The organism is Phenylobacterium sp., from assembly GCF_041920015.1.
Classification (GTDB): domain Bacteria; phylum Pseudomonadota; class Alphaproteobacteria; order Caulobacterales; family Caulobacteraceae; genus Phenylobacterium.
Genome location: NZ_JAYRST010000014.1, coordinates 1 through 52,716, shown reverse-complemented (window position 1 = coordinate 52,716; position 52,716 = coordinate 1). Strand labels below are relative to the sequence as shown.

Here is a 52,716-nt window from a genome sequence, read left to right as displayed (position 1 = left end):
TGCGAGCAACGATGTCGCCGCCGGAAATCCTGTTGTGGAGCCGGCTCAAGAGGTTGCGCGCCCAAGGCTTCCACTTCCGGCGGCAGGCGCCTTTTCGCGGATATTATCTGGATTTCGCCTGTTTCAGCCGGCGGCTGGTGGTGGAGATCGATGGCGCGCAGCATGCCGAGGATGAAGCGGCAGCGCATGATGCGGTGCGTGACGCCGTATTGCGGCGAGAAGGCTTTGTCGTGCGGCGCTTCTGGGCCGGGACGGTGATGGCCGATGTCGGCGGCGTTATGGACGCGATCACCGATGCGCTTGGAGAAGGGGGTAGGCCGCGAGCCCCACCCTGACCGCTTCGCGGTCTGTCCCTCCCCATGAAGGGGAGGGAGAAAAAAAGGGCGGAGCTTGGTGGCTCCGCCCTTCGTTATTTCGAAGCTGGGTTTGGACTTAGAAGTCCATGCCGCCCATGCCGCCCATGTCGGGCATGCCGCCGGCCGGAGCGTTCTTCTTCGGGGACTCGACGATCGCCGCTTCGGTGGTGATCAGCAGGCCCGACACCGAGGCGGCGTCCTGCAGAGCCGTGCGGACGACCTTGGCCGGGTCGATGACGCCATCGGCGACCAGGTCGACATACTGCTCGGTCTGGGCGTTGAAGCCGAAGGTCGGCGAGTTGTTTTCGAGGATCTTGCCGACCACGATCGAGCCTTCGACCCCGGCGTTTTCCGAGATCTGACGGATCGGGGCCTGCAGGGCGCGGCGCACGATGGCGACGCCGGCGTCCTGATCGGCGTTGTCGCCCTTCAGGCCGTCGAGGGCCTTGGAGGCCTTCAGCAGCGCCACGCCGCCGCCGGGGACGATGCCTTCTTCCACCGCAGCGCGGGTGGCGTTCAGGGCGTCGTCGACGCGGTCCTTCTTTTCCTTCACTTCGACTTCGGTCGCACCGCCGACGCGGATGACCGCGACGCCGCCGGCCAGCTTGGCCAGACGCTCTTGCAGCTTTTCCTTGTCGTAGTCCGAGGTGGTGTCCTCGATCTGGCGCTTGATCTGGCCGATGCGGCCTTCGATCGCGTCCTTGGCGCCGACGCCGTCCACGATGGTGGTGTCGTCCTTGGTGATCGAGACCTTCTTGGCGCGGCCCAGCATGTCGAGGGTGACGCTTTCGAGCTTGATGCCCAGGTCTTCGCTGATCAGTTCGCCGCCGGTCAGGATGGCGATGTCTTCCAGCATGGCCTTGCGGCGGTCGCCGAAGCCCGGCGCCTTGACGGCCGCGACCTTCAGGCCGCCGCGCAGCTTGTTGACCACGAGGGTGGCCAGGGCTTCGCCTTCGACGTCTTCAGCGATGATGAGCAGCGGGCGGCCCGACTGGACCACGGCTTCCAGCACCGGCAGCAGCGGCTGCAGCGAGGAGACCTTCTTTTCGAAGAGCAGGATCAGCGGCTCTTCCAGCTCGACTTCCATCTTGTCGGCGTTGGTGATGAAGTACGGCGACAGGTAGCCGCGGTCGAACTGCATCCCCTCGACGACGTCGAGTTCGGTTTCCAGGCTCTTGGCTTCTTCGACGGTGATGACGCCTTCGTTGCCGACCTTGGCCATGGCCTTGGCGATCATTTCACCGACTTCGAGGTCGCCGTTGGCCGAGATGGTGCCGACCTGGGCGATTTCGGAGTTGGTGGTGACCTTCTTGGAGGTCGACTTGATCTCTTCGATGACCTTGGTGACCGCCTTGTCGACGCCGCGCTTCAGGTCCATCGGGTTCATGCCCGCGGCGACCGACTTCAGGCCTTCGACCACGATGGCCTGGGCCAGGACGGTGGCGGTGGTGGTGCCGTCGCCGGCTTTGTCGTTGGTCTTGGAGGCGACTTCGCGGATGAGCTGGGCGCCCAGGTTCTCGAACTTGTCAGCCAGTTCGATTTCCTTGGCGACCGAGACGCCGTCCTTGGTCGAACGCGGGGCGCCGAAGGACTTTTCGATGACGACGTTGCGGCCCTTGGGGCCGAGGGTCACCTTCACCGCGTTGGCGAGGGTGTTGACGCCGCGCAGCATGCGGTCGCGCGCGTCGGAAGAGAAATAGACGTCTTTAGCGGCCATTTTTCTGCTCTTTCAGAATGTGTGGATGGGGAGGAAAGCGGGAAGGGGTGGTTATTCGACCACGCCCAGGACGTCGCTTTCCTTCATGATCAGGAGGTCTTCACCGTCGATCTTGACCTCGGTGCCCGACCACTTGCCGAACAGGATGCGGTCGCCGGCCTTCACGTCCAGCGGCTGGATCTTGCCGCTGTCGTCGCGGGCGCCGGGGCCGACGGCGACGACTTCGCCTTCCTGCGGCTTTTCCTTCGCGGTGTCGGGGATGATGATCCCGCCCTTGGTCTTTTGTTCTTCCTCGACACGCTTCACGAGGACGCGGTCTCCCAGAGGACGAAACGCCATGTCTTTAAGTCTCCGTTCGGGACGGTTGAATGCCTGTGGTCAGCGTCGGGCGGCGGCCGTTAGCAGCCATGTCGCCCGAGTGCTAACGCAGCGGGGAGGTAGGCAAGGGGCCGGGGCGAGTCAAGCGCATGCAACCGCGGTTTTTTGATTCCGCTTGGTTACCGGCGCGCCGCGCAGATAGGGTCGGGGGCGAGGGAACACCAGGAGACACCAACACATGCGCTGTGCGCTTGCGATCGCCGCCCTGTCGGGCGCCATCTTCACGTCCGCCATTTCGGGAGCGGCCGCGGCCGAGACCTGGAAGCCCTATGGCGCGGTCAGCGACAAGGGACTGCAATGGTCCTACGACGCCGACTATTCCTATCTCGACCAGCAGAGCGGCCGGGTCGTGGTGATGCAGGCCATTGGCAAGGTCGGCGCCGAACCGCGCATGGGCCCCTCGGGCCCTGGCAAGCCGGACGGGGTCGGCTCGGTGCTGGCCCTGAACTGCCGCGAGCGGACGGTGGTCAGCCTGGGCGGCTACAGTCCCAAGAAGCCGCTGGAGCTGTCGGCCAACTGGCGCACGGCCAACGCCACCGCGGCCAAGAGCGCCGAGGACAACGCGCTGATGGATGCGATCTGCCCCGGCGCCGGCGCTCTGCCGACCAAATAGGACGGTGACGCCAGCTTCTAACCTGTTGAAGGCGGCCGCTTGCGGCCGCCTTTTCCATGGGGGAACGAGGGACTGCGGCGGCCTCCAAAAAACATTAAACGCTTGTTTGATTTTGGTCACGGAAGCGTCCAAACTGCCCGCCTAAGCCATCGATCCGAGGCAGGGCAGGCCGCCCTGCGCCCCGCGCCGTCCGCACAAAAAGCATTGGGAGAGACGAGATGACCATGACCGCCGACCGGTCCGAGAGCAGCTTCAAGCTGAACCCGCAGGACGAGCTGAACGACCTGCGCATGTCCGACAAGGCGCTGCCGCTGCTCAACAAGGTCAGGGCGTTCATCAAGGATGTCGTCCAGCCGATGAGCGAGGAGTTCCATCGCCTGGGCGAGGGCAAGACCGACATCTGGAGCTATGCGCCCGGCCAGCTCGAAGTGCTGGACGCGGCCAAGGACAAGGCCAAGGCGGCGGGCCTGTGGAACTTCTTCCTGCCGGACGCCCACACCGGCGAAGGCCTGTCGAACCTCGACTACGCCTATATCGCCGTCGAACTGGGCAAGAATCCGATGTCGTCGGAGGTGATGAACTGCGCCGCGCCCGACACCGGCAACATGGAAGTTCTGGAACGCGTCGGCACGCCCGAGCAGAAGGAAAAGTGGCTGAAGCCGCTGCTGGAAGGCAAGATCCGCTCGGCCTTCGCCATGACCGAGGTCAACGCCGCCTCGTCGGACGCCAAGAACATCAACACCCGCGCCACCCTGGTCGGCGACGAATACGTGATCAACGGCGAGAAGCACTACATCTCCGGCGCCGGCGACCCGCGCTGCAAGGTGATGATCACCATGGTGCAGACCAGCCCGGACGGCCCGCCCCACCTGCGCCAGTCGCAGATCCTGGTGCCGACCGACGCGCCCGGCGTGAAGATTCTCGGCCCGATGAACGTGTTCGGCGATCCTGACGCGCCGCACGGCCACATGCATATCGTGTTCGACAATGTGCGGGTGCCGGCCTCGAACATGCTGTTGGGCGAAGGCCGCGGCTTCGAGATCAGCCAGCTCCGCCTGGGCCCGGGCCGTATCCACCACTGCATGCGCGCCATCGGCCAGGCCGAGAAGGCTCTCGACCTGCTGGTCACCCGCGGCCTGACCCGCGAGGCCTTCGGCAAGCCGCTGGTCTATCTGGGCGGCAATATCGAGATCGTCAGCCGCGCCCGCATCGAGATCGAGGCCATGCGCCTGATGGTGCTGAAGGCCGCCAAGGCCATGGACGTGCTGCCGCGCGACGAGGCCCGGATCTGGATCCACATGGTCAAGGCCATGGTGCCCGAGCGCGTCTGCCAGATCATCGACCAGGCGATCCAGATGCACGGCGCCCTGGGCGTCAGCCAGAAGACCCCGCTGGCCCGGATGTACACCTCGACCCGCACCCTGCGCCTGGCCGACGGGCCGGACGAAGTGCATCACATGGTTGTCGGACGCAACGAGGTCCGCCAATATCGCGAAATGCCGGTCGATCCGTCGACGGCTGCGGTGTTCCGCAACTAAGAGCTTCTCTCCAGGAAGATCGAACGGAGGCCCCGGCGAAAGCCGGGGCCTTTTTCGTGGGCGACGGCGCGGCTTGTCCGGGTATAGAAGGGCCTCGCTCACAGCGAACCTCCGTCCGGCGCGGCCGCCGGGAGGCGACGCGAAGGGCGCCGGGTCGATCCCCGCCAGGTGCGGGCGCGATCCCCGGGCATGTCGCCCTTCCTGGCGGAGCGGCGTCGCGGGCGGACCCGCATCCTCTTTCCCGCGCAGCGCGCCTGCGCAGCCGACCGGCGAAGCCCAAGGGCCTGTGTCCCTCGGTTGGAGCCGATCGCAACCTGGAGGACTGTTCATGAGCCTGGTTTCGGCTGTCTTCGTCATCTGCCTGGCGTTCGTGACCGCCACCCTGTCGGGGGTGTTCGGCATGGCCGGCGGGCTGGTCCTGATGGGCGGGCTCGCCCTGGTGCTGCCGGTCTCGGCGGCCTTCGTGACCCATGGGATGCTGCAACTGGTCGCCAACGGCTGGCGTGCGGTGCTGCACCGTCGCCATGTGCGCTGGGACATCGTCGGCTGGTACGCCCTGGCCTCGGCTATCGCAGGCGGCCTGGTGGCGCTGATCTCCCTCGTGCCGTCCAAGCCGGTGCTCTATCTGCTGATGGGGCTGGTCCCCTTTCTGCTGTGGCTGCCGCAGCGGTGGATCAGCCTGGACGCGGCGCGGCCGCCCCAGGCCTTCGCCTCGGGCTTGATGGTGACGGGGCTGAACCTGACGGCGGGCGTCGCCGGCCCCCTGCTCGACATCTTCTTCGTGCGCACGGCGCTCAGCCGGCACGCCATCGTGGCGACCAAGGCCGCGACCCAGGTCTTCGCGCACCTGGCCAAGATCCTGGTCTACGGGACGCCGCTGCTGACCAGCCCGGGGGCCGAGATGCCGCCCTGGTGGATGTTCGCCTTCGCCATTCCGCTGTCGATGCTGGGCACGGTGGTCGGCGGGCGTATCCTCGACCGCATGAGCGACGTGAACTTCAAGAGCTGGACGCGGTGGATCGTGACCGGGATCGGCGTGCTCTATCTGGCCCAGGCCGCCCAACTGTTCCTGCGAGGCGCTGCATGAAGATCGAACCGCAGGTGCTGGAAGACCGCTTCGTGCGGCTGGAACCGCTGGACGAGCGGCACCGGGAGGATTTGCGCGCGGCCTGCGACGCCGATCCGGAGATCTGGGCCGCGCTCTATCCGTTCTCCTGGGCGGGCGAGCATTTCGATCCCACCTGGCAGGTGTTCGCCGGCAATATCGAAAGCGGCCGCACCTTGGCGTTTGCGGTGATGGTCGAAGGGCGCTGCATCGGTCTGACCTGCTTCATCGCTCCGGACGGCGCCAATGCGACGGTCGAGGTCGGAGGCACCTATTACGCGCCGGCGTTCCGAGGCGGGGCGGTGAACCCGGCGGCCAAGCGGCTGATGATGAGCCACGCCTTTGCGGCCGGGGCGCGGCGGGTCGTCTACCGGGTCGATGCGATCAACGCCCGCTCGCGCGCGGCGGTGTTGAAGCTGGGGGCGGTGCAGGAGGGCATCCTGCGCCAGGACCGGATGACCTGGACCGGCCGCATCCGCGACACGGTGATCTTCTCGATCCTGGCGGAGGAGTGGCCGCGCGTCCGCGAAGGGCTGAACGCGCGGCTGGCGGCGTTGGGCTAGGCGCTCGCCGCGGTCTTCTCGGGCGCGGTGGGGAAGAACACCTTGTCGGCGTTCTCGGCCACCTCCTGGGCGGTGTAAGGCCGGCCGGGAGTGAAGCCGTCGGTCTGCAGCATCTTGATCTCGCGCACGCCGCGCGAGGAGACTCCCAGCACCTTGCCGGTGTGATCGGCGGCGAGGTCCGAGGCCATGTAGAGCACGCCGGGCGCGATGTTCTCCGGCAGGGCCATGGGATCGGGTTCCTTGTCGCGGAAGCCGGGCAGGTCGGAGGTCATGCGGGTGAAGGCGCCGGGCGCCAGGCCCATGACGCGGATGCCGTACTTGCGTCCTTCGATCGAGAGCACGCGCATGAAGCCGTAGATGCCGGCCTTGGCCGCGCCGTAGTTCGACTGGCCGAAGTTGCCGTAGAGGCCCGAGGTGGACGAGGTCATGATGATCGTCCCCGGTTTGCCGTTGTCCTTCAGCCACTTCCAGACCGGCATGACGCAGCAGTAGGTGCCCTTCAGGTGCACCTTCACCACCAGGTCCCAATCGGCCTCGGAGGTGTTGGCGAAGGTCTTGTCGCGCAGGATGCCGGCGTTGCAGACGAGGATGTCGATCTGGCCGAAATTGTCCAAGGCGGTCTTCAGGATGTTTTCGCCGCCTTCCATGGTGGAGACATCGTCGGTGTTGGCGGCCGCCTTGCCGCCCGCGGCGATGATCTCGTCGACGACGCGCTGGGCCGCGCCCTTGTCCGAGCCCGAGCCGTCGCGCGGCCCGCCCAGGTCGTTGACCACGACCGCGGCGCCTTCCTTGGCGAACAGCTTGGCGTAGGCCTCGCCCAATCCGCCGCCCGCGCCGGTGATGATGGCGACCTTGCCGTCCAGCAGACCCATAGCGTTTCTCCCTAATGATCTAAGCAATGGGGGCATCATCGGATCGGGGGACGATGCTGACAAGCATTGACCGGCCCTCGACCTCTTCCGCGGCTGGACTGGGCGGTCAGGGCGCCGGGCGGTAGCGCCACTCCTGAGCCTGCAACCGACCTTTCACCGATCCTTCGATGCGCGCGCAGAGGTCCTCGCCGCAGCGGCGGTAGATGATCCGCTGGGGAAAGTCGTGATCGAGGTTCTCGAACACCGCCTCGTCCCGGCCGAGGCCCGGCTTCAGCACGAAGGGCGTGGGGTCCTGGTCGGCCGGGTGGGCGGTGAAGGTCGCGCCGTCGGGTTCGGCGGTGATGGTCATGAACTCGATGGACGGCTTGCGGCCCGGACGCAGGGTCTGGGAAAGGCCGGCCATCACTCCGTCGACCGGGGCGAACCAGACCTCGTGCACGGTGCGCTTGTCGTCCTGCTGCACCCAGGCGCCGGCGAGCCAGCCCAGCGTCTGGACGTCGTCGACCGGCGTGGCGCGCGCGCCGCCGGCCAGGGCCGCCAGCATCAGGGACAGGGTGAGCGACTTCCGCATAGCCGCGTCAGGCCTTCTTCCGGCGCCGCGCCTGGAAGAAGGCGCGCAACAGCTCGGCGCTCTCCTGGGCCAGGACGCCACCGGTCACCTGCGGACGCCAGTGGCAGGTGGGTTGTTCGAAGAAACGCGGGCCATGGACCACGGCGCCGCCCTTCGGGTCCTCGGCCCCGAACACGACGCGGCCGATGCGCGCATGGCTGATGGCGCCGGCGCACATGGCGCAGGGCTCGAGCGTGACGACGAGGGTCAGATCGGTGAGCCGATAGTTGCCCAGCTTCGCGGCGGCTTGCCTTAGGGCGACGATCTCGGCATGAGCGGTCGGATCGTGCGCGCCAATGGGGCCGTTCGCCCCGATGGCGATGACCTCCTCCGTCTTCGGATCGACGACGACGGCGCCCACAGGAGTTTCCCCGCGCGACGCGGCGTCTTGCGCCGCCGCGAGCGCGATGCGCATGGTGCGATGATCATGATCCACGACCCCCAACGAAACGACGAGACGGCGCCAGGTCAAGGCGAGCGTGTCGCAAAAGCCCTCGCGCGCGCGGGCGTCGCCTCGCGGCGCGACGCCGAGAAGCTGATCGAAGAGGGCCGCGTGGCCCTGAACGGCGAGGTGCTGACCACTCCGGCGGTGAATGTCAGGCCCGACGACATCCTGACCGTCGACGGCGAGGTGGTGGACCCGCCCGAGCCGACGCGCCTGTTCCGCTATCACAAGCCGGTCGACCTCCTGACCACGCACAAGGACCCGCAAGGGCGGCCGACGGTGTTCGACGCCCTGCCGCCGGGCCTGCCGCGGCTGATCTCCATCGGCCGGTTGGACATCAATTCCGAGGGCCTGCTGCTGCTGACCAACGACGGCGAGCTGGCCCGCTCGCTGGAACAGCCCTCCAGCGAGATCGTGCGCCGTTATCGGGTGCGGGCGCGCGGGCGCGTGACCCAGGCCGACCTCGACAAGCTGGCCCAGGGCGTGAGCGTCGAGGGCGTCCGCTACGGTCCCATCGAGGCCAGGATCGACAAGGCCAAGGACGGCCCGCAGGGCGCCAATGTCTGGATCACCGTCACCCTGGCCGAGGGCAAGAACCGCGAAGTGCGCAAGGTGCTGAAGTCGGTCGGGCTGGAGGTCGGGCGGCTGATCCGCATGTCCTACGGCCCGTTCGCGCTGGGTACGCTGCCGGTCGGCCAGATCGAGGAGGTCGGGCCGCGGGTGATCCGCGAACAACTGGCCGAGCATATCGATCCTGAGAACCTGCCGACCGGCGAGCGGCCGGCCTTCAAGACGCCCAAGGCCCCGCCCGGCGCCCATGCGGTGCATGACGGCACGGGCCGCCGCGGCTCGAGCGCGGCCGCCGAGCCGAAGCCGAAGACCGAATACAAGGACGGCTGGGCGCGGCCGAAGGTCGCCGTGAAGATCAAGAGCGCCAAGCCGCGCCGCGCGCCGCGTCCGGGCGACGCGGCGGGGGCCGAAGCGGTCAAGGCGCCGCGCCGCCGGTCCTCGCGCCTGGCCGGCGACACGCCGGGCGGCATCCGCACCTATTCGCCGGGCGACCCGCTGGCCCCGCCGCCGCGCGAAGCGCCAGCCAGGCGCGGTCCGGCGTCGAAGGGCGAGGGCTTCAAGCGCGAAGGTTTCAAGGGCAAGAGCCGGGACGAGCGCGGACCGCCGCGGGCCGCCGGCGAAGAGGCAAGCCGCGCCGAGCGTTTCGACAAGCCGCGCTCGCCCCGCGGCCCGCGCAAGGGCGCGACCCTGATCGAGCGGGGGCCGCGCGCCAATGACGGCAAGCCGGCCAGGCCGCGCAGCTTCGGCGGTCCGCGCGGCGAGGGGCGTCCCGAGCGCGCCGATGGCCCGCGCGGCCCCCGTCCGGGCGGCAAGCCCGGCTTTTCGGGCGCGCGAGGCGATGGGCCGCGTGGCCCACGTTCGGAGCGGCCGCGTTCCGACCGTCCGCATTCCGGCGGCGGCAAGCCCGGCGGCCCGCGACCTGGCCCGAAGGGGCCGCGGCCCGGCGGTTCGCGCGGGCCTAAGCGGGACGGCTGATGCGCATCGTCTCGGGCGAATTCCGCGGCAAGGCCATCGTCACGCCGCCGGGCGAGCGCACGCGCCCGACCTCCGACCGGGCGCGACAGGCGGTGTTCAACATCCTGGAGCATGCGGGCTGGTCGCCGGGCGTGCGCGACCTGCGGGTCATCGATCTCTTCGCAGGTTCGGGCGCCCTGGGGTTCGAGGCGCTGTCGCGGGGGGCGGCCTTCTGCCTGTTCGTCGAGACCGACGAGTTGGCGCGCGGGGCGATCCGCCAGAACGTCGACGCCATGGGACTGTTCGGGCGGACGCGGGTGCATCGGCGCGACGCCACGGACCTCGGGACGCGGCCCGGCGCCGACGGCCCGGCCTTCGACCTCGCCTTTCTCGATCCGCCCTACGGCAAGGGGCTGGGTGAGCAGGCGCTGGCCAGGCTGGCGGCCGGCGGCTGGCTGGCCGATGGCGCGGTGGTGATGTTCGAGCGCGGAAGCGACGAACCGGATTTCGAGGTCGCGGGATTCGAGAAGCTGGACGCGCGCGACTACGGCGCCGCGCGCGTCCATTTCCTGAAGTACGCGCCGAACTAGAAGGCCCGCATGCTCGTGCGGTTGTCGAGCTGGCTGCGCAGGTTGACCAGGCCCTCGCGGGTGATCTGGTAGGGCTGGCCGTTCCGGCTGGCGATCAGCCTCTTCTTCTTCAGGCTCTTGAAGATGGCGACGTCGCAGTCGCTGAGGGTCCAGCCGTCGCGGGTGATGCAGTCGGCCGAGACGATGTCGCCCCGATCGTCGCGTTCGAGGACGATCCGGCCGCCTTGGGCCAGGGCGTGCAGCGTGCGTTGCTGCGCTTTGGAGATGTTCAAGGAGGTATCCAGCATTCAGACATGAGAAAACGCGCCCGGGCCAGCCTCGCGATGCGAGGGCGCGGACGTTGGGGCCTGACTGCCGATGGGAGACGAGGACGCCGGTTCGGCGGTTAGGCCCGGGCCTCGATCGCAAGCTCTGACATGCTGCCTCTCTTGAAGGTTGCAGGACAGATCATGGCGAAGCTCGCCGGCCCCGTCCAGGGGCGGGCGTTCGCGCGTGACTTCCGTGCGGCCCTGGGCGAGGGTCGGTGTGAAGCGAGGCGGCGCGGAGGCCTGGATGGCGAGCTACAAGGCTCGACTGACCGACGACCTGGACGAATGGATCGAGGCTGGGCTGGTGTCGCCGGGCAGCCGCCAGGCCATTCTGGACCGGGTGTCGGACGGCCGGCGCATCGACGCCTCGGCCGCCCTGGCGGTGGTCGGCGCCCTGCTGCTGGGCGCGGCGGCCATCGCCTTCGTGGCGGCCAACTGGGGGGCGATCCCCCGGCTGCCCCGGTTCGGCCTGATCCTTGGATTGTTCGCCGCGGTGTCGGGTGCGGCGGCCTGGACCGGCCGGGACGGGCGCCGGCCGTTGATGACCAACACCCTGCTGGCGGTGGCGGCCTGCGTCTATGCGGCGGCCATCGGCCTGACCGGCCAGATCTTCGACATCGCCGGCGATCCGCAGGCGGCGCTGCGCGGAGCGGGGATCGCCGCCGGCCTGCTGGCGCTGGCCGGGCGCTCCAGCGCCGCGGGCGTGGTCGCCCTGGCCCTGATCGGGCTGGGGGAATTCGCCGGGCGGTTTGGCGCTGGCGAGTCGCGCTGGCTGATCTTCGCGGCTCCGGTCGGGATGGCGCTGGCCTGGCTGTGGAATTCGCGGCCGCTGGCCCATGCGGCGAGCCTGGCCTTGATCGTCGGCCTCGTGGCGGTGATCTCGCTCTACGAGCGGTTCGGCGCGCCGGGCCTGTTGGCGGGGGCGGCGGTGCTGGCCGGGCTGGCGGGGCTGTCGCGGCAATTGGGCGAGCGACGGACGGCGCTGGTCTTCCTGCTGTGGTTCGTCTGGGGGGCGTTCGCGCTCTATGCGGTCGCCGGCTTCGACGACTTGAAGGGCGGCGCGCAGATCGCCCATCGCGCCGGCTGGCTGATGCTGGCCGGCGGGGCCATCGCGCTGGGCATGCACGACCGGCAGACGATGGTCACGGCCGCAGGCGTCACGGCGATGATCGCCGGGGTGTGCGCGATCCTGTTCGACCTCGGGCTGGGCCTGATGACGGCGGCCGGGCTGTTCGCGGCCTGCGCGGTGATCGCGCTGGCCGCCGGTCTGGTGATGCGCAAGGGGAGGCGGGCATGAGGCTGGCGCTTTCCTGGCGCATCCTGATCGTGGCGGCGGGCCTGATCGTGGTGCTGGTGGGGCTGGTGATCTCCGAAAGCCGGGCTCGGGCGAGGGGGCGGGAGGTCGCCCTGCCGATGGAGGCGGTCGATCCGCGCGACCTGCTGACCGGGCATTATGTGGCGCTGCGCCTGACCCAGAGGCTGCCGGCGGGCCAGCCGTGCCCTGACGCGCCCAGCGCCTATGCGGCCGGCAAGTGGCTGGGCCTGACCGGTCAGGGACGTTTCGTGCGGGCAGCCGATACGCGCGCGGCGGTCCTGGGCGGCGAGGCGGCGCTGGCCGTACGCGGCGGGGTCTATTGCTCGCGCATGGCGTTCGGGGATCGCGAGGGCAATGCGGTCACGCTCGACATGGGCGTCGACCGTTTCCACGCTGACCAGGACGAGGCCGAGCGGATCGAGCGGGCGCTGCGCGCGCGGCGGACGGACGGTTCGGCGCCCAGCGCCTTTGCGGTGGTCTCGGTCGGCGCCGACGGGCGTGCGCGGCTGAAGGGCGTGATCGTGGACGGGCGGCGCACGGACCTGACCTGGTTCTAGGCGGCCGGCTCGCGGTCGACGGCGCCAAGGGCGGCGAGCAGGCGCTCTTCCACCAGGCAGCGGACGGTCAAGCCCGCGCCCGAAGCGATGCGCAGGCGCGGCGGTTCGGCTTCGGCGGGAAGGGCGGCGCGGGCCTTGGCCGGGGCCTCCCGCAACGCGGCGGCGTCGAGCGGCGGCAGGCGAGCGGCGAGACCGGCGAGCGGGACGATCCGCGCCGGCCGGTCCGCGGCGATCTCGAAGCGGCCGTCCCAGACGCCGGCTTCGCCCGCTGCGAGGATCAGCGGCGCGGGCGGTCGGCGGACCAGTTCGCCCGGTTCGCGCATGATCGACAGTCGGTCCGTGCTGGCCTCGATACGTGCGCCGGCCAGGGTGGCGATGAAGGGCGCGCCGGTCGCCGTCAGGGCGATGATGCGGGCCAGGCGCTCGGCGCGTGGCGGCCGCTCGGCGCCGGCCGCGCAGAGGCAGGCGACCGCCAGGGCTCTCGGGGTGAGCGCTGTGCGAGGCAGGGAGACGACGCCGGCTGCGTCGACCTCCACGTCCGCCGCCGGCGGTTGGTTGGCCGGTTCGGGAAGGGCGAGGTCCGCGCCGGCTGCGCGGGCGCGGGCGCGGGCGAAGCGCAGGTCGGCGTTGGCCGGGTCTTCGATCCAGGTCTCGCCATGGGCGGCGAGCCAGGCGCGGATCTCGCCGCGCGCCAGGTGCAGCATGGGGCGCAGCAGAAAGACGCTGCGGCCTTCCGGCCAGACCGGCGAAGGAGTCCATTCGCGCGGCGAAGGGGTGGTCGAGCCGGCGACGCGCATGGCGGCGGCCTCGGCGATGTCGCTGGCGGTGTGGGCCATCAGGATCACCCGCGCGCCCGCCTTCCGCGCGGCGCCGGCGAGCAGGCGGTGGCGGGCGGCGCGGGCGGCCGCGGGCAGGCCGCGGGCCGGTTTGTCGCCGTTCCAGGCCAGGGCCTGGAAGTCCGCGCCCAACCGCGCGGCGTGCGCGGCGCAGGTTTTCGTCCAGTCGGCGCTTTGCGGGTTCAGGCGATGATCGACGGTGAGGATCAGCAGCCTGCGGCCGCGCACCTTGGCCCAGTCGGCGGCCAGCAGGGCCAAGGCCAGGGAATCGCCCCCGCCCGACAGCGCCACGGCCAGCGGCGCGGTGGAAGAGGCCGCCAGGCGGCGGTCGAGGACGGCGTAGACGCCGCCGGTCAATGTCTCGTCGATCAGGCCGCGCACTTGGCCTGGTTGCGCGCCTGGGCGGCGCGGGTCTTCACCGTGGTCGAGGCCTTGGGATAGCGCTTGGCGAATTCGGCCAGGGTCTGGCAGGCGTCGGCCGGCTTCTTGAGGGCGATCAGCGAGCGCGACAGCTCCACCACCGCGTCAGGCGCCCAGGAGGTGGACGGCCAGCCCCGGATGGCGGCGATGTAGGACCCGGCGGCGTCGGCGTGAGCGCCGCGGGCGGTCAGGGCCTTGCCCAGCCAGTAGCGGGCCTCGGCGGCCTTGGAGCTGTCACCATAGGCGTCGACATATTCTCGGAAGCCGCTTTCGGCGGCGGCGTAGTCGCCGGAGGTGAGGGCCTGGCGCGCCTCGCTGAAGAGGTCGTTGGCCGACAGGCCGCTGGACGCGCCGCCCAGGCCGCCCGGCGGGGCCACGGTCTCGGCCAGGGCGCGACTTTCGAGGCTGGCGATCCGGTCGGACAGGGAGCGGTTCTCGGTCCGCAGGGCTTCGGCGTCGCGCTTGGCGAGTTCGGCCTGGCGGTTGGCGTTCTCCAGGTCGCCGGTCATGCGGGTGATGGTCTGTTCGAGGTCGGCCAGCCGGCGGCTGACCTCCTGGAGCTGATAGTCGGTCTCGGCCGGCTGGACCACGACCGGCTTTCCGATGTCGCGGCCCTGGAAGACGATGGCGCGAAGCTCCCGGACCACCTGTTCCATCTTGTCGAGACGCCGGACGTCGCGTGCGTCCAGCGGGTCGATCGGCGTCTGGGCGAGGGCGAGCGGGGCGGCCGCGGCGGTGGCGACCAGGCAGAGGACGAGGACGGGCAGCTTCATGATCGCAGACAACAACAAGCGTGAACGTCCAAATTGGGGCTGTTTGGTTTGCGATGCAAAGGCTGCGATCGCAAGAAACCGTGCGCGGCGGGGAAGGTAGAGCGCAAATGCAAAGAGGGGACCCGAAGGCCCCCTCCCGCACGGATCAGGTCGAACCTTGCAGATCAGACCTTACTGGGCGCCGCTGATGATGGCCGTGTGGCCGTTGCGGTTCCGCTGATAGGCTTCCTCGTTCGCGCCCGGATCGATCGGGCGTTCCTTGCCGTAGGACACGGTGGCGATGCGCGAGGGGGCGACCCCGCGCGAGACGAGGTGTTCCTTCACCGAGTTGGCGCGGCGCGAGCCGAGGGCGAGGTTGTACTCGCGGGTGCCGCGTTCGTCGGCGTTGCCTTCGATGCGGACCTGGACGGCGGGGTAGCGGACCAGCCAGGCGGCCTGGGCGTCGAGCACCGGGGCGGCGTCGGCGCGCACGTCATAACGGTCGAGATCGAAATAGACGCGGTCGCCGACGTTCTGCGCGAAGTCCGCGGCCGAGCCGGGGATGATCGAGGCCGACGGCGGCGGCGGGGCGGGGGCCGGCTCAGGCGCGGGCGCAGGCGCGGCGGGCGGGGGCTCCGGCGTGGGGGCCGGCTTGGGCTTCGACGCACAGGCCGTCACCGAAATGGCGGCGGCCGCGACCAGGGCCAGTCGAAGGGCGTGCTTGGTACTGAAGCTCTGCACGTTGGCTTCTCCTTTTGAATTTACGACGACGGCGGTTCCCACAGCCTGTGCCTTGTTCTACCCGCCATTTCCTTTGACGGACATGTCAAAAGACTGCGGAACGGGAAATTTACACCTGAAAACACGCATTAATTCAGCAGCGGCGACCAGGCCGGGTCGGTGCCGGAACCTGGATACGGCGCGGCCCGCTGGATGCGGCCGGTCACATCCACGGTCCATAAACGCGGAGCTCCGCCGGGCGTTTCGCGGCTGAACATCAGCACACGGCCGTTCGGGGCCCAGGTCGGGCCTTCGTCGAGATAGCTGGTCGTCAGGATGCGCTCGTCCGAGCCGTCGGGCCGCATGATGCCGATGTGGAATTCGCCGCCGTTCTGACGCGTGAAGGCGATGTATTCGCCGGTCGGGCTCCAGACCGGAGTCGTATAGATGCCCGAACCGAAGGAGATGCGCCGGCTGCCGCCGCCGTTGGCGTCCATCACGTAGAGCTGGGCGCTGCCGCCGCGGTCGGAGGCGTAGACGATGCGGGCGCCGTCCGGAGAGAAGGACGGGGAGGTCTCGATCGACGGGTCCGACGTCAGGCGCGTGGTCGTGCGGCTGCGCAGGTTCATCACGTGGATGTCGGTGTTGCCGGCGCGCTCGACCGAGAAGGCGACGCGGCCGCCGTCCGGCGAGAAGCGCGGCGCGAAGACCATGCCCGGGAAATCGCCCAGGGTCTCGCGCCGGCCGCTTTCGAGGTTGAAGAGGTAGACGGACGATCCCTCCGGCCGCAGGGCCATGTAGGTGATTTCCTGGCTGGTCGAGGAGAAGCGCGGGGTCATCACGATCGACGAACCGTCGGTCAGATAGGACGGATTGGCGCCGTCCTGGTCCATGATCGCCAGTTGCTTCTTGCGGTCGAGCCGCCCGCCGCTCTCGGCCACGAACACCACGCGGGTGTCGAAATAGCCCTTTTCGCCGGTCAGGCGCTCATAGACCGCATCGGAGATCTTGTGGGCGACCCGGCGCCAGTTGTCGGGGGTGGAGGTGAACTGCAGCCCCAGGAGCTGTTGCTGGGCATAGACGTCCCACAGGCGGAAATTGACGGTCAGCCGGCCGCCCTCGACCGTGACCTGGCCGTTCAGCAGGGCCTGGGCGTTGATGGTCTTCCAGTCGGGGAACCGGGGCTGGACGTTGACGTCCAGGGTCTGTTCGATGAAGGCGCTCTGCGGGATCGGCGCGAACAGGCCCGAGCGCTCGAGGTTGCCGGTGATGACCTGGGCGATCTCGGCGCCCTGGGAGCCGCCGAACGCCGGGATGGCGATGGGCAGCGGCTTGACGTCGCCCCGGTTGATGTCGACCTCGATCTGGGCGCGGGCGGGCGTGGTGACCGCCGCGGTCGAGACGAGGGCGGCCACGAGCGCGAGCGCCAGGGACTTCATGCGCATGGGGCGGGTCTCCTTGGTCACGAACAGGCCTCGCTTGTCTTGAAGTTCAAGTCGAAGCGCTGGCCATAGAGGTTGCGGGGCAGGCGGGTGAAGGGCGCGGCGGCGTAGACGGCGCGGATGGCGCGCTCGGCTGCGGCCTTCACGACCGGATCGGAGGAATGCTCGGCGCCGCGGGCGTCGACCTGGCCGACCACCTGGCCGCCGGCGCCCAGGGTGAAGGACACCTTCAGCCGCACGTCGCGGCCGCCTTCGACCTCGCAATTGGGATTCCAGCGCTTCTGGATCTCGTCGCTCATGCCGGCGATGGCCGAGGCGGCCTGGCCCGAGCCGAGGTCGGGGCGGGCCTCCGGCGCCGTGGCCTGGCGGGCGGGGCCCTTGGCGGCGGAGGAGCGCTGGCTGCTCTTGGCGACGCTGGCGGCCAGGGCGTCGAGGTCGAGGCTCTTCTCGGCCTTGGGCGCGGGCTTGGCCGGGGCCGGCTTGGCGGGAGCCGCGGGAGCAGGCGTGGGCTTGGCGGCGGGCTTGGGCGTCGGTGTCGGCGCGGGTTTCGGCGGCGTGGGCGCAGGTTTGGGGGCCGGCTGGGGCTGGGGCGTCGGCGGGGCGGGCGCGGGGGGGGGGGCGGCCGGCGGGGCGGGCGCCTCGGGGACCGGTTCCTCGGTCTGGGCGAGCTGGTCCTGCGGGCCCTGCTCGGCCGGGGCGAGGTCGGTGACCGGGGCGTTGGCGACGATGTTGATCGGCACGGCCGAGCCGAGCGGCAACTGGCGGCCCCACGGCCAGGAGATCAGGGCGGCCGCGATCACCCCGGCGTGCAGCAGCGCCGAGGCGAGCATGGGACCGGAGAATTCGGACCGCGCGCGAGCCATCGAGCCCTCAGCGCGGCTCGCCGCCCGAGGACGGTCCGCCGGTGTCGGTGATGAGGTTGATGGTGGTGAAGCCCGAGGTCGACAGCGCGGCCATCACCTGGGCGACGATGGCGTAGGAGGCGCGGCCGTCGGCGCGGACGTAGATCGGCCGCTTGGCGTCGTCGCCGGCCATGGCGCGCAGGCGCGGGGCGAGGCTGGAGAACGGGGTGGCGTCCTCCTGGATGAACAGCGAGCCGTCGGCGCGGATGGAGACGGTCAGAGGCTCGTTCTGGTCCTCCATGGCGCCGGCCTCGGTCTTGGGCAGTTCGACCTCAACGCCGCTGGTCAGCAGCGGGGCCGAGACCATGAAGATGATCAGCAGCACCAGCATCACATCGACCAGCGGCGTGACGTTGATCTCCGACAGGGCGCCGCGCGAGCGGCGGCCGCGGCGCCGGCGCGATCCGCCCGGCGCGGCGAAGGCGTCGTGGGAGGAGAGCGCCATCGGTCAGCCCCGTTCGGCCAGGCGGCGCTGGATCGCGGTCGACAGGTCGTCGGCGAAGCCTTCGAGGCGGCCGGCGTAGCGCCCGGCGTCGGTCGAGAACTTGTTGTAGGCGATATAGGCGGGGATAGCGGCCATCAGGCCGATGGCGGTGGCGAACAGCGCCTCGGCGATCGAGGGGGCGACGACGGCGAGGTTGGTCGACTTTTCGACGGCGATCGACTGAAAGGCCTTCATGATGCCCCAGACGGTGCCGAACAGGCCCACGAACGGCGAGGCGGTGGCGACGATGGCCAGCGAGCCGAGGCCGTTCTCCACGCGGGCGCTTTCGCGGGCGATGGTGGTGTCCAGGGTTCGGTCGATGCGCTGGATCAGCATGGCCACCTGGCTTTCGCTCATGGCGCCGCGGTTGCGGGCGTCGCGCCATTCCTTGAGCGCGCCCTGGAGCATGCGGGGCAGGGCGGCGACGGGGCGCTCGCCAGCCTCGGCGGCGATGTCCTCCAGCGGGCGGCCGGTGGAGACCTGGTCCTCGAAGGCGCCGGCCTCCCGGTTCAGCCGGGTCAGGCGCAGGGTCTTTTCGATGATGACGGTCCAGGACCACAGCGAGGCCAGGATCAGCCCGATCATGACCCCTTTGACCACCCAGTCGGCGCGGATGAACAGGTTGACGAAGCTGAAGCTGTCGGCGGTGATCGCGGCGGGGTCCATGCGCTCCTGAGGCTCCGGTCGAGGTTCGAGCGCACGACTTCAAGCCGCGCGCGGTGGCGATCTTAAGGCCGCCGGTTTGGGTTAACCGGCTTCTAACGCGGAAAAGGTGAAGGCGGTTTTACGGAAACCTTACGCGAAGTACGGGCGCAGGGTTTCCAGCATTCCGGCGGGGGGTTTGCGTGGCCGGCCGGCCAGGTCGATGCAGGCGGCCTCGACCTTGGCGGCGCAGACCAGCTCCTCGCCGCGGGTGATTCGTTGCGAGATGAACAGCCGCGGGCCCCTGGCGGCGTCATAGGCGGTGCGCACGACCAGGGCGTCGTCGATGCGCGCGGCGCGCTTGAAGTCGATCTCCATGCGCACGATGGCGAAGGCGGCCGGATCGTCGCGGTCCAGCAGGTCGGCGTGACGGACGCCGGCGACGCGCAGGAAGTCGGATCGTCCGCGCTCGAAATAGCGAACATAGTTGGCGTGGTAGACGACCCCGGTGAAGTCGGTGTCCTCGTAATAGACGCGGACAGGCAGGGCGTGCTCGCGCCCGTCGATGACGCCGGCGCTGGGGATCGGGGTCTGCATGGCGCCAAGATTTAGGGGCGGGACTAGGAAGGGGCCAGCTTCAAATCCGTGTCCTCCCGGTTTGCGAAGCAAGACCGGGACCCATGAACACCGGATGGAGCAGGAGGCGACTGGACGGCGCCTCATTCTTTAAGACAAGGCGCGAATGGGTCCCGGTCTTCGGCTGCGCCGAAACCGGGATGACACCTAGTGGCTATTCGACCTGGCTGACGTCGCGCACCGCGCCGCGGGCGGCGTTGGTGGTGAGGGCGGCGTAGGCGCGCAGGGCGGGGGAGACGACGCGCTTGCGCTCGGCCGGCTTCCAGGCGGCAGCGCCCTTGGCCTCCATCGCCGCACGGCGCTCGGCCAGGGCGGCGTCGGGGATGTCGAGCCGGATGATCCGCTGCGGGATGTCGATGACGATGGGATCGCCGTCCTCGACCAGGCCGATCACCCCGCCCTCGGCCGCTTCGGGCGAGACGTGGCCGATGGACAGGCCCGAGGTGCCGCCCGAGAAGCGGCCGTCGGTGATGAGCGCGCAGGCTTTGCCCAGGCCCTTCGATTTCAGGTAGCTGGTCGGATAGAGCATCTCCTGCATGCCCGGCCCGCCCTTGGGGCCTTCGTAGCGAATCACCACCACGTCGCCGGCGACGATCTTGCCGGTCAGGATGGCGCTGACGGCGGCGTCCTGGCTCTCGAAAACGCGCGCCACGCCGTTGAACTTCAGGATCTCCTCGTCGACCCCGGCGGTCTTCACGATGCAGCCATCCTCGGCCAGATTGCCGAACAGCACGGCCAGCCCCCCGTCCTGCGAGAAGGCGTGCCTGGCTTCGCGGATCACGCCGCCTTCGCGGTCGAGGTCGAGGTCGTCCCAGCGGCGGTTCTGGCTGAAGGCGACCTGGGTCGGCACGCCGCCCGGCGCGGCCTTGAAGAAGGTCTGCACCGCCTCGCTGTTGGTGCGCTTGATGTCCCAGCGGTCGAGGGCCTCGCCCATGCTCTTGGCGTGGACGGTGGGCAGGTCGGTGTGCAGCAGGCCGGCGCGGTCGAGCTCGCCCAGTATGGCCATGATGCCGCCGGCGCGGTGGACATCCTCCATGTGCACGTCGGCCTTGGCCGGAGCGACCTTGGACAGGCAAGGCACCTTGCGCGACAGGCGGTCGATGTCGGCCATGGTGAAGTCGACCTGCGCCTCGTGGGCGGCGGCCAGCAGGTGCAGCACGGTGTTGGTCGAGCCGCCCATGGCGATGTCCAGGCTCATGGCGTTCTCGAACGCCGCGAAGGAGGCGACCGAGCGCGGCAGCACCGAGGCGTCGTCCTGCTCGTAATAGCGGCGGGTGATGTCGACGATCAGGTGGCCGGCTTCCAGGAACAGCCGCTCGCGGTCGGCGTGGGTGGCGAGAGTCGAGCCGTTGCCGGGCAGTGACAGGCCCAGCGCCTCGGTCAGGCAGTTCATCGAGTTGGCGGTGAACATGCCCGAGCAGGAACCACAGGTCGGGCAGGCCGAGCGCTCGATCGAGGCGACCTCGGCGTCGGAAATCTTGTCGTCGGCGGCGGCGACCATGGCGTCGACCAGGTCGAGGGCGACCTCCTTGCCCTTCAGGATCACCTTGCCGGCCTCCATCGGGCCGCCGGAGACGAAGACGGTCGGGATATTGATCCGCAGGGCGGCCATCAGCATGCCGGGCGTGATCTTGTCGCAGTTGGAAATGCAGACCATGGCGTCGGCGCAGTGGGCGTTGACCATGTACTCGACGCTGTCGGCGATCAGCTCGCGCGAGGGCAGGCTGTAGAGCATGCCGTCGTGGCCCATGGCGATGCCGTCGTCCACGGCGATGGTGTTGAACTCCTTGGCCACGCCGCCGGCGCGTTCGATCTCGCGCGCGACGAGCTGGCCGAGGTCCTTCAGGTGGACGTGGCCCGGCACGAACTGGGTGAAGGAGTTGACCACCGCGATGATCGGCTTGCCGAAGTCGCCGTCCTTCATCCCTGTGGCGCGCCACAGGCCGCGGGCGCCGGCCATGTTGCGGCCATGGGTGGTGGTGCGGGAGCGATAGGTCGGCATGAGGTCGTTCCTGGAAAGGTCTTGCGCGCGCCTATCCGTAGCCAATGGCGTCTGGTTGGTGAAATATATTAAGCGGTGATTATTAGGTCGTATAAGCATATTAATATGCACGCGCGGCAGCTCCGGCACTTCCTGGCGGTGGCCCAGACCCTGCATTTCGGGCGGGCGGCCGAGCAGCTTTCCATGACCCAGCCGCCGCTCAGCCAGTCGATCATGGCGCTGGAGCGGGAACTGGGCGCGCCGCTGTTCGTGCGCACCAAGCGGCAGGTGGCGCTGACCCCGTTCGGCGCGCAGTGGTTGCCGCATGTGCGGGCGGCCATGGATGGGCTCGGCCGGCTGCCGGAGATCGCTCGCCAGTTGCGCGACGGGGAGACCGGCAAGCTCGAGCTGTCGTTCGTCAGCACCGCCGACTACAGCATCCTGCCGACCCTGGTGCGGCGCTACCTCGCCCTGCATCCTGAGGTGGAGATCACGCTCAGCGAGGCGACCAGCGACGTGCAGATCGCCGCCCTGCTGGAGGGCCAGGGACATGCGGGGATCATCATTCCTCCGCCGGGCGGGTTGCCGGATCGGCTGAGCTATCGGCGACTGCTGGTCGAGCCGCTGGTGGCGGCCGTTCCCGAAAGCTGGGTCGAGGCGGGGCGGCTGGCCCACGACGGCGAACGACTGGCGCCGGGCGCCCTGGTCGGCGCGCCGGGGGTGATCTTCCCACGCCGCTCGACGCCGGCTTTCTACGACCTGGTGATGGAAACCCTGACCGACCTGACCGGCGGCGCACGCATCGTGCAGGAGGCGATCCAGATGCAGACCATCATCGCCCTGGTCTCGGCCGGGATCGGGGTGGCGCTGGTGCCCGCCTCGCTGCGTCACCTGGCGCGGACGGGCGTGCGCTATATGAGCCTGCCGGGCGAGGGGGCCTATCTGGAAAGCGGCCTGGTCTGGCGCGCGGGCGATGCGACCCCGACCCTGCAACGGTTCCTCGACGTGGCGCTGGAGCCGCTGGGCTGAGAACCGCCGTCCTTCGCCGGGATGACCGGGTGACGGCTCTGAGGTCTACTCGTCGAACAGGGTCGGCTGGCCGCCGGGCGTGGGTTGCGGCGGGGGCGTAAGGCCGAGATGGGCGTAGGCCTTGGCGCAGGCGATGCGGCCGCGCGGCGTGCGCTGGATGAAGCCCTGCTGCATCAGGAACGGCTCGATCACGTCCTCGACGGCGTCCCTGGCCTCGGCGATGGCGTAGGCGATGGTCTCCACCCCGACCGGGCCGCCGCCATAGTTGTCGATCATGGCCTGGAGGTAGCGGCGGTCGAGGGCGTCCAAGCCCGCCTGGTCGACATCGAGGCGGGCGAGCGCCTGGGCGGCGGCCTTGGCGTCGATGGTCTCCACCCCGTCGGCGGCGGCGAAATCGCGGACGCGGCGCAGCAGGCGGCCGGCGACGCGGGGCGTGCCGCGCGAGCGGGCGGCGATCTCTCCGGCCCCGCCGGGGGCGAGGGAGAGTCCCAGCTTGGCGGCCGCGCCGCTCAACACCTTGGAAAGCTCGGCGTGGGTGTAGAACTCCAGCCGCAGGGGGATGCCGAACCGGTCGCGCAGGGGCGTGGCCAGCAGGCCGGCGCGGGTGGTGGCGGCGACCAGGGTGAAGGGCGCCAGGTCGATGCGGATCGAGCGGGCGGACGGCCCCTCGCCGATCACCAGGTCGAGGACGTGGTCCTCCATGGCCGGGTAGAGGATCTCCTCGACGTTCGCCGCCAGGCGATGGATCTCGTCGATGAAGAGCACGTCGCGCGGTTCGAGGTTGGTGAGGATGGCCGCCAGGTCGCCGGCCTTGGCCAGCACCGGGCCGCTGGTGGCGCGGAAGTTTACCCCCAGCTCGCGGGCGACGATCTGGGCCAGCGTGGTCTTGCCCAGGCCCGGCGGGCCGAACAGCAGCACGTGGTCCAGGGCCTCGCCGCGGCCCTTGGCCGCCTCGATGAATATCTTGAGGTTCCCCTTGGCCTGCTCCTGGCCGACGAATTCGGCCAGGGTCTGCGGGCGCAGCGCCTTGTCGTGCGGCCCGGCCTCGAAGGGCTGGGCGTCTGGAGAGACGATGCGGGTCACCGTCCCAACTCCTGCAGGCCGGCCTTGATGAGGGCGGGGATGTCGGCGTCGTCGCCGAGGCGCAGGGCGGCCTGTTCGACCACGCGGCGGGCGTTGACCTCGGCGACGCCGAGGCCGAGCAGGGCGGCGACCGCCTCGCCGACATTGCTGGGCGCGGGCGGGGCGGCGGGCGCGTGGACCTGGGCGTGGAAGGCCGCGACCGGGCCTTCGGTGAGCTGCTTGTCCTTCAGTTCGGTGATGAGGCGCAGGGCGAGCTTGGCGCCGACGCCGTTGGCGCGGGCGATGGCGGCCTTGTCCTCGCGCGCCACGGCCGAGACGAGATCGACGGGGGCGAGGACGTCGAGCACGGCCAGCGCCGCCTTGGGCCCGACGCCCTGGATGGTCAGCATGGTGACGAAGGCGCGGCGCTCGTCGCGGCCGAGGAAGCCGTAGAGCTTCAGGCCGTGGGCCTCGGACCACTGGCTTTCGATGTGGAGGACGATCTCCTCGCCCAGCGGCGGCAGGTGGGCCAGGGTGCGCGAGCCGCAGCGCACGACGTAGCCGACCCCGGCCACGTCGATGAGGGCCTCTTCCTCGCCGATCTCGGCGACCAGGCCGCGCAGCCGCCCGATCATGCCGCCGCTCCGATGCGGCGCAGCTTGCGGTGATGGGCGTGGGCGATGGCGACGGCCAGGGCGTCGGCGGCGTCGGCGGTGGTCTTGCCGGCGGTCGGCAGCAGGCGGGCGATCATGAAGCCGACCTGGCCCTTCTCGGCCCCGCCGGTTCCGACGACGGACTTCTTGACCACGGTGGCGGCGTATTCGGCCACCGGCAGGCCGGCGCGGGCGGGCACGATCATCGCCATGGCCCGCGCATGGCCGAGCTTCAGGGCCGAGGCGGCGTTGTTGTTCATGAAGGTCTCCTCCACCGCCGCCTCGTGCGGGGCTTGGGTCTCGACCACCTTGGCGATCTCCTCGAACAGCACCAGCAGGCGCTCGGCGAAGGGCAGGGTCTCCTTCGGGACGATCACCCCATGGGCGACGTGGGCCAGGCGCGCGCCGTCCACCGCGATCACGCCCCAGCCGGTGCGGCGCAGGCCGGGGTCGAGGCCGAGGATGCGGAGGGGGACGGACATGGGAATCGGCGCGTTCGTCATCTGTTCCAAGACTGGCACAGGACGGCGCCAGGGTTAAGCAATGGTTGAAGGAACCGCTCGGCCTCGCGTTGGTTAGGCCCTGCAGAAAGGAGCGGAAGATGGACTATCGGCTTTACGTGTTGAATTCCGACGGCAAATTCGCAGACGTCGAGGAGTGGCGCTGCGCTTCGGACGAGGCGGCGCTGGAGCAGGCGGCCCGCCGCGCGCACGCCTATGGCGCCGAGCTGTGGCAGGGCGAGCGGCGCGTGAGCACCTTCGCCGGCCCGATGAGCCGGCCGGACTCCCATCCCGGAACCTAGCTCCAGAAGCGGAAGGCGTCCCAGCCGGCCTGGATCATCTCGCGCGGGAGGCCCGCGACATCGGTCAGGAACAGCGCCGGCGCGAAGATCAGCAGCGAGGCCTGGGGGATCAGGAAGATCGCCAGGAAGAGGGCCAGGATCGCCAGGCCCTCGAACTTGCGCAGCGGCTGGGCGATGGCGGCGGGCAGGAACGGACGGATGACGCCGTAGCCGTCGAGCCCCGGGACCGGCATCAGATTGAGCACGAAGGCCGTGGCCTGGAGGAAGGCCAGGAAGGCGAGGGCGTCGCACAGCATGCGCGCGCCCGGCGTGTCGAGCGGCGAAAGCGCGACCGCCCAGAGGGCGGCGATCAGCAGCACGAAGACCAGCAGGGTGCCGAGCGGGCCGGCCAGGGAGGCGAGCGCGCGCAGCCCGCGGGTGCGCATCAGATCCTCGCGCAGATAGACCGCTCCGCCCGGAAAGCCGATGCCGCCCAGCACCACCGCCAGGATCGGAATGACGATCGAGACGCCGAGGTCGACGTATTTCAGCGGATCGAGGGTGAGATAGCCCTTGGCGCGGATCGTGTGGTCGCCGGCCTTGTAGGCGACGAAGGCGTGGCCGAACTCGTGGGCCATCACCGCCAGGACCCAGCCCAGCAGGACGAAGACGAAGGTCAGCACGCGGCCCGGCGCCTCGCTTGGCGCGGCGACCAGGGCTGCGCCCGAGACGATCCAGCCCGCCAGCAGCAGGAGGGCGTTGCGGCTGACGCCGGGGCGGGCCTCGCCCGCGGTGGTGGTCGAGGTCATGGGGCGCTCACGGACAGGAAGGCGTGGTCCGGGCCCTTGCGCACCACCAGGTCGGCGAGCGGGCGGGCGTGGACGATATGGTCGTGCAGGGTCTTCAGGTTCACGTCGCGCCAGACCATGCGGGCCAGGGCGTCGGTCTGCTCGCGGTCCATATGCCGGAAGCGGGCGTAGAACGAGGTCGGGTCATGCTCGGCCGCCTCCCAGAGCTCCAGGAAGCGGGCGACGTACCAGCGCTCCAGGTCGGCTTCGTCGGCCTCCAGATAGACCATGGCGTCGAGCAGGGCGGGCGGACCGGTGTCGGGGTGTCGCAGGGTCAGGCCCTCGATCAGCAGGACATCGGGCGGGGCGAGGCGGCGGGCTAGCGCCGGGTCGATGTCGTAGGTGACGTGCGAATAGGCTGGAAACACCGCCGGGCCGCTGCGGATGCCGGTCAGCGCCGTGCGCAGGGCGGCGTGATCGTAGGTGGCCGGCGCGCCCTTGGCGCCCAGCAGGCCCAGGGCTTCCAGCCGGGCGTTGGGCATCAGGAAACCGTCGGTGCAGGCGATCTCCACCGCCGCGCCGTCCTGGGCCAGGCGCTCGGCGAGCTGGGCGGCGAAGGTGCTCTTGCCGACCGCGACCGAGCCGGTGATCCCCAGCAGGAACGGGCCAGCGGCGGGCCGGTGCGGCGCCAGGAGGGCGGCGATGTCGTCGAGGGTCAAGGGCGGGCTCGCTGCGGCGGAGCGCGACTATAGGAGGAGGCCGGGGACCTTGGCGAGGTTGGGCTTGGGAATGGCCGAGGCGAAGGCGCCCTGCGCATTGGCCTTGTCGCGCGCCAGTTCGGCCCAGGCGGCGGAAAAGCCGGTGGGGGCGGCCTTGCTGGGCTGGGCGATGGCGAAGGCCGGCTTGCGGCCGGCCAGGGCGGCGGTGAGTTGGGCCCAGAGGTCGAGGTCGTCGGTTGGCGCAGCCTCGCCCTGGGGCGGGCGGCCGGCGGCGATCAGGGCGGCGGTGCGGGCCACAGCGCCATCGTTCATCTGGATCGAGACGGAGCCGGGCGGCAGGCCCTTCAGCGCCGCGATCAGGGCGGTCAGGGCCATACGCTGGGGCGTGGTGTAGCGCGCGCCGCCGGCCTGGCCGGTCGCCTGGGCGCCCTGGCGGCGGACATAGGCCCAGCCGCCGCATTTGAAGGCCGGGTGGAAGCTGGTCTGAATCCAGATGCAGTCGGTCATGGGAAGGGTTTAGCAGCTTGGGGAATCAGCCGCATGTCTCTGCGCGAAACCACCATGGAGTGTGGAACATGGCCGCGACCAGCAATCATACGAGCGTCGAGAAGCTGAACCAGGCCAACGAGGGCAAGCTGCCCGGTCATCTCGGCCTGGAGATCGTCGAGGTGGCGGACGGCAAGGTGGTGGGGCGTTTCAAGGTCCGGCCGGACCTGGTCGCCCATACCGGCTACCTGCTGGCGGGCGCGGTGCTGTCGGTGGCCGACATCCTCTGCGCCTACGGCGTTTCGACGGCCTGGCCCGAGGGCGCCAACGGCTTCACCACCGCTGAAGTGAAGGCCAACTTCATGGGAACGCTGCGCGAGGGCGAGGCGGTCTGCACCGCGACCCTGCTGCACGGCGGGCGCACCACCCAGGTCTGGGACGCCAAGGTCGAGGATGCGGCCACCGGCAAGCTGATGGCCGCTTTCCGCTGCACCCAGATCATCCTTTATCCGCGGGCCTGAGCCCGTTCGGGGGCGGTGAATATGAGCGGCCGGCTCGTCATCGTCACAGGCCCGCCCGGAGCCGGGAAGAGCACGATTTCGCGCCGGCTGTCTGAGGCGTGGCCTGCCGAGGCCGCGCTCCATATCCATTCCGACGATCTGTGGACCTATTTCACGAAAGGCTGGATTCCGCCGTGGGAGTCCCGATCGGCGGTGCAGAACGCCGTTGTGACCGATGCGATGGCGGCGCAGGCGGCTGTGCTCGCGACGGCCTATCCCGTATTCTTCGATGGCGTGGTCGGGCCCTGGTTTCTCCAGCCGTTTCGCGAGGCGGCTCGGCGTGCGGACGTGGGGCTGGACTATCTGGTCCTGCGGCCATCGCGCGAAACTACGGTGGGCCGAGGGGTGTCGCGCCAAGAGCATCCGATGCGCGACGCCGAAGTCATCGGGCGCATGTGGGACCAGTTCTCGAACTTGGGCGACCTTGAGACGCACGCCTACGACACGTCGAATCTCACGATCGAACAGGCGGTCGCCGGGGCGCTTGAGGCCCTGGCGGTAGGGGACTATCGCCTGGCGTAACGGGGTATGCGCCCGCTCGCCCCGTCCCCTGCCAGGACAAGCGGAACAATCTCAGGCCGCGGCGGCCAGACTGCGACGGCGGTCGGCGCGGATCATCACGCCCACGCCGCCGAACCCGGCGATCATCAGGGCCCAGGTGCTCGGCTCGGGCACGCCGGAGACGAACTTGAAGTTGTCCATCACGAACTGGCGGCCCTTGTCGGTGCAGTCGTTGATGTAGGTTTCGAAGGTCAGCTTGTCGACGCCGGCCCAGTCGGCCTGGAAGAGCTGCGGGCCCTTGGTGTTGAGCGTCAGGGTCTGCTTGTACTTCTGCACGCCGTCGGCGAGGCCGACGATGGTCAGCTTCAGCCCGTCGATCCAGGCGGCGGTGAAATAGGCGCTCTCGAAGGTGAAGGTGCCGGTGGCCACCGAGACCGAGCTCTGCTTCAGGCCATAGTCGTTGAAGGCGACGTTCTTCGGCGAGACCACGCCCTTGCCGTAGCCCGTATTGCCGAGCCCCACCTTCTTGGGAGCGACGGTGCTGATGTTGGTCCAGTCGAAGCCCTCGTAGTGACCGAGCGACTGAACGGCGTGGCCGCGGTCGTCGAAGGTGATGACATCCGCGCAGGCCGGGCCCGCCAGGGTAGCCGCGCAGAGCGCCATGGCCGCCAGAATCGCTTTCATCGCCGATCCCCATACTCGCCGCGCCGCGCGCGGAGCTTCGCTACAGATGCCGCAACTTGGGCCACGGGATCGGTCGCCGCCAAGCACATTCGCCCGGTTTGCGGGAACTGGCTCGTCCCACTCGCCTATTGGGAGAAATCGAGCGGCGCCGCGCCGCGGCTATTCGTGGCGCGGGGCGATGTCGAAGGCGACGATGCGAGGGTCCGAGCCCAGGCGGTCGGCCAGCGCCTGGCCGTCGATGCGGCGGCGGCTGCGGAACGTCGCCGAGAGCTCCGTGGTCCCATCGGGCGTGCGGCGGTGAGTCATCACGTCGGGAACCAGGCCCAGGGCGCCGAGCTGGGCGGTCAGTTCGGCTTGGCTCGCAGCCTGGGCGCCGTAGCTCACGGAGATATCGACATGCCGCTGGCGGGGCAGGCGCTCCTCGACAAGGCGCAGGCCCGCCAGCACGAAGAGGGCGGTCAGGGCGCCGCCGACCGCCAGGCCGAACATGCCGACCCCGTAGAGCATGCCGAGCGCGGCGGTCGTCCACAGCGAGGCGGCGCTGGTCAGCCCACGGACGGAAAAGCCTTCGCGGAAGATCACCCCGCCGCAGAGAAAGCCGATGCCGGTCAGGACGCCGTGCGCCATGCGCGCCGGGTCGATGCGCAGGACGCCCGGCGGGATGTCGGCCATCCAGCGCACCTGATGGACCGCCGCCAGCATCAACAGGGTCGAGGCCAGGCTGAGCAGGATATGGGTGCGCATGCCGGCGGCGCGGCCGCGATGCTCGCGCTCGAAGCCGATCAGGCCGCCGGTGATCACGCTGCCCAGGATCGGGAGCGTGTAGTGCGGCCACCACCATTCCATGACGCCGTGCATGGCCCCAGCCATAGCACGTCCGCTGGGAAACGGGGTTAGGCGTACTTCTCCATGTCTTCATCGGAGACGTCGTAGTCGCCGTAGACGTTCTGGACGTCGTCGTCGTCGTCGAGGGCGTCGATCAGCTTCATCAAGGTGGCGACCGCATCGCCGGTGACGGCGGTGGTGTTCTTCGGGCGCCAGACGATCTTGCTGGACTTCGGCTCGCCCAACGCGCCCTCCAGCGCCGTCGCAACCTCGGCGAAGTCCTCGAAGGCGGTGTAGACGACGTGGCTTTCCTCGTCGGACTCGACGTCCTGGGCGCCGGCCTCGATGGCCGCTTCCATGACCGCGTCTTCGGAGCCGACGGAGGCGGGATAGGTCAGCTCGCCCATGCGGTCGAACTGGAACGTCACCGAGCCGGAGGCGCCGAGGTTGCCGCCGTTCTTGGCGAAGATGCTCCGGATGTTCGAGGCCGCGCGGTTGCGATTGTCGGTCAGGCCCTCGACGATGAGGTTGACGCCGCCGGGGCCGAAGCCCTCGTAGCGCACTTCCTCGTAGTTCTCGCCGTCGCCGCCGGCGCCCTTCTTGACGGCCCGCTCGATGTTGTCCTTGGGCATCGACTCGGCCTTGGCGTTGGCGATGGCCAGGCGCAGGCGGGGGTTCATCGCCGGGTCGGGCATGCCCGACTTGGCGGCGACGGTGATTTCACGCGACAGCTTGGAGAACAGTTTGGACCGCGCCGCGTCCGCGCGGCCCTTGCGGTGCATGATGTTCTTGAACTTGGAATGTCCAGCCATGGGTCTCTCTGAAAGTTCAGTGGGCGGCTTCTAGCGCCCCGCGCGTCCGAACGCCAGCGGCCAGGAACCTCGGCCCGATGAAGGGGTTAGGCCTGCGCAGACGTGGGAGCGCAGGCGATGAGCGACTATCTCGACGACAGGCTGGACGATGAGCCGAGCGGTTCGGTGGTGCGCTGGATGGACCGCCCGCCGATGCATCTGAGCCCTGCGGCGTTGTCTGGAGCGGTGGCCGGGGCGTTCGTCCTGGGCTTGGCCGCGGCGGTCGGGCTGATGGCGCTAACCAGCCGGTTCACGGTTGGGCAGGTTCACAATCGAACCTCTCGACGGCTCCGCTAGCCAGGCGGAACACGGCGTCCTGGGGCACGTCCTGCGCCCAGGTCTCCTCGCGGCTCAGGCCCAGATAGGCGCCGCGCACCACGCGCCCCGCTCCGCCGTGGCTGACCACGATCACCTTGCGCTCCGGTTCCGGCGGCAGGTCGGCCAGCCAGTCGGAGACGCGGGCTTCGACCGCCTCGACGCCTTCGCCGCCCGGCGCTGCGAACTGCCAGCCGCCGCGCCCGAAGGTGTCGGGATGCTCGGCGGCGAGTTCGTCGCGCAGCCGCCCGTCCCACTGTCCGAACGACACCTCGATGACCCGGCGGTCGGTTTCAATCGGCAGGCCGAGGGCTTCGCCGACCAGGCCGGCGGTGGCCTGCGCCCGGCCGAGCGGGCTTGCGACAAGGCGCCAACCGTCAGGTTTTCCGATCAGGCCCCGCAGCAACCTGCCGATGGCGGCGCCCTGGGCGCGGCCGAGGTCGGTCAGCGGCGAGTCCAGCCATCCCTGCATCCGACGCTCGGCGTTGAACTGAGTCTGGCCGTGACGGACGAGGTAGATCATGCGGCGACCGGCGCGCAGGCGAGGCGGTCGACCGCGCCCCCCGTCAGCCGGAAGATCGCGTCCTGGGGCGTGTCCTGGGCCATGGTCGCCTCGCGCGAGAGGCCCAGATAGGCGCCGCGCATCAGCACGCCGGCGATGCCGTGGCTGACGGCGATGACCTTGCGCTCGCCCTCGGGCGGCAGGGCCGCGAGCCAGGGGCGGACCCGGGCGTCGACATCCTCGAACCGCTCGCCGTCGGGGCTGGCGAACACCCATTCGCGGCCGGCGAAGGCTTGCGGGTGTTCGGCGCGCAGGTCGGCGTACATCCGATTCTCCCACGCGCCGCAGCCGACCTCGATCAGGGCTGGGTCGATGGCGACCGGCAGGCCCAGGGCGCGCCCGACGATGGCCGCCGACTGACGGGTGCGGCGCAGGGGGCTGGCGAGGATGCGCCAGCCCGAGAGGTCGTCGATTTCGTCGTGCAGCACCTGGGCCATCGCCTCGACCTGAGCCATGCCCAGCGAGGTGAGCTGGGAGTCGGTCTGGCCCTGCATGCGGCCGTCGCGGTTGTAGTCGGTCTGGCCGTGACGCAGCAGGTAGATCATTTCTTGCGCCGCACGACCGGGTGCGAGGACGAGAGGCCGCCGTCGACCACGATGGCCTGGCCGTTGACGTAGGAGGCTTCGTCGCTGGCCAGGAACAGGGCCGCGTTGGCGATTTCGATGGGCACGCCGCCGCGGGTCAGCGGGTTGAGCTGGCCGATCTTGTCTTCGTTGCCGCGCGCGCGGGCGCCCTCGAAGATCGGCTTGGTCATGCCGGTCTCGATCAGGCCAGGGCAGATGGCGTTGACCCGCACGCCGGTCCCGTAGAACTCGTTGGCCGAGGTCTGGGCGAGGCTGACGACCCCGGCCTTAGACGCCGAATAGGGCGAGCCGCCCGCGCCCGAGCGGATGCCGGCCACCGAGGCGGTGCAGATGATCGAGCCCTCGCCGGCCGGGATCATCACCCGCGAGGCGTGCTTCACCAGTAGGAAGGCTCCGATCAGATTGACGCGCAGGATCTCGGCCCAGAAGGCGCCGTCCTGCTCGTCGAAGGTCGTCCAGCCGCCGGAAATCCCGGCGTTGGCCCAGGCGACGTCGAGGCCGCCGTATTCGGCCACGGCCTTGGCGACCAGGCTTTCGACGAAGGCTTCGTCGCCGGCGTCGCCGGTCGCGGCCACCACCTTGCCGCCGGCCTGGCGGACCAGGTCGGCGGTTTCGTTCACGCTGTCCATCTTGTCGGCGATGACCAGGTTCGCGCCCTCCTGTGCGAACAGGATCGCGCTGGCGCGGCCGATGCCGGAGCCGGCGCCGGTGATGATCGCGGTCTTGCCGGAAAGACGTCCCATGGGGGTTCCTCTTGGTTGGGTTCAGGCGCGCGCGGCGGCGGCCAGGATGGCGTCGATGAAGGTGTCGTAGAGGCCGGGCGGCACGTCATGGCCCATGCCGGCCACGACGCGCAGTTCTGCGCCGGGAATGGCCGCGGCGGTAGCCTCGCCCCCGACCAGCGGGACCAGCGGATCGTCGGCGCCGTGCAGCACCACGGCCGGCACGGAGAGCTTGGAGAGTCGTTCGGTGCGGTCGCCGTCGCCGCGGATGGCGCCCATCTGCCGGACCGTGCCGGTCGGGTTGTAGGCGCGGGCGTGCTCGTCGATCGCGCGCTGGCGCAGGGCGCCTTCCGGCCACGGATAGGCGGGGCTGCCGATCACCAGGGCGTTCTTGACCTGGAAGTCGAGGAAGGCCTCGTAATCGGCGGCCGGATCGGGCGCGGCGGCGGTCAGGACCGCGCCGGCCTCCGGCGTCGGGTCGAGGGTGCCGGGCGCGCCGGTGGCCGACATGATCGAGGTCATCGAGAGCACGCGGCCCGGATGCTCGATCGCGACGGCCTGGGTGATCATGCCGCCCATGGAGACCCCGGCTATGTGGGCCTTGTCCACGCCGGCCGCATCCAGCACCGCCATGGCGTCGGCGGCCATGTCCGAGAGGCTGTAGCGCTCGCCCGGCTGGAACCAGGTGGAAAGTCCGGTGTCGCGGTTGTCGAACCGGATCACGCGATAGCCGCGGGCGGCGAGCTGTTCGCAGAACGGCGCGGGCCAGCGGGTCATCTGCGAGCCGAGGCCGTTGATCAGCAGGATCGTCGGGGCGGACGTGTCGCCGAAGGATTCGTATTCGATCTCGACGGCGCCGTTCTTCGCGCGGGGCATGGGCGGTCTCCATTCAGATCCTCCCCCGCTGGGGGAGGTGGCGTTCGGCGCGAAGCGGCGAACGACGGAGGGGGCGACGGCCGATGGACCGAAGTCCCCCTCAGTCAGCTTTGCTGACAGCTCCCCCAGAGGGGGAGAATCGGCGGGACTTTACGGAACCAGCACCACGCGGCCGACGGCGGCGCGGCTTTCGATATAGGCGTGGGCGCCGGCGGCGTCGGAGAGCGGGAAGACCTTGTCGACCAGGACTTCCAGCTCGCCGCGAGCGGCTTCCTCGATCAGGCGCTGGATGTTGTCGTGAACGCGGTCGGTCATGATCTCGGCGCCCAGGAAGACGCCGCGGAGTTGGCGGTTGCCGCCCATCATGGTCCCGACATCGACCACCATCGGCTCACGGCCCGCAGCGCCGACCATGGAGACGCGGCCGCGATAGGCGAGCGCGTTGATCGAGCCCTGCAGGGTCGGGCCGCCGACCGAGTCGACCACCACGTCGGCGCCCTTCTTGTCGGTCAGGCGCATGACCTCCTTCACGACGTCCTCGCGGGCGTAGTTGATGCCGTGGTCGAGGCCTAGCGGCTTCAGGCGCTCCAGCCGCTCGTCCGACGAAGCGGTGGCCAGGACCGTCGCGCCCGCGCGCTTGGCGAGCTGGATGGCCGCGACCCCGACGCCCGAGGCGCCGGCCTGGACCAGCACGGTCTCCCCGGCCTTCAGGCGGCCAGCCTCGAACAGGCAGTCGTCGGCGGTGCCGAAGGTGACCGGGATGGCGGCGGCCTTCTTCACGTCGTAGCCGTCGGGAATGACCCAGCAGTTGCGGGCCGGGACGGAGCGCAGCTCGGCATGGCTGCCCCAGTTGTTCACCGTGGCGACCTTCTGGCCGATCTTGAGGTGCGTGACCTGTTCGCCCACGGCGACGATCTCGCCGGCGGCCTGGTAGCCGACGATGTGCGGATTGGTCATCAGCGGCCCGCGCCAGCGGTTGAGCGTGTCCCCGCCCTCGATGGCGATGGCCTCGACCTTGATGATGACCCCCTTGGGGTGCAGGTCCGGATCGGGGAAGTCCTCGTATTTCAGGACTTCGGGGCCGCCGTTCTCGTAATAGACCGCCGCCTTCATGGGCTTCCTCCAAATGGCTTAAACAATTGTTTGAGGACGCTAACGGGGGGGCGCGAACGACGCAAGGGAAGGCTTCGGCGTCTTGGCATATGTCTTGGCATATGCCTTGGCATATGCTATATAGCGGCATGACCCTTCATCGGCGCGTCAAGCTGTTCAAGAACGGCCGCAACCAGGCCGTCCGCATCCCTCGCGAGTTCGAGTTGCCGGGCGAGGACGCCATCATGCACAAGGAAGGCGACCGGTTGGTGATCGAGCCGGCCTCGCCGCGTTCGCTGCTGGCGGTGCTGGCCGAACTTTCGCCGCTGGATGAGGACTTCCCGCCGATCGACGATCCGCCGCCGCGGCCGGTAGAGCTCTAGATGCGGCGCCTGCTCGATACGAACATCGTCTCGGACCTGGTCCGCAATCCGCAAGGGCGCGCTGCGCAGCAGATCGTGCAGGTCGGGGAGGCCGGCGTCTGCACCAGTGTGATCGTGGCCGCGGAGCTGCGCTATGGCGCAGCCAAGAAGGGTTCCGAGCGCTTGTCGATCCAACTGGAGCGCGTGCTTGGAGCTCTGGAGGTTCTGCCGTTCGAAGGGCCGGCCGATCGCATCTATGGCGAGCTCCGCGCCCGGCTGGAGAGCGCAGGGACGCCGATCGGCGGCAACGACATGCTGATAGCAGCCCATGCGCTTGCGGCGGACTGCTGCATCGTCACCGACAACGAGCGGGAGTTCTCGCGGGTCTTCGGGCTGACGGTGGTGAACTGGCTGCGCTGAGCGCGGCTGACTCCTTGCAGCGGCGGGTGGACTGAAGTCCCATCGTACAGATTCGGGACGGGCGAGAGCAGTGGGGCGCGATGGCCGGTCAGTTACGGGAGAGCGCGCGGCCGCCGGGCGATGCGCGCCTGGTGGTCGAGACCATGTATCAGGTCGCGGCCGACCCGGAGGCTTGGGAACAGCTCGTCCAGGTGCTGGACGACGACGGGCAGGAGCCGACGCCCGAACTGGTGCGCGATCTGGCGCTGAGCGAGGATATCGCCCGCCTGACCCAGCGGCGGGACGAGGGGCCCAATGCGGCGCGCCGGCCAGACCTGGGCTGGGTGCTGCTGTCGCCGGGCCGCAAGGCGCTGGCCTGGAACGGGGCGGCGGCGGAAATCCTGGGCGGCATGGGCGAACTGGCCGAGGGCCGGGCCATCGCCTTCGACGACCCGGCCAATGACGAGGCCCTGGCCCAGGCGTGTGCGCGGACGCAGCGGCAGGCCGGGCAGGTGATCGTCAAGCTCGACCGCGACGACGAGGAAGGACCGGCCTTCGCCTATCTGACGCGCGGGGGCGCCCTGGCGGGCGTGGCCGGCGCGGACCTTCCCGACAGCCTGGACGCAGAGGCCGGCCTGGCGCTGGTGTTTCCGGCCGCCAGCGTGACGAACAGCCTGTGGGCCTCGATCCGGGAAAGTTTCGGCCTGACGCCGGCTGAGGTCCGCCTGGCGCGCAAGCTGCGCGACGGCCGCACCCTGCAGGATGCGGCGGCCGAGCTGGCCGTGAGCGTCAATACGGTGCGCAACCAGCTCCGCGCGATCTTCGACAAGATGGGCCTGAAACGACAGAGCGACCTGATCCGCGCCCTGACGGAGTTGTCGAGCCTGGCCGGGCTGATCGACGGCCAGGAACGCGCGCGGGCGCAGGAGCTGGAGTTGCTGCAGGCGCCGCCGCTGAAGTTCGTCACTCTGAGCGACGGGCGCCGGCTGGCCTATCGCGAATACGGCGATCCCTTGGGCCAGCCGCTGCTGGCCTTTCACGAGGGGCTGGGCTCCAGCCTGCTGCCGCCGGGCAGCGACCGGATCGGGCGTGAGCTGGGCCTGAGGATCGTCTGCGCCGAGCGGCCGGGGTTCGGGCAGTCGGACCCGCGCGAGGACTACAGTTTCGAAGGCGTGGCCGCCGACATGGTCGAGCTGTGCGACCAGATCGGCCTGGAGCGGGTGCGGATCGGCGGGGTGCTGTCGGGCGCGCCCTCGGCGATCCAGACGGCGATCGCCCTGGGCGATCGGGCGGTGAAGGTGCAGCTCTATTCCGGACGCCCGCCGCGTGCGCCGGAGTTCACCCCCGGCAATCCGCTGGTGATGTTCCGCCGGGGGATCGAGGAGAACGCATGGGTGCTGGAGAGCTTCTTCGCGATCCTGCGCATGCGGCTGTCGACGGCCATGCTGGAGCGGATCGTGCGGCGCTCCAGCGTCCATTCGCCGGGCGACCTGGACTATCTGGACAGCCATCCCGAGACCTCGACCTTCCTGACGGCCTATATCGGCGAGGCCCTGGCGCGGTCGAGCCGCGGGCCCGCCGATGAGATCCGCGCCTTCCGCCGGGCGCGGAACATGGATATCGGCGCCCTGCGCGCGCCGCTGATCGTCTGGCACGGCGAGCAGGATCATTTCGCGCCGCTGGCGCCGCTGCTGGCCTTCCTGGGCGACAGGGCCAGCGAGGTGCACGTGATGCCGGATATCGGGCACATGATGATGCTGAAGCACTGGCGCAGCCTGCTGGCCGATGCGGCGGCCTGACCTTCCAAGCCCCGACGCGCCATAGTGCATTTGTGTCATGCGCGGCCGCCATCCGTCGTGGCAACCTTCTCTCATCGGATGCGATTTGTCGGGTGGGACAAATGACCATGGAAACGGGATCGAGACGGGCGGGGAGCGTCGGCGCACTGTCGTCGCCGGGCCTCGTCGCCGTCTCCAATGCAAAGAGTCCGGCCGCTTCGCTCCGGGCTCGAGGATCCGCCGCCAAAGCCCCACCCAGCAGAGGCGGCGGATCCACTCTCTCTTTCGAGGGTAAGAGCATTTTCCGCCGAAGTGGCGGCCGGTTCGGCGCAGAAAATGCTCTAAATTCAAAGAGTCTTGAGCGTTATCCGTGTCTATCGAAACGGATAACGCTCTAGGCTACTAGCGGGAGCCGGGCAGCTCGGAACCCCGGCGTACTGGTCGATCTCGGGGGAGTTCCGACCAGACCTCTAGGAGAAGCGGACGCGGGTCCCTGGGGGAGCCGCGTCCGTATTCTTTTGAGCCTCAGGCGTTGCGGCCGGCGAAGGCGCGGATGGCGGCGATGATCGCATCCTGGTCTTCCGGCGTCAGATAGGGGTGCATCGGCAGGCTCATGACCTTGCCGGCCTTGGCGTCGGTGACCGGCAGGCCGCCCGGCGCCGGATAGGCCGAATAGACGTCCTGGCGGTGGATCGGGATCGGGTAGTAGACGGCGGTCGGGATTTCGTGGCCCTTCAGGTGGGCGATCAGGCCGTCGCGGTCGTCGGTTTCGATGGTGTACTGCGCCCAGACGCTGACCCCGCCCTCGATCACCTTCGGGGTGACGACCACATCGGAGAGGCCGGCGGCGTAGCGGGCCGCGACGCGGTTACGGGCCTCGATCTCGTCGGCGAAGATCGACAGCTTCTGTAGCAGGACCGCGGCCTGGATCGTGTCCATGCGGCTGTTCATGCCGATGCGCAGGTTGAGGTACTTCGGATCGTGATCGAAGGTCTTGCCTTCGAGATCGGACTTCACCGCCTGGCCGTGGACGCGCAGGGAGACGAGGATGTCGTGCAGGCGCGCGTCCTTGCACAGCACCGCGCCCCCGTCGCCATAGCAGCCCAGCGGCTTGGCCGGGAAGAAGCTGGTGGTGGCGACGTCGGCCCAGTGGATCGGGTGCTGGCCGTTCAAGGTGCAGCCGAAGCCCTGGGCGCTGTCGGCGATGAGCTTCAGGCCGTGCTTCCTGGCCACCGCGGTGATGGCCGGATAGTCGGCCGGCTGGCCGAAGAGGTCGACGGCGATCACCGCCTTGGGGGTGAGCCGCCCCTCGGCCTTCACCGCTTCGATGGCGCGGTCCAGGGCGGCGGGGTCGAGGTTGTAGGTATCCTCCAGGATGTCCACGAACACTGGCGAGGCGCCGACCAGGGGCATGACTTCGGCGGTCGCAGCGAAGGTGAAGGAGGGACAGAAGACCGCATCGCCCGGCCCGATCCCCCAGGCCATCAGCGGCAGTTGCAGCGCCTCGGTGCCCGAGCCGCAGGAAAGCACGAAGGGCGCCTGGCCGAACTCGCCCAGCGCCGTCTCGAACTGGGCGATCTCCGGACCCATGACATAGGCGCCCGAGCGGACGACCTTGAGGATGGCGTCTTCCAGCGGCTGGCCCAGGCGGGCGCGTTGGCTCTGCAGGTCGATGAACGGAATCGGCATGGGAACATCCGGCGATACGAAGCGGGGCGCTTCATGGCATGCGCCGCGAGCCTAGGCCAAACACGCTTGTTTTCGGAAGGTTTCGCCGTGCGGACGCCGGGGCCGCAGGGGGCTCTAGAACTCCTCCCATTCGTCGGCGGCCGCGGCGAGCTTGGCCTGGGCGGCGCGGGCCGGGCTGCGGGCCGGGGCGTGGCGGCCGGCCTGGGCGACCTGCGGCCGCGCGCGGGTCGGGGCCGCCGCCGCGGACGCGCCGGTGTTGAAGCGGGCGACCAGGCGTTCCAGTTCGACGCCCTCGCCCTTGAGGCTGGTCGCCGCGGCGGTGACCTCCTCGACCATGGCGGCGTTCTGCTGGGTGACCTGGTCCATCTGGTTCACCGCGCTGTTGACCTCGTTGAGGCTGGTCGACTGTTCGTTGGCCGATTGGGCGATCTCGGAGATCAGGCTGTCGATCTCGGCGACCTTGGCCACGATGCCGCTGAGGGCTTCGCCGGTATCGCCGACCAGCTTCACGCCGCGGGCGACCTGGGCCGTGGAGTTGGAGATCAGGGCCTTGATCTCCTTGGCCGCATCGGCCGAGCGCTGGGCCAGGGCGCGGACTTCCTGGGCGACGACCGCGAAGCCCTTGCCGGCGTCGCCGGCGCGGGCGGCTTCGACGCCGGCGTTCAGGGCCAGAAGGTTGGTCTGGAAGGCGATCTCGTCGATGACGCCGATGATCTGGGTGATCTGGCCGGAGCTCTGCTCGATCTCGCCCATGGCCGCGACCGCGCCGCGGACCACTTCGCCCGAATGGCTGGCGTCTTCCTTGGCGGTGGAGGCGGCGGAGGAGGCCTGGCGCGCGCCCTCGGCGCTGCGCTTGACCGCGGCGGTCACCTCGTCGAGTGCGGCGGCGGTTTCTTCGAGGCTGGCAGCCTGCTGCTCGGTGCGGTGGGAGAGGTCGTTGGAGGCGGCGGCGATCTCGTCAGAGCCGTTGCGCAGCGCGCCGGTGGATTCGGAGATCGCCCCGATGGCGGCGCGCAGGCTCTCGACCGCGGCGTTGAAGTCGGTGCGGATCTGCTCGTGGGCGCCGGTGAAGTTGGCGTCGATGCGGGTGGTGAGATCGCCCTCGGCCAGCCGCTTGAGGCTCGCAGCCAGGGTCGCGACGATCCGGTTCTGCTCTTCCTCGGCGGCGCGGCGCTGGGCGTCGGCCTCCTGGCGGGCGGTCTCCAGCGCCTCGAGATAGACCGAGATGCCGAAGTCCATGTCGAGCAGGGTGGCCTTGATCAGCGCGCTCAGTTCGGCGGCGGTCTGCTTGGAGCCGGCGTTCTTCGAGCCGAAGCCGCCCTTGGGCCAGCGGGCGGCGAGGATCTTCTCGACCAGGGTCTCCAGCACCAGGGCGTAGCCGCCGATGTACCAGCGCGGCTCCAGGCCGATCTTGGCGTGGACTTCGCCGACCGTGGTGACGGCGGCGACATAGCGGTCGTCGAGCACGCCGCTGGAGATCGTCTCCCAGTGGGCGAGCTGCTTGTTCTTGGCGCTGGTGATCTGGCTTTCGCCGCTGAAGAACCGGAGCGTCTGCGGGGTCTTGCGGACCGACTCATAGAAGCGGTCGAGCGCGCCCGGCAGCTCCTTGACGATGATCGGTTTGACGCCGCGGATGTCCTGCAGGGCGTCCGGCGTGAGCCTGATGAAGTCCAGCCGCTCGGCCAGGGCGTTCGACGAGGTCATGATCCCCCCCTTGGGGATATATCCTTTGGTGAGGGTCATGACGCCGAGGTTTGGTTAAGATCAAAATAACGCCGTGTTATGATAAGTGAACATCATGTGTTTATTTTGCGCAAAATACGCAATCTGCGCACGGTCGGCGTAACTTTACTATGATAACTTAAGCAACCGGCCCGAGCGGCGCGGTCGAGGAACCGCGTAATTTACGTATGAGGCGTTTTCAGACGTCCAGGCCGAGGTCGATGTGCAGGCGCTTTCGGGTGGCGGCCTCGAACGCCTCGGGCCAGTCCAGGCCAAGATCGGCCGCCAGCCGCCGGGCGCGGGGCAGGAAGAGGGCGGCGATGGCGCGGTTGGCGGCGATGATCGCGGCTTCGTCGGCGGCAGGCGGGGCGATGGCCTCCAGCGCCGCGCGCTGGTCGTCGGTCAGAAAGGCGTTGAGGCGCTTGACGCCGCGCGCGCCGGGCGGAAGGGCGGTCTCCTCGAGGAAGAGGTCGACGGTGAGCTGGCGCAACAGGCCGAAGCCCTGCTGGGCGACGATCCATTCCTGGCGGGCGACCGCGACGGGCAGCAGGCCAAGGATGCGGATGAACTCGTGGGCGATGGCCAGGACCTGCGCCGGCGATCCGGCGTCGCGCCTGCGCTCGCGGGGCGGCGGGGCCTCATCCAGATCGCCGGCCAACCGCCGCAGGGAAGCGCCGTCCTGGACCGCAAATTCGGTTGGGGTCACAAACGCGATGTCGAAGCGCATCCAGTCGGGGGTGATCGCCGAGACGATGCGGCCGTGAACGAGTTGGCTGAACACCTGGGGCGGCATGTCCTGGCGCGTACGGTGGAAATCGGCGATCAGGGCGGGAAGGTCGGCGGCCTCGGCCACCACGGTCAGGTCGATGTCGCTCCAGGCGTCGCCCTCGCCGCGGCCAAGGCTGCCCGACAGCCACAGCGAGCGCACGCGCGGGTCGGCGGCGAGAACGGCCCTCAGTTCTCCGAGCAGGGCTTCGTGTTCAGCAGTCATGGACAAGCCTCCGGTCGGTGGAGGTTCGCCCGCCCGGCCCGGCGGCGGCAAGCGACTTCGCGGCCGGATGTTCGTGACTTAGAGCGTGATCCGTTTCGATAGCCTCGGGTCAGGCTCGAGACTCTTTGGATTCAGAGCATTTTCTGCGCCGAACCGGCGTCCATTTCGGCGGAAAATGCTCTAAGGACCCGAGGCTTTACGCGCCATCCCGGCTGGTCCGGGATGGCGCGGAGCTTTGCTAGATCTGCCGGGTGCGGCCTTCCCAGTAGGGGGCGCGGACCTTGTTGCGCTGGACCTTGCCGGCCTCGGAGCGGGGCAGGTCGTGGACGAAGTCCAGGCTGCGCGGCACCTTGAACGAGGGAAGGGCCTTGCGGGCGAAGTCGAGGATCTCCTGGGCCAGGGCCTCGGAGGGCTGGTAGCCGGGCTTCAGCAGGATGACCGCCTTGACCTGTTCGCCCCACTCGTCGTGGGGAACCCCGACCGTGGAGCTGTCGGCGACGGCGTCGTGCTTGATCAACTCGTTGTCGATTTCCTGCGGATAGATGTTCACGCCGCCGGAAATGATGGTCTCGGCGTTGCGGCCGGTGAGGAACAGGTAGTCGTCCTCGTCGAAATACCCCACGTCGCCCATGGTGAAGAAGTCGCCGACCCGGTTGGCGGCGGTCTTGGCGGCGTCCTTGAAATAGGTGAAGCCGCCGCCGGGCGGGAGCTGGTGATAGATGCCGCCGGGCACGCCGGGCGGGCAGTCGTTGCCTTCTTCGTCGAGGATGCGGACTTGCAGCAGGGCCGGGCGCTTGCCGACGCTGCCCGGCTTCTTCAGCCACTCCTCGGAGGAGATGGTGAAGCCCGCGCCGCCTTCGGAGCCGGCGTAGTATTCCGACAGCACCGGGCCGAACCATTCGATCATGGCGTGCTTGACCTCCGGCGGGCAGGGCGCCGCGCCGTGGACGATGTATTTCACATGGTCGACCGGATACTTGGCCTTCACCTCGTCCGGCAGGGCCAGCAGGCGCTGGAACATGATCGGGACCAGGTGCAGGTGGGTGATCTTCTGCTCGGAGATCGTGCGCAGGACCAGTTCGGAATCCCACTTGTCGAGGAAGTGCAGCGGGGCGCCGGCGCCCATGGCCGCACGGATGTCGAAGGCCAGCGGCGCGGCGTGATAGGCCGGGCCGGCGCAGAGCTGGATCGAATTCTCGTCATAGCCGCGCAGGGCGTACATCGAACTCGGCGTGACGGGAGGGTTCTCGCGGTACACGCCCTTGGGCCGGCCGGTGGTGCCGGAGGTGTACATCATCTGGTTGCCGAGCACCGGATCGGAAATGTCCGAGCCGTCGAGCGGGGCGATGGCTTCCTCGTAGTCCTGGAACCCGGCGATGGGGCCGCCGACCGCCAGTTTCAGCACCACGTTCGGGCACTGCGCCACCACTTCGGGCAGGACGGCGATGCGGGCCTCGCCCACCAGCACCTTGGCCTCGCAGTCGTTGACGATGTAGGCGATCTCGTCGGCGGTCAGGTGCCAGTTGACCGGGGTGATGCGCAGGCCCGACCGCAGGGTGGCGGCCTGGACCTCGACGAACTCGGCGCGGTTGGAGCAGACGATGGCGAGCGCGTCGCCCTTGCCCAGGCCATGCTGGCGGAAGAGGCGCGTCAGCTTGTTGGCCACGGCGTTGACCTCGGCGAAGGTGCGCGAGGACCCGTCGGGGTTCACGACCGCGACCTTGTCCGGCGTCAGCCGCGCCCAGACGGCGGTGGTCATGCCGACGGCGGCGGCCTGGTCCAGGGTTTCTTCCAGGCTGGGGCGCTCTTTCAAATCTTCCATCAAATCCTCCCGACGCCGCGCGCCGCGAAGGCATGCGCCAGCGTTCTTTATCTATGGCCCGCGGCGGAAATCTTCCGACCCGCCAGCACGAAATATGGGCTGCAGCATGGGGTCGCTTCCGTATCGGAAGCCTACCATGACAGGGCCGGGCCGCCACGACAACGGCGCCTGTTATCCAAACATTGATCGGATCGCCCGAGGCCGGTCCTGATCGTCGGCCGCCCCAGGCCGATGCCTAGAAGTTTTTTCGACACTCGCGCTAAATTTGCATCCGAGGTCAAAACGGGTCTGGCGCGGCGCGTAAAGCCGCGCCAAAATGATCCGCATACTTCAGATTGGAATCTTGCCATGGGCGAGTCACACCCCTCCAGACGGGGTGCGCGCGTCGCTGACTCCAGCCCGCCGCGGGTGGATGTCAGCGAGATGCCGCGCGTGCTGCAGCGGATTTCGGCGCTCGCCCTGCGCTATCCAGGCCGGCTGGCGCTGGCCATCGCCTGCTCGGTCGGGGCGGCTGCGGCTTCCCTCACCCTGCCGCGGCTGTTCGGGGCCGGGGTCGATCACGCCGGAGCGCTGCTGAAGGCCGGCGGCGCGCAGGCGGGTCAGGCGCAAAGCGCGCTGGTGGGCGTGGCCTTGCTGGTGATCGCCGCCACCATGGTCCGCGGCCTGCTGACCATGACCAGCGGGTACCTCGGCGAATATGTCAGCCAGAGGGTCGGCTACGACCTGCGCCTGCAATATTTCCAGCAGTTGCAGCGGCTGAGCTTCGGCTTCCACGACCGCATCCATTCCGGCGACCTGATCACCCGCGGCATGCTCGACCTGGAGGGCGCGCGGGTCTTCATCCAGAATGGGCTGATGCAGTCGGTCTCGCTGGTGCTGCTGCTGGGTTTCTCGGCCTGGATGATGCTGTCCACCGACCTGGTCATGGGCGCCATCGGCCTGGCCTTCGCGCCGATCGCCGGCTGGGCGCTGGCGCGGATGGGCTTCCTGCTGCGGGTCACCTGGCTGCGGGTGCAGGAACTGATGGCCGTGCTGACCCTGACCATGGAGGAGAACCTCCAGGGCATCCGGGTGGTGCGCGCCTTCGCGGGCAAGCGGTTCGAGATGGCCAAGTTCGACAAGGCCTCGCTGGATGCGCTCGGCTACGCCTACATGCGGATCACCCTGCGGTTCCGGGCCGTGTCGGTGATGACCGTCAGCTTCTACGGCTCGATGGGCCTGCTGCTGTGGTACGGCGGGCACAAGGTCGTGGACGGGACCATGAGTGTCGGCCGCCTGACCGAGTTCCTCACCTACATGACCCTGTTGCAGACGCCGATCCGGCAGATCGCCATGATCTTCAACGCCGCGGCGCGGGCGACGTCCTCCGGGGCGCGGGTCTTCGAGGTGCTGGACCTGGAGCCGGAGATCGCCGACGCGCCGGGCGCGCGGCCGCTGGCGCCCACCGCGGGCACGCTGCGGTTCGACAATGTGAGCTTCACCTATGCGCCCGGCGCCAAGTCGGTGCTGAGCGACGTCAGCTTCGAGGTGCGGGCGGGCGAGACCCTGGGGATCGTCGGCGCGCCGGGCAGCGGCAAGTCGACCATCGCCAACCTGATCCCCCGCTTCTACGACGTCAGCGAGGGCGCGATCACCATCGACGGCCAGGACATCCGCGACGTGACGCTGGAATCGCTGCGCCAATATGTGGGGCTGGTGCAGCAGGAGGCGTTCCTGTTCGACGCCTCGATCGGCCACAACGTCGCCTATGCCGATCCCTGGGCTGAGGACGAGGCGATCCTGGGCGCGGCGCGCACCGCCCAGATCCACGACCACATCGCCGGCCTGCCCGAAGGTTACGAGACGCGGGTTGGCGAGCGCGGCGTGGCGCTTTCCGGCGGCCAGCGCCAGCGGATGAGCATCGCGCGCGGCGTGGCGCCGGGACCGGGCCTGATGATCTTCGACGACTCGACGGCGGCGATCGATGCGGTCACCGAGCGGCGGGTGCGCGAGGCCCTGGCTGAGGCGACCGCAGCCAAGGCGACGATCATCATCGCCCACCGATTGTCGTCGCTGATGCACGCCGACCAGATCCTGGTGCTGGACGAGGGCCGCATCGTCGAGCATGGCCGCCATGCCGAGCTGGTGGCGGCCGGCGGCGTCTATGCCGACCTCTACGAGCTGCAGACGCGCGCCGACGCCGAGGCGGTGCTGGACGAGGAGGTCGCATGAGCCAGGCCGAACCGCGCAAGCCGAGAGCCTCGCTGGGCTCGTCCGAGGGAGAGGACATCTTCGGGACCTTCGACGCCGGGGTGGCGCGGCGGTTCCTGTCCATGCTGAAGCCGCATCGGCGCTCGTTCATGATCGCGGTGGTCGCGGTGCTGGCCTCGGCCGCTTCGGTGGTGACGATTCCGGCGCTGATCGGGCGGGCGGTGAACGCGGCGGTGGCGCGCGACGGGGCGCTGCTGGACCACACCCTGATGGTCTTCGGCGCGCTGGTGATCGTCTATTCGGCGGCCTTCTTCCTGGAGCAGTGGCTGTCGGCGCGGCTGGCCCAGCGGGTGATCTTCGACATCCGCCGCCAGATGTTCGAGCATTTCCAGGACGTGTCGCTGTCGTTCATGGACAAGACCCATGTCGGGCGGATCATGGCCCGGCTGCAGGGCGACGTGAACGCCTTGCAGGAGTTCCTCGAGAGCTCGACCGGGGCGATCGGCGACCTGGTCATGCTGATCGGGATCGCCGCGGTGCTGGTCAGCATGGACTGGAAGCTGGGTCTTCTGACCCTGACGGTGCTGCCGGCCCTGATCGCCATCCGCGCGGTCTGGCTGCCATTCTCCAAGACCAGTTTCCGCGATGCGCGCGATGCGTCCTCCACCGCCAATTCGGCCCTGGCCGAGAACATCAACGGCGTGCGCACGGTGCAGGAAAGCCGCCGCGAGGCGCTGAACTTCGAACTCTATCGCGAGAAGGCGCTGGAGAACTTCAACGCCCAGGCCCATGCGTCGTGGATGACCCAGATCATGGTGCCGACCGTCGACATCCTGACCGGCCTGGCCATGGCCATCGTCATCGTGATCGGCGGCAATGCGGTTCTGGGCGGCCGGCTGGAGGTGGGGGTGATGGTCGCCTTCATCTTCTATGTGCAGCGGTTCTTCGATCCGGTGCGGATGCTGTCGATGCAGTACACGGTGATGCAGCGGGCGATGGCCGCCGCGCACCGCATCTTCGAGGTGCTGGACGTGAAGGTGACGATCCAGGACGCGCCGGGCGCGCAAGCCCTGCCGGCCGATGCGGCGACGGTGGAATTCCGCAACGTGACCTTCGGCTACGATCCCAAGCGGCCGATCCTGCACGACGTCAGCCTGAAGGTGAATCCGCGCGAGGTGGTGGCCCTGGTCGGGCCGACGGGATCGGGCAAGACCTCGATCATCGCGCTCGCCCACCGCTTCTACGAGGTCGATCAGGGCCAGGTGCTGGTCGGCGGCCGCGACGTGCGCGACGTGACGCTGGATTCGCTGGGCCGGACCATCGGCATGGTGCTCCAGGAGCCGTTCCTGTTCACCGGCACCATCGAGGAGAACATCCGCTACAACACCGAGGGCGCGAGCTTCGAGGACATCGTGGCGGCGGCCAAGGCGGTGGCGGCGCACGACTTCATCATGCGCCTGCCCGATGGTTATCAGACGCGGCTGGGCCAGCGCGGGCGCAACATCTCCATGGGCCAGCGCCAGCTCATTTCGTTCGCGCGCGCCCTGGTGGCCGATCCGCAGATCCTGATTCTCGACGAGGCGACGGCGAACATCGATTCCTTCACCGAACAGGCGATCCAGAAGGCGCTGAAGGTGCTGTTCGCCGGGCGTACCTGCATCGTCATCGCCCACCGGCTGGCGACCATCCGCGACGCCGACCGGATCATCGTGCTGCAGCAGGGGCGCATTCTGGAGCAGGGGCCGCACGACGAGCTGATGGCTGCCGGCGGGCTCTATGCACGGCTCTACACCTCGGCCCACGCCTCGTTCGACGACCAGGCGGTGGCGACGACGGGCGATGCGGAATTCGCTACGCGGACGTGAGCGCCGGGGTTCCTGCCCGCTGGGGAGTGTTCGGCGACTTCCGTCGGAAGGAGGCGATGGGTAGGGTCGCGCTACCCATGGCTATCTCGGAGTCGTCCTCATGATCCGCACCAGCGCCGCCGCCCTGGCCCTTTCGCTGCTGGCTTCGAGCGCCCTGGCGCAGGGGGCGGGGCCGATCGATCCTGCGCGGTTGTCGGACATCACCCGGACGCTGGCTTCGGACGCGTTCGAAGGGCGCGGGCCCGGAACGGCGGGCGAGGACAGGACGGTCGAATACCTGGTGCGGGAGTTCAAGGCCCTGGGCCTGGAGCCGGCCGGGGACAAGGGTCGCTTCACCCAGGACGTGCCGCTGGTGCGCTTCCAGGTGAAAGACGGCGGAAGCTTCTCCTTCGACCTGAAGGGTCAGGCGCGGCCGCTGGAGCGCAATCGGGACATCGCGCCTTCGACCCAGCGGCCGGTGGACCGAGTGAAGATCGACAAGGCGCCGCTGGTCTTCGTCGGCTATGGCGTCACCGCGCCCGAGCGTGGCTGGGACGACTTCAAGGGCGTCGACCTGAAGGGCAAGATCGCCGTCTTCCTGATCAACGATCCCGATTTCGAGGCGCAGGCGGGCGAGCCGGTCGCGGGCAAGTTCGGCGGCCAGGCGGCGACCTACTATGCACGCTGGACCTACAAGTACGAGGAGGCCGCGCGGCGCGGGGCGCTGGGCGCGCTGATCGTCCACGAGGCGCCGGGCGCGGGCTATGGCTGGTCGACGGTGGTCGCCTCGAACGGCGAAGGCTTCGATATCGTTCGCGCCGACCCGGCCAAGGAGAAGGTGCTGCTGCAAGGCTGGCTGAGCGGCGAGGCCTCGCGCGAGCTGTTCGCCGCGGCGGGCCAGGATTTCGAGGCGCTGAAGACCGCGGCGCGGCGGGCGGACTTCCAGCCGGTGGCGCTGGAGGGCGCGAGCTTCTCGGCGAGCTATGGCGTGGAGCATGCGCGCATCGTCAGCCGCAACGTGATCGGCAAGATCACCGGCGCCAAGCGGCCGGCCGAGAGCGTGATGTTCGCCGCCCACTGGGACGCCTATGGGGTCGGCGCGCCGGACGCGCAGGGGCGCACCGTGCGGCCAGGCGCCCTGGACGACGCCATCGGCGTGGCCGGGACCATGGAGATCGCGCGGGCGTTCAAGGCCGGGCCGCCGCCGGAACGGACCCTGGTCTTCGCCGCCTGGACCGCCGAGGAGCGCGGGCTGCTCGGCTCGGAATATTACGGCGTCCACCCCACCACGCCGCTGGAGACCATGGCCGCCAACCTGACCATGGACGTGCTGCAGCCGAACGGCCGGGCCAAGGACGTGGTGCTGATCGGCGCCGGCCAGAACGCCCTGGAGGACATGCTGGCCAAGGCCGCCGCCGCTCAGGGACGGACGGTGACGCCGGACGCCCATCCCGAGCGGGCGTTGTTCTACCGCGCCGACCATTTCTCGCTGGCGCGGCGGGGCGTGCCGGTGCTGCTGCTGATGGGGCTGGGCGGCGGGGCCGACCTGGAGAACGGCGGGCGGGAGGCCGGCGACAAGTGGGTCAGCGACTACACCGCCGATTGCTATCACAAGACCTGCGACGCCTGGTCGGCCGACTGGGACCTGACCGGCGCGGCCGAGGACGTGGCGCTGTTCTACGAGATGGGCAAGGACCTGGCGAACGGCCGCGACTGGCCCAACTGGAAGGACGGCTCGGAGTTTCGGCCTCTGCGCGACGCCAGCGCGGCTTGGCGGCGCTGAAGGCTCGTCCGCTTCCATGCCTGTCGATATTCCGCCGTCCGTCGCGCCCGTCGTCGTCGAGGCCCCGCGCCTGCCGCCGCTCGCGGGGGAGGCGGCGTTTTCCGTGCAGAGTTTCGACGGGAGCGAACTGGTCCGGTCGCTGCGGCTGGATGAGGCGCTGAAGCGCTCGCCCGGCGTCTCGCTGTTCCGGCGAACCGGCAGCGAGGCGGCCAATCCGACCATCCAGGGCCTGTCGCTGCGGGCCGTGGCGCCCTCCGGCGCCGGCCGCGCCCTGGTGACGCTGGACGGCGCGCCGCAGAACGATCCGTTCGGCGGCTGGGTGATCTGGTCGGCCCTGCCGGGCGAAGGGCTGGACGGGGCGGCTGTGATCCGCGGCGCAGGAGCCGGGCCCTATGGGGCCGGCGCGCTGACCGGCGTGGTGGCGCTGCGCGAGGCCGGCGCGCGCGAGGGGCTGACGGCGCTGTCGGTCTCGGCGGCCGAGCGCGGCGGCTTGCGGGCGGCGGCGGCGTTCGGGACGGAACACCTGCTGATCACCGCCAGCGGTTCGACCACCGACGGTTACCGGCCCGTGCGCGGCGCCAAGGCCGGCGCGGCCGATACGCCGACGACGCTGGAGGACGCTTCGCTGGCCGCGCGGTTGCAGGGTGAGCGGGACGGCGTCGACTGGGCCGTGCGCCTGGGCGCCTTCGAGGAACGGCGCGGGGCGGGATTGGCCGGGGCGCGGTCCATCGCCAGCGGCGGCTCGCTGACCCTCACCGCGGCGCGCCCGCCGCAGGACGGGGAGAGCGGCTGGCGGGTGCAGGCCTGGCTGCGCTCCAGCGACCTGAAGAATTCCTCGGCGGCGGTGGGGGCTGGGCGCGCCTTCACCACGCCGGCCAACGACCAGTATGCGACGCCTGCGCTCGGCTATGGCCTCAACACCGCCTGGCAGGCGCGTTCGGGCGCCTGGTCGTGGGAGCTGGGCGCCGACCTGCGTGCGGCGCAGGGCGAGGTGCGCGAGCGCTTCCGCTATATGAACGGCGGCTTCACCCGCGGGCGCGTGGCCGGCGGGAAGACCCTGGTCGGCGGCGGCTATGCGGAGGCGGCCTATGCCGGCGAGGACACCATCCTGACCGGCGGGGCGCGGATCGACGGCTGGCGCTCCAGCGATGCGATCCGGCGCGAGCGCGACCTGGAGGGCGGGGCGATCCTGCTGGACCAGGCGCCGGCCGGCAGTTCGGGGACGACCCCGACCGCGCGGCTGGGCGTCAAGCAGCGCCTGGCCGGCGACGCCTGGCTGCGCGGGGCGGCCTATGCGGGCTTTCGGCCGCCGACCTTGAACGAACTGCACCGGCCGTTCCGAGTCGGCAACGACGTGACCGAGGCCAATGGCGGGCTGAAGCCGGAGACGCTCTACGGGGTGGAGGCGGCGCTGGTGGGCGAGGGGGCGGTGCGCTGGTCGATGGGCGTCTTCTACAACCGGCTGCAGGACCCGATCACCAATGTCACGGTCGGCTTCGGCCCGGCCACCTTTCCGACCGCTGGCTTCATTCCGGCTGGCGGGGTGCTGCGCCAGCGGCGCAACGCCGGGGAGATCGAGGCCTGGGGGCTGGAGGGCGACATCGCCGCCGACCTCGGCCCGGCCTGGCGCGTCCAGGCAGCGTTCTCGGCGACCAGGGCCGAGGTGGACGGCGGGGCCGCCGCGCCGCAACTGACCGGCAAGCGGCCGGCTCAGACGCCGGAACTGACGCTCACCGCCGGGGCGACCTGGCGGGCGAGCGAGCGGCTGACCCTGAGCGGCGATGCCCGCTACGAGAGCGGGCGGTTCGAGGACGACCTCAACACCCGCAAGCTGGCGGCCGCCTGGGCGCTGGACCTGCGCGCGGCGTGGAAACTGTCGGCGGCGAGCGAGGCCTATCTGGCCGCCGACAACCTGCTGGATGCGGACATCGAGGTGGGAGAGACGGCGGACGGCGTCGAAAGCTACGCCGCTCCGCGCACCCTGCGGGTGGGGTTCACCCTGCGCCGCTGAGGCTGGTCAGGCTTGTTCGACTTCAGGGCCTTTCAACCAGCCGGCCGTCTTCGACCACGCGGTAGAAGCACGAGCGGAAGCCGACGTGGCAGGCGCCGCCGTCGCCTTGCGGCAGCACCTTCAGCCACAGGCAGTCCTGGTCGCAGTCGACGCGCATCTCGACCACCTTCTGGATCTGGCCGCTGGTCGCGCCCTTGTGCCAAATTTCATTGCGCGACCGGCTGAAATAGACCGCCTCGCCCAGTTCCAGCGTGCGGGCCAAGGACTCGGCGTTCATGTGGGCGAACATCAGCACCTCGCCGGTCTGGGCATGGGTCGCGATGGCGGCGATCAGGCCGTTCGCATCGAACCGAGGGCTCAGGATTTCGCCGCGCTCGAGCGCGGCCTTGTCGGGGGCGGTGGGAAAGCTCGCTTGGGTCATGGCGCGCATATGGCGCGCGAAGCCAGGCTCGCGCTAGGGTCCTTCCCGCTGAAGATGGCTCATGGCGGGCTCCAGACTCGAAGACTCGGCCCTGTTGACTTGATTCAAGCCAACCCGGACAGGGGCTGTCCATGAGCCTGAAGGACCAGATCAAGGCGCAGGTCGCTCGCTTCGACGCCATGGCGCGGCCTTGGGCGGAGCGCGGGCGCTGGCGGGGCTACGCCTACGAATTCCTGCTGTTCGGCCTGAAGCAGGCCTGGGCCTGCCTGTTCGGCGGGGCGATGCTGGCCCTGCTCATCCTGACCGGCTTCTTCTGGCCCGAACATGCGCCGGTCGCCCGTTACGACTTCCTGGTGGTCGCGGCCCTGGCGATCCAGGGCATGCTGCTGGCCACCCGGCTGGAGCGGTGGGAGGAGGCGCTGGTCATCCTCATCTTCCACCTCGTCGGCACGGCGATGGAGGTCTTCAAGACCGCGCACGGGTCCTGGACCTATCCGGAGCCGAGCCTGCTCCGGATCGGCGGCGTGCCGCTGTTTTCGGGGTTCATGTACGCCTGCGTCGGCTCGTACATGGCGCGGGCGATCCGGCTGTTCGAGATCAGGTTCGAGCGGTATCCGCCGCTGTGGGGGCCGTGGGTGCTGGCGGTGCTGGCCTATGCGAACTTCTTCACCCACCACTACCTTCCCGACATTCGGGTCGGCCTCTACGGGCTTTCGGCGGTGCTGTTCGGCCGGGCCTGGTTCCAGTTCACGCCGGACCGCAAGATGCGGCGCATGCCCATGCTGCTCGGCTTCCTGCTGGTGGCGGTGTTCATCTGGATCGCCGAGAACGTGGGGACCTTCACCTCGGCATGGCTCTATCCGAGCCAGAAGGACGGCTGGAGCCTTGTGCCCCTCGGCAAGCTGGGGGCGTGGTATCTGCTGATGATGCTCAGCTTCGTGCTGGTGACGCTCGTCCATCGCCCGGAGCGGGCGGCCGCGAGGGCGTCGGCTGGCGGTCCTCCTAAGGCGGCGGTCGAGGATCGGGTCTTCTGAAGCTTCACGGCCGTGGCGCAGGGCGCCACGGCTCGCCGAAGACGGCTCAGCGCTTGTTGACGAAGTCGAGGAAGCGCTGGCGCAAGGTCGCGTCGGTCTTGAACACGCCCGTGAACTGGGTGGTGATGGTCGAGACGTGGCGGTGGTGCACGCCGCGGGTGGTCATGCACTGGTGGGCCGCGTCGATCAGGATGGCGACGCCGGCCGGGCGCAGGCTGTCGGTGATCGCATCGGCGATCTGCTGGGTCATGGTCTCCTGGGTCTGCAGGCGGCG

At 69.5% G+C, this 52,716-nt stretch carries 57 protein-coding genes (1 of these 57 only partly in view); 22 read left to right on the top strand and 35 right to left on the bottom strand.

Translation table 11 applies throughout. From position 1 onward, the window contains the following. Nucleotides 1-335: the 3' portion of an endonuclease domain-containing protein gene (locus tag ACE3TL_RS05005; protein WP_374577625.1), read on the top strand. The gene continues 25 nt to the left of window position 1, outside the view; 335 of the gene's 360 nt are visible here — the last part of the coding sequence; its start codon lies off the left edge, out of view; it ends in the stop codon at nucleotides 333-335. Between the two features lie 97 nt (nucleotides 336-432). Here ACE3TL_RS05005 and groL read toward each other — a convergent pair whose 3' ends face one another. Both groL and groES read right to left on the bottom strand, forming a co-directional pair. Continuing rightward, nucleotides 433-2,073, bottom strand: coding sequence for a chaperonin GroEL (gene groL, locus ACE3TL_RS05000; RefSeq protein ID WP_374577624.1), 1,641 nt, complete (start codon nucleotides 2,071-2,073; stop codon nucleotides 433-435). 51 nt (nucleotides 2,074-2,124) lie between these two features. Next, entirely contained in the window at nucleotides 2,125-2,412 is a 288-nt protein-coding gene (gene groES / locus ACE3TL_RS04995) for a co-chaperone GroES (RefSeq protein ID WP_374577623.1), read from the bottom strand. A gap of 217 nt (nucleotides 2,413-2,629) precedes the next feature. On the opposite strand from groES, the gene ACE3TL_RS04990 reads away from it, so the two are divergent. From ACE3TL_RS04990 to ACE3TL_RS04975, 4 genes are all read left to right on the top strand, one after another. Then, nucleotides 2,630-3,064 carry a hypothetical protein gene (locus ACE3TL_RS04990; protein ID WP_374577622.1) on the top strand — a complete coding sequence of 145 codons (435 nt, stop codon included), beginning with the start codon at nucleotides 2,630-2,632 and terminating at the stop codon, nucleotides 3,062-3,064. Nucleotides 3,065-3,288: 224 nt separating this feature from the next. Next, nucleotides 3,289-4,602, top strand: coding sequence for an acyl-CoA dehydrogenase family protein (locus ACE3TL_RS04985; protein ID WP_374577631.1), 1,314 nt, complete (start codon nucleotides 3,289-3,291; stop codon nucleotides 4,600-4,602). Nucleotides 4,603-4,930: 328 nt separating this feature from the next. Continuing rightward, nucleotides 4,931-5,689, top strand: a complete 759-nt coding sequence (locus tag ACE3TL_RS04980; protein ID WP_374577621.1) for a TSUP family transporter — start codon at nucleotides 4,931-4,933, stop codon at nucleotides 5,687-5,689. Then, complete coding sequence (locus tag ACE3TL_RS04975) at nucleotides 5,686-6,270, top strand: GNAT family N-acetyltransferase (RefSeq protein ID WP_374577620.1); 585 nt, start codon at nucleotides 5,686-5,688, stop codon at nucleotides 6,268-6,270. The genes ACE3TL_RS04980 and ACE3TL_RS04975 overlap by 4 nt, the downstream gene beginning before the upstream one ends. On the opposite strand, the gene ACE3TL_RS04970 is transcribed toward ACE3TL_RS04975, so the two are convergent. The 3 genes from ACE3TL_RS04970 to tadA all read right to left on the bottom strand — a co-directional run bounded on the left by ACE3TL_RS04970 (nucleotide 6,267) and on the right by tadA (nucleotide 8,167). Beyond that, nucleotides 6,267-7,142 carry an SDR family NAD(P)-dependent oxidoreductase gene (locus tag ACE3TL_RS04970; RefSeq protein ID WP_374577619.1) on the bottom strand — a complete coding sequence of 292 codons (876 nt, stop codon included), beginning with the start codon at nucleotides 7,140-7,142 and terminating at the stop codon, nucleotides 6,267-6,269. The two genes, ACE3TL_RS04975 and ACE3TL_RS04970, sit on opposite strands and share 4 nt — an antisense overlap. 106 nt (nucleotides 7,143-7,248) lie before the next feature. Then, the gene (locus ACE3TL_RS04965) at nucleotides 7,249-7,713 is read right to left on the bottom strand and encodes a DUF6265 family protein (RefSeq protein ID WP_374577618.1); all 465 of its coding nucleotides are present in this window, start codon (nucleotides 7,711-7,713) and stop codon (nucleotides 7,249-7,251) included. Nucleotides 7,714-7,720: 7 nt separating this feature from the next. Then, nucleotides 7,721-8,167 (bottom strand): tRNA adenosine(34) deaminase TadA, encoded by a 447-nt coding sequence (tadA, locus tag ACE3TL_RS04960; RefSeq protein ID WP_374577617.1) that lies wholly within the window; start codon nucleotides 8,165-8,167, stop codon nucleotides 7,721-7,723. Nucleotides 8,168-8,179: 12 nt separating this feature from the next. Here tadA and ACE3TL_RS04955 point away from each other — a divergent pair, with 12 nt between their 5' ends. Both ACE3TL_RS04955 and rsmD read left to right on the top strand, forming a co-directional pair. Next, nucleotides 8,180-9,742: a pseudouridine synthase gene (locus tag ACE3TL_RS04955; RefSeq protein WP_374577616.1), complete on the top strand. Its 1,563-nt coding sequence runs from the start codon at nucleotides 8,180-8,182 to the stop codon at nucleotides 9,740-9,742. Then, nucleotides 9,742-10,311, top strand: coding sequence for a 16S rRNA (guanine(966)-N(2))-methyltransferase RsmD (gene rsmD / locus ACE3TL_RS04950; RefSeq protein ID WP_374577615.1), 570 nt, complete (start codon nucleotides 9,742-9,744; stop codon nucleotides 10,309-10,311). The genes ACE3TL_RS04955 and rsmD overlap by 1 nt, the downstream gene beginning before the upstream one ends. On the opposite strand, the gene ACE3TL_RS04945 is transcribed toward rsmD, so the two are convergent. After that, nucleotides 10,308-10,583, bottom strand: a complete 276-nt coding sequence (locus ACE3TL_RS04945; RefSeq protein WP_374577614.1) for a YjhX family toxin — start codon at nucleotides 10,581-10,583, stop codon at nucleotides 10,308-10,310. The genes rsmD and ACE3TL_RS04945 overlap by 4 nt on opposite strands. Before the next feature lie 280 nt (nucleotides 10,584-10,863). On the opposite strand from ACE3TL_RS04945, the gene ACE3TL_RS04940 reads away from it, so the two are divergent. Together ACE3TL_RS04940 and ACE3TL_RS04935 are read left to right on the top strand one after the other, a co-directional pair. Then, nucleotides 10,864-11,916, top strand: coding sequence for a DUF2157 domain-containing protein (locus tag ACE3TL_RS04940; protein WP_374577613.1), 1,053 nt, complete (start codon nucleotides 10,864-10,866; stop codon nucleotides 11,914-11,916). Then, the gene (locus ACE3TL_RS04935; protein WP_374577612.1) at nucleotides 11,913-12,491 is read left to right on the top strand and encodes a GDYXXLXY domain-containing protein; all 579 of its coding nucleotides are present in this window, start codon (nucleotides 11,913-11,915) and stop codon (nucleotides 12,489-12,491) included. The genes ACE3TL_RS04940 and ACE3TL_RS04935 overlap by 4 nt, the downstream gene beginning before the upstream one ends. On the opposite strand, the gene tilS is transcribed toward ACE3TL_RS04935, so the two are convergent. The 9 genes from tilS to ilvD form a co-directional block, all read right to left on the bottom strand. Next, on the bottom strand, nucleotides 12,488-13,708 hold the full coding sequence (gene tilS / locus ACE3TL_RS04930; protein WP_374577611.1) for a tRNA lysidine(34) synthetase TilS: 1,221 nt from the start codon (nucleotides 13,706-13,708) through the stop codon (nucleotides 12,488-12,490). The genes ACE3TL_RS04935 and tilS overlap by 4 nt on opposite strands. Beyond that, nucleotides 13,696-14,520 (bottom strand): tol-pal system protein YbgF, encoded by an 825-nt coding sequence (gene ybgF / locus ACE3TL_RS04925; protein WP_374577610.1) that lies wholly within the window; start codon nucleotides 14,518-14,520, stop codon nucleotides 13,696-13,698. The genes tilS and ybgF overlap by 13 nt, the downstream gene beginning before the upstream one ends. Before the next feature lie 171 nt (nucleotides 14,521-14,691). After that, nucleotides 14,692-15,240: a peptidoglycan-associated lipoprotein Pal gene (gene pal, locus ACE3TL_RS04920; protein ID WP_374577609.1), complete on the bottom strand. Its 549-nt coding sequence runs from the start codon at nucleotides 15,238-15,240 to the stop codon at nucleotides 14,692-14,694. 128 nt (nucleotides 15,241-15,368) lie between these two features. After that, a complete protein-coding gene (gene tolB / locus ACE3TL_RS04915) occupies nucleotides 15,369-16,664 on the bottom strand; it encodes a Tol-Pal system beta propeller repeat protein TolB (RefSeq protein ID WP_374577608.1) in 1,296 nt (431 codons plus the stop codon). A gap of 17 nt (nucleotides 16,665-16,681) precedes the next feature. Beyond that, nucleotides 16,682-17,524, bottom strand: coding sequence for an energy transducer TonB (locus ACE3TL_RS04910; protein WP_374577607.1), 843 nt, complete (start codon nucleotides 17,522-17,524; stop codon nucleotides 16,682-16,684). A 7-nt stretch (nucleotides 17,525-17,531) separates the two neighbouring features. Further along, complete coding sequence (locus ACE3TL_RS04905) at nucleotides 17,532-18,008, bottom strand: ExbD/TolR family protein (RefSeq protein WP_374577606.1); 477 nt, start codon at nucleotides 18,006-18,008, stop codon at nucleotides 17,532-17,534. A gap of 3 nt (nucleotides 18,009-18,011) precedes the next feature. Then, the gene (tolQ, locus tag ACE3TL_RS04900) at nucleotides 18,012-18,713 is read right to left on the bottom strand and encodes a protein TolQ (protein WP_374577604.1); all 702 of its coding nucleotides are present in this window, start codon (nucleotides 18,711-18,713) and stop codon (nucleotides 18,012-18,014) included. A 129-nt stretch (nucleotides 18,714-18,842) separates the two neighbouring features. After that, nucleotides 18,843-19,286 carry a tol-pal system-associated acyl-CoA thioesterase gene (gene ybgC, locus ACE3TL_RS04895; protein WP_374321887.1) on the bottom strand — a complete coding sequence of 148 codons (444 nt, stop codon included), beginning with the start codon at nucleotides 19,284-19,286 and terminating at the stop codon, nucleotides 18,843-18,845. A gap of 193 nt (nucleotides 19,287-19,479) precedes the next feature. Continuing rightward, nucleotides 19,480-21,327 carry a dihydroxy-acid dehydratase gene (gene ilvD, locus ACE3TL_RS04890; RefSeq protein ID WP_374577603.1) on the bottom strand — a complete coding sequence of 616 codons (1,848 nt, stop codon included), beginning with the start codon at nucleotides 21,325-21,327 and terminating at the stop codon, nucleotides 19,480-19,482. Nucleotides 21,328-21,432: 105 nt separating this feature from the next. On the opposite strand from ilvD, the gene ACE3TL_RS04885 reads away from it, so the two are divergent. Then, nucleotides 21,433-22,335: a LysR family transcriptional regulator gene (locus tag ACE3TL_RS04885; RefSeq protein ID WP_374577602.1), complete on the top strand. Its 903-nt coding sequence runs from the start codon at nucleotides 21,433-21,435 to the stop codon at nucleotides 22,333-22,335. A 45-nt stretch (nucleotides 22,336-22,380) separates the two neighbouring features. Here the strand turns inward: ACE3TL_RS04885 and ruvB are convergent, their stop codons facing one another. Genes ruvB through ruvC form a run of 3 tightly spaced genes read right to left on the bottom strand, consistent with a single transcriptional unit; the run spans nucleotide 22,381 to nucleotide 24,532 of the window. Next, a complete protein-coding gene (ruvB, locus tag ACE3TL_RS04880) occupies nucleotides 22,381-23,418 on the bottom strand; it encodes a Holliday junction branch migration DNA helicase RuvB (RefSeq protein WP_374577601.1) in 1,038 nt (345 codons plus the stop codon). Further along, nucleotides 23,415-24,032 carry a Holliday junction branch migration protein RuvA gene (gene ruvA / locus ACE3TL_RS04875; protein WP_374577600.1) on the bottom strand — a complete coding sequence of 206 codons (618 nt, stop codon included), beginning with the start codon at nucleotides 24,030-24,032 and terminating at the stop codon, nucleotides 23,415-23,417. Before ruvA ends, ruvB begins: the two co-directional genes overlap by 4 nt. Next, nucleotides 24,029-24,532: a crossover junction endodeoxyribonuclease RuvC gene (gene ruvC / locus ACE3TL_RS04870; protein ID WP_374577599.1), complete on the bottom strand. Its 504-nt coding sequence runs from the start codon at nucleotides 24,530-24,532 to the stop codon at nucleotides 24,029-24,031. The genes ruvA and ruvC overlap by 4 nt, the downstream gene beginning before the upstream one ends. 119 nt (nucleotides 24,533-24,651) lie before the next feature. Between ruvC and ACE3TL_RS04865 the strand changes: the two genes are divergently transcribed. Then, nucleotides 24,652-24,852 carry a hypothetical protein gene (locus ACE3TL_RS04865; RefSeq protein WP_374577598.1) on the top strand — a complete coding sequence of 67 codons (201 nt, stop codon included), beginning with the start codon at nucleotides 24,652-24,654 and terminating at the stop codon, nucleotides 24,850-24,852. Here ACE3TL_RS04865 and ACE3TL_RS04860 read toward each other — a convergent pair. From ACE3TL_RS04860 to ACE3TL_RS04850, 3 genes are read right to left on the bottom strand one after another with little or no spacing between them, the layout of a single operon-like run. After that, nucleotides 24,849-25,640 carry a site-2 protease family protein gene (locus ACE3TL_RS04860; RefSeq protein ID WP_374577597.1) on the bottom strand — a complete coding sequence of 264 codons (792 nt, stop codon included), beginning with the start codon at nucleotides 25,638-25,640 and terminating at the stop codon, nucleotides 24,849-24,851. The two genes, ACE3TL_RS04865 and ACE3TL_RS04860, sit on opposite strands and share 4 nt — an antisense overlap. Continuing rightward, entirely contained in the window at nucleotides 25,637-26,338 is a 702-nt protein-coding gene (locus ACE3TL_RS04855) for a hypothetical protein (protein WP_374577596.1), read from the bottom strand. Before ACE3TL_RS04855 ends, ACE3TL_RS04860 begins: the two co-directional genes overlap by 4 nt. 27 nt (nucleotides 26,339-26,365) lie before the next feature. Beyond that, entirely contained in the window at nucleotides 26,366-26,845 is a 480-nt protein-coding gene (locus ACE3TL_RS04850; RefSeq protein WP_374577595.1) for a hypothetical protein, read from the bottom strand. 68 nt (nucleotides 26,846-26,913) lie between these two features. On the opposite strand from ACE3TL_RS04850, the gene ACE3TL_RS04845 reads away from it, so the two are divergent. Then, nucleotides 26,914-27,345 (top strand): PaaI family thioesterase, encoded by a 432-nt coding sequence (locus ACE3TL_RS04845; protein ID WP_374577594.1) that lies wholly within the window; start codon nucleotides 26,914-26,916, stop codon nucleotides 27,343-27,345. 21 nt (nucleotides 27,346-27,366) lie between these two features. Beyond that, nucleotides 27,367-27,906: an AAA family ATPase gene (locus tag ACE3TL_RS04840; RefSeq protein ID WP_374577593.1), complete on the top strand. Its 540-nt coding sequence runs from the start codon at nucleotides 27,367-27,369 to the stop codon at nucleotides 27,904-27,906. Between the two features lie 51 nt (nucleotides 27,907-27,957). Here the strand turns inward: ACE3TL_RS04840 and ACE3TL_RS04835 are convergent, their stop codons facing one another. The 3 genes from ACE3TL_RS04835 to ACE3TL_RS04825 form a co-directional block, all read right to left on the bottom strand. Then, complete coding sequence (locus tag ACE3TL_RS04835; RefSeq protein WP_374577592.1) at nucleotides 27,958-28,569, bottom strand: PEPxxWA-CTERM sorting domain-containing protein; 612 nt, start codon at nucleotides 28,567-28,569, stop codon at nucleotides 27,958-27,960. A 159-nt stretch (nucleotides 28,570-28,728) separates the two neighbouring features. Beyond that, nucleotides 28,729-29,427 carry an MgtC/SapB family protein gene (locus tag ACE3TL_RS04830; protein WP_374577591.1) on the bottom strand — a complete coding sequence of 233 codons (699 nt, stop codon included), beginning with the start codon at nucleotides 29,425-29,427 and terminating at the stop codon, nucleotides 28,729-28,731. Between the two features lie 35 nt (nucleotides 29,428-29,462). Next, a complete protein-coding gene (locus ACE3TL_RS04825) occupies nucleotides 29,463-30,206 on the bottom strand; it encodes a YebC/PmpR family DNA-binding transcriptional regulator (RefSeq protein WP_374577590.1) in 744 nt (247 codons plus the stop codon). 117 nt (nucleotides 30,207-30,323) lie between these two features. On the opposite strand from ACE3TL_RS04825, the gene ACE3TL_RS04820 reads away from it, so the two are divergent. After that, nucleotides 30,324-30,542, top strand: a complete 219-nt coding sequence (locus ACE3TL_RS04820; protein WP_374577589.1) for a hypothetical protein — start codon at nucleotides 30,324-30,326, stop codon at nucleotides 30,540-30,542. Here the strand turns inward: ACE3TL_RS04820 and ACE3TL_RS04815 are convergent. The 5 genes from ACE3TL_RS04815 to ACE3TL_RS04795 all read right to left on the bottom strand — a co-directional run bounded on the left by ACE3TL_RS04815 (nucleotide 30,496) and on the right by ACE3TL_RS04795 (nucleotide 34,417). Then, the gene (locus tag ACE3TL_RS04815; protein ID WP_374577588.1) at nucleotides 30,496-31,083 is read right to left on the bottom strand and encodes a histidine phosphatase family protein; all 588 of its coding nucleotides are present in this window, start codon (nucleotides 31,081-31,083) and stop codon (nucleotides 30,496-30,498) included. The two genes, ACE3TL_RS04820 and ACE3TL_RS04815, sit on opposite strands and share 47 nt — an antisense overlap. After that, on the bottom strand, nucleotides 31,080-31,667 hold the full coding sequence (locus tag ACE3TL_RS04810) for a histidine phosphatase family protein (RefSeq protein WP_374577587.1): 588 nt from the start codon (nucleotides 31,665-31,667) through the stop codon (nucleotides 31,080-31,082). The genes ACE3TL_RS04815 and ACE3TL_RS04810 overlap by 4 nt, the downstream gene beginning before the upstream one ends. Then, nucleotides 31,664-32,449, bottom strand: a complete 786-nt coding sequence (locus tag ACE3TL_RS04805; protein ID WP_374577586.1) for an SDR family NAD(P)-dependent oxidoreductase — start codon at nucleotides 32,447-32,449, stop codon at nucleotides 31,664-31,666. Before ACE3TL_RS04805 ends, ACE3TL_RS04810 begins: the two co-directional genes overlap by 4 nt. Before the next feature lie 21 nt (nucleotides 32,450-32,470). Continuing rightward, nucleotides 32,471-33,304 (bottom strand): alpha/beta fold hydrolase, encoded by an 834-nt coding sequence (locus ACE3TL_RS04800; protein WP_374577585.1) that lies wholly within the window; start codon nucleotides 33,302-33,304, stop codon nucleotides 32,471-32,473. Between the two features lie 150 nt (nucleotides 33,305-33,454). Further along, nucleotides 33,455-34,417, bottom strand: a complete 963-nt coding sequence (locus ACE3TL_RS04795) for a zinc-binding alcohol dehydrogenase family protein (protein WP_374577584.1) — start codon at nucleotides 34,415-34,417, stop codon at nucleotides 33,455-33,457. A gap of 128 nt (nucleotides 34,418-34,545) precedes the next feature. On the opposite strand from ACE3TL_RS04795, the gene ACE3TL_RS04790 reads away from it, so the two are divergent. The 3 genes from ACE3TL_RS04790 to ACE3TL_RS04780 all read left to right on the top strand — a co-directional run bounded on the left by ACE3TL_RS04790 (nucleotide 34,546) and on the right by ACE3TL_RS04780 (nucleotide 36,956). After that, entirely contained in the window at nucleotides 34,546-34,779 is a 234-nt protein-coding gene (locus ACE3TL_RS04790) for an antitoxin (RefSeq protein ID WP_374577583.1), read from the top strand. Then, a complete protein-coding gene (locus ACE3TL_RS04785) occupies nucleotides 34,780-35,178 on the top strand; it encodes a type II toxin-antitoxin system VapC family toxin (protein WP_374577582.1) in 399 nt (132 codons plus the stop codon). It begins immediately after the preceding gene. An 80-nt stretch (nucleotides 35,179-35,258) separates the two neighbouring features. Then, a complete protein-coding gene (locus ACE3TL_RS04780; RefSeq protein ID WP_374577581.1) occupies nucleotides 35,259-36,956 on the top strand; it encodes a hypothetical protein in 1,698 nt (565 codons plus the stop codon). A 504-nt stretch (nucleotides 36,957-37,460) separates the two neighbouring features. Here the strand turns inward: ACE3TL_RS04780 and ACE3TL_RS04775 are convergent. From ACE3TL_RS04775 to ACE3TL_RS04760, 4 genes are all read right to left on the bottom strand, one after another. After that, on the bottom strand, nucleotides 37,461-38,624 hold the full coding sequence (locus tag ACE3TL_RS04775) for a DegT/DnrJ/EryC1/StrS family aminotransferase (protein WP_374577580.1): 1,164 nt from the start codon (nucleotides 38,622-38,624) through the stop codon (nucleotides 37,461-37,463). Between the two features lie 114 nt (nucleotides 38,625-38,738). Then, nucleotides 38,739-40,328: a methyl-accepting chemotaxis protein gene (locus ACE3TL_RS04770; RefSeq protein WP_374577579.1), complete on the bottom strand. Its 1,590-nt coding sequence runs from the start codon at nucleotides 40,326-40,328 to the stop codon at nucleotides 38,739-38,741. A 217-nt stretch (nucleotides 40,329-40,545) separates the two neighbouring features. Further along, nucleotides 40,546-41,337, bottom strand: coding sequence for a hypothetical protein (locus ACE3TL_RS04765; RefSeq protein ID WP_374577578.1), 792 nt, complete (start codon nucleotides 41,335-41,337; stop codon nucleotides 40,546-40,548). 238 nt (nucleotides 41,338-41,575) lie between these two features. Next, nucleotides 41,576-43,159, bottom strand: coding sequence for an AMP-binding protein (locus ACE3TL_RS04760; RefSeq protein WP_374577577.1), 1,584 nt, complete (start codon nucleotides 43,157-43,159; stop codon nucleotides 41,576-41,578). 423 nt (nucleotides 43,160-43,582) lie between these two features. Between ACE3TL_RS04760 and ACE3TL_RS04755 the strand changes: the two genes are divergently transcribed. From ACE3TL_RS04755 to ACE3TL_RS04740, 4 genes are all read left to right on the top strand, one after another. After that, the gene (locus ACE3TL_RS04755; RefSeq protein ID WP_374577576.1) at nucleotides 43,583-45,370 is read left to right on the top strand and encodes an ABC transporter ATP-binding protein; all 1,788 of its coding nucleotides are present in this window, start codon (nucleotides 43,583-43,585) and stop codon (nucleotides 45,368-45,370) included. Next, nucleotides 45,367-47,214 (top strand): ABC transporter ATP-binding protein, encoded by a 1,848-nt coding sequence (locus tag ACE3TL_RS04750; RefSeq protein ID WP_374577575.1) that lies wholly within the window; start codon nucleotides 45,367-45,369, stop codon nucleotides 47,212-47,214. Before ACE3TL_RS04755 ends, ACE3TL_RS04750 begins: the two co-directional genes overlap by 4 nt. Nucleotides 47,215-47,314: 100 nt before the next feature. Beyond that, nucleotides 47,315-48,976: a M28 family metallopeptidase gene (locus ACE3TL_RS04745; RefSeq protein WP_374577574.1), complete on the top strand. Its 1,662-nt coding sequence runs from the start codon at nucleotides 47,315-47,317 to the stop codon at nucleotides 48,974-48,976. Nucleotides 48,977-48,992: 16 nt separating this feature from the next. Further along, a complete protein-coding gene (locus ACE3TL_RS04740; RefSeq protein WP_374577573.1) occupies nucleotides 48,993-50,987 on the top strand; it encodes a TonB-dependent receptor in 1,995 nt (664 codons plus the stop codon). Between the two features lie 22 nt (nucleotides 50,988-51,009). Here ACE3TL_RS04740 and hisI read toward each other — a convergent pair whose 3' ends face one another. Beyond that, nucleotides 51,010-51,408, bottom strand: a complete 399-nt coding sequence (hisI, locus tag ACE3TL_RS04735) for a phosphoribosyl-AMP cyclohydrolase (RefSeq protein WP_374577572.1) — start codon at nucleotides 51,406-51,408, stop codon at nucleotides 51,010-51,012. 131 nt (nucleotides 51,409-51,539) lie between these two features. On the opposite strand from hisI, the gene ACE3TL_RS04730 reads away from it, so the two are divergent. Further along, complete coding sequence (locus tag ACE3TL_RS04730) at nucleotides 51,540-52,442, top strand: DUF817 domain-containing protein (protein ID WP_374577571.1); 903 nt, start codon at nucleotides 51,540-51,542, stop codon at nucleotides 52,440-52,442. Between the two features lie 46 nt (nucleotides 52,443-52,488). On the opposite strand, the gene ACE3TL_RS04725 is transcribed toward ACE3TL_RS04730, so the two are convergent. Continuing rightward, the coding region (locus tag ACE3TL_RS04725) for a GTP cyclohydrolase I (protein WP_374577570.1) at nucleotides 52,489-52,716 on the bottom strand (228 nt) is incomplete at its 5' end.

Coding starts and splice junctions, on each gene's coding strand:
- hisI (WP_374577572.1), bottom strand. CDS start 51,408: ATGACCCAAGCGAGCTTTCCCACCGCCCCCGACAAGGCCGCGCTCGAG.
- rsmD (WP_374577615.1), top strand. CDS start 9,742: ATGCGCATCGTCTCGGGCGAATTCCGCGGCAAGGCCATCGTCACGCCG.
- ilvD (WP_374577603.1), bottom strand. CDS start 21,327: ATGCCGACCTATCGCTCCCGCACCACCACCCATGGCCGCAACATGGCC.
- ACE3TL_RS04940 (WP_374577613.1), top strand. CDS start 10,864: ATGGCGAGCTACAAGGCTCGACTGACCGACGACCTGGACGAATGGATC.
- ybgC (WP_374321887.1), bottom strand. CDS start 19,286: ATGCAGACCCCGATCCCCAGCGCCGGCGTCATCGACGGGCGCGAGCAC.
- ACE3TL_RS04850 (WP_374577595.1), bottom strand. CDS start 26,845: ATGACCGACTGCATCTGGATTCAGACCAGCTTCCACCCGGCCTTCAAA.
- ACE3TL_RS04885 (WP_374577602.1), top strand. CDS start 21,433: ATGCACGCGCGGCAGCTCCGGCACTTCCTGGCGGTGGCCCAGACCCTG.
- ACE3TL_RS04910 (WP_374577607.1), bottom strand. CDS start 17,524: ATGGCTCGCGCGCGGTCCGAATTCTCCGGTCCCATGCTCGCCTCGGCG.
- ACE3TL_RS04935 (WP_374577612.1), top strand. CDS start 11,913: ATGAGGCTGGCGCTTTCCTGGCGCATCCTGATCGTGGCGGCGGGCCTG.
- ruvA (WP_374577600.1), bottom strand. CDS start 24,032: ATGATCGGGCGGCTGCGCGGCCTGGTCGCCGAGATCGGCGAGGAAGAG.
- ACE3TL_RS04865 (WP_374577598.1), top strand. CDS start 24,652: ATGGACTATCGGCTTTACGTGTTGAATTCCGACGGCAAATTCGCAGAC.
- ACE3TL_RS04765 (WP_374577578.1), bottom strand. CDS start 41,337: ATGACTGCTGAACACGAAGCCCTGCTCGGAGAACTGAGGGCCGTTCTC.
- ruvC (WP_374577599.1), bottom strand. CDS start 24,532: ATGTCCGTCCCCCTCCGCATCCTCGGCCTCGACCCCGGCCTGCGCCGC.
- ACE3TL_RS04825 (WP_374577590.1), bottom strand. CDS start 30,206: ATGGCTGGACATTCCAAGTTCAAGAACATCATGCACCGCAAGGGCCGC.
- ACE3TL_RS04905 (WP_374577606.1), bottom strand. CDS start 18,008: ATGGCGCTCTCCTCCCACGACGCCTTCGCCGCGCCGGGCGGATCGCGC.
- groES (WP_374577623.1), bottom strand. CDS start 2,412: ATGGCGTTTCGTCCTCTGGGAGACCGCGTCCTCGTGAAGCGTGTCGAG.
- ACE3TL_RS04955 (WP_374577616.1), top strand. CDS start 8,180: ATGATCCACGACCCCCAACGAAACGACGAGACGGCGCCAGGTCAAGGC.
- groL (WP_374577624.1), bottom strand. CDS start 2,073: ATGGCCGCTAAAGACGTCTATTTCTCTTCCGACGCGCGCGACCGCATG.
- ACE3TL_RS04985 (WP_374577631.1), top strand. CDS start 3,289: ATGACCGCCGACCGGTCCGAGAGCAGCTTCAAGCTGAACCCGCAGGAC.
- ACE3TL_RS04770 (WP_374577579.1), bottom strand. CDS start 40,328: ATGACCTCGTCGAACGCCCTGGCCGAGCGGCTGGACTTCATCAGGCTC.
- ACE3TL_RS04790 (WP_374577583.1), top strand. CDS start 34,546: ATGACCCTTCATCGGCGCGTCAAGCTGTTCAAGAACGGCCGCAACCAG.
- ACE3TL_RS04745 (WP_374577574.1), top strand. CDS start 47,315: ATGATCCGCACCAGCGCCGCCGCCCTGGCCCTTTCGCTGCTGGCTTCG.
- ACE3TL_RS04755 (WP_374577576.1), top strand. CDS start 43,583: ATGCCGCGCGTGCTGCAGCGGATTTCGGCGCTCGCCCTGCGCTATCCA.
- ACE3TL_RS04845 (WP_374577594.1), top strand. CDS start 26,914: ATGGCCGCGACCAGCAATCATACGAGCGTCGAGAAGCTGAACCAGGCC.
- ACE3TL_RS04860 (WP_374577597.1), bottom strand. CDS start 25,640: ATGACCTCGACCACCACCGCGGGCGAGGCCCGCCCCGGCGTCAGCCGC.
- ACE3TL_RS04970 (WP_374577619.1), bottom strand. CDS start 7,142: ATGGGTCTGCTGGACGGCAAGGTCGCCATCATCACCGGCGCGGGCGGC.
- ACE3TL_RS04990 (WP_374577622.1), top strand. CDS start 2,630: ATGCGCTGTGCGCTTGCGATCGCCGCCCTGTCGGGCGCCATCTTCACG.
- ybgF (WP_374577610.1), bottom strand. CDS start 14,520: ATGAAGCTGCCCGTCCTCGTCCTCTGCCTGGTCGCCACCGCCGCGGCC.
- ACE3TL_RS04815 (WP_374577588.1), bottom strand. CDS start 31,083: ATGATCTACCTCGTCCGTCACGGCCAGACTCAGTTCAACGCCGAGCGT.
- ACE3TL_RS04800 (WP_374577585.1), bottom strand. CDS start 33,304: ATGCCCCGCGCGAAGAACGGCGCCGTCGAGATCGAATACGAATCCTTC.
- ACE3TL_RS04730 (WP_374577571.1), top strand. CDS start 51,540: ATGAGCCTGAAGGACCAGATCAAGGCGCAGGTCGCTCGCTTCGACGCC.
- tolQ (WP_374577604.1), bottom strand. CDS start 18,713: ATGGACCCCGCCGCGATCACCGCCGACAGCTTCAGCTTCGTCAACCTG.
- ACE3TL_RS04775 (WP_374577580.1), bottom strand. CDS start 38,624: ATGCCGATTCCGTTCATCGACCTGCAGAGCCAACGCGCCCGCCTGGGC.
- ACE3TL_RS04835 (WP_374577592.1), bottom strand. CDS start 28,569: ATGAAAGCGATTCTGGCGGCCATGGCGCTCTGCGCGGCTACCCTGGCG.
- ACE3TL_RS04810 (WP_374577587.1), bottom strand. CDS start 31,667: ATGATCTACCTGCTGCGTCACGGCCAGACCGACTACAACCGCGACGGC.
- ACE3TL_RS04980 (WP_374577621.1), top strand. CDS start 4,931: ATGAGCCTGGTTTCGGCTGTCTTCGTCATCTGCCTGGCGTTCGTGACC.
- tolB (WP_374577608.1), bottom strand. CDS start 16,664: ATGCGCATGAAGTCCCTGGCGCTCGCGCTCGTGGCCGCCCTCGTCTCG.
- ACE3TL_RS04785 (WP_374577582.1), top strand. CDS start 34,780: ATGCGGCGCCTGCTCGATACGAACATCGTCTCGGACCTGGTCCGCAAT.
- ACE3TL_RS04975 (WP_374577620.1), top strand. CDS start 5,686: ATGAAGATCGAACCGCAGGTGCTGGAAGACCGCTTCGTGCGGCTGGAA.
- ACE3TL_RS04820 (WP_374577589.1), top strand. CDS start 30,324: ATGAGCGACTATCTCGACGACAGGCTGGACGATGAGCCGAGCGGTTCG.
- tadA (WP_374577617.1), bottom strand. CDS start 8,167: ATGCGCATCGCGCTCGCGGCGGCGCAAGACGCCGCGTCGCGCGGGGAA.
- ACE3TL_RS04805 (WP_374577586.1), bottom strand. CDS start 32,449: ATGGGACGTCTTTCCGGCAAGACCGCGATCATCACCGGCGCCGGCTCC.
- ACE3TL_RS04795 (WP_374577584.1), bottom strand. CDS start 34,417: ATGAAGGCGGCGGTCTATTACGAGAACGGCGGCCCCGAAGTCCTGAAA.
- ACE3TL_RS04760 (WP_374577577.1), bottom strand. CDS start 43,159: ATGGAAGATTTGAAAGAGCGCCCCAGCCTGGAAGAAACCCTGGACCAG.
- ACE3TL_RS04780 (WP_374577581.1), top strand. CDS start 35,259: ATGGCCGGTCAGTTACGGGAGAGCGCGCGGCCGCCGGGCGATGCGCGC.
- ACE3TL_RS04740 (WP_374577573.1), top strand. CDS start 48,993: ATGCCTGTCGATATTCCGCCGTCCGTCGCGCCCGTCGTCGTCGAGGCC.
- ACE3TL_RS04965 (WP_374577618.1), bottom strand. CDS start 7,713: ATGCGGAAGTCGCTCACCCTGTCCCTGATGCTGGCGGCCCTGGCCGGC.
- ACE3TL_RS04840 (WP_374577593.1), top strand. CDS start 27,367: ATGAGCGGCCGGCTCGTCATCGTCACAGGCCCGCCCGGAGCCGGGAAG.
- ACE3TL_RS04830 (WP_374577591.1), bottom strand. CDS start 29,427: ATGCACGGCGTCATGGAATGGTGGTGGCCGCACTACACGCTCCCGATC.
- ACE3TL_RS04750 (WP_374577575.1), top strand. CDS start 45,367: ATGAGCCAGGCCGAACCGCGCAAGCCGAGAGCCTCGCTGGGCTCGTCC.